General features: G+C 65.8%; 22 protein-coding genes and 2 pseudogenes. 13 read left to right on the forward strand and 11 right to left on the reverse strand.

The window, feature by feature from the left end; translation table 11 throughout:
- The first annotated feature begins 202 nt into the window (after positions 1-202).
- The 3 genes from ACLMAJ_RS37360 to ACLMAJ_RS37370 are packed head-to-tail and all read left to right on the forward strand — an operon-like array spanning position 203 to position 968.
- The gene (locus ACLMAJ_RS37360) at positions 203-340 is read left to right on the forward strand and encodes a hypothetical protein (RefSeq protein ID WP_412018642.1); all 138 of its coding nucleotides are present in this window, start codon (positions 203-205) and stop codon (positions 338-340) included.
- Positions 337-591: a hypothetical protein gene (locus ACLMAJ_RS37365; RefSeq protein WP_412018643.1), complete on the forward strand. Its 255-nt coding sequence runs from the start codon at positions 337-339 to the stop codon at positions 589-591. The genes ACLMAJ_RS37360 and ACLMAJ_RS37365 overlap by 4 nt, the downstream gene beginning before the upstream one ends.
- A 59-nt stretch (positions 592-650) precedes the next feature.
- Complete coding sequence (locus ACLMAJ_RS37370) at positions 651-968, forward strand: recombinase family protein (protein WP_412018644.1); 318 nt, start codon at positions 651-653, stop codon at positions 966-968.
- A 21-nt stretch (positions 969-989) separates the two neighbouring features.
- On the opposite strand, the gene ACLMAJ_RS37375 is transcribed toward ACLMAJ_RS37370, so the two are convergent.
- Positions 990-1598, reverse strand: a complete 609-nt coding sequence (locus ACLMAJ_RS37375) for a TetR/AcrR family transcriptional regulator (protein WP_412018645.1) — start codon at positions 1596-1598, stop codon at positions 990-992.
- 138 nt (positions 1599-1736) lie between these two features.
- Between ACLMAJ_RS37375 and ACLMAJ_RS37380 the strand changes: the two genes are divergently transcribed.
- The 3 genes and pseudogenes from ACLMAJ_RS37380 to ACLMAJ_RS37390 form a co-directional block, all read left to right on the forward strand.
- Positions 1737-2555, forward strand: coding sequence for an oxidoreductase (locus ACLMAJ_RS37380; RefSeq protein ID WP_412018646.1), 819 nt, complete (start codon positions 1737-1739; stop codon positions 2553-2555).
- A 1-nt stretch (position 2556) separates the two neighbouring features.
- Positions 2557-3561, forward strand: coding sequence for an NADP-dependent oxidoreductase (locus ACLMAJ_RS37385; protein WP_412018647.1), 1005 nt, complete (start codon positions 2557-2559; stop codon positions 3559-3561).
- A gap of 11 nt (positions 3562-3572) precedes the next feature.
- Positions 3573-3962, forward strand: a pseudogene (locus ACLMAJ_RS37390) (alpha/beta fold hydrolase); the annotation flags it as partial.
- A 57-nt stretch (positions 3963-4019) separates the two neighbouring features.
- Here the strand turns inward: ACLMAJ_RS37390 and ACLMAJ_RS37395 are convergent.
- Both ACLMAJ_RS37395 and ACLMAJ_RS37400 read right to left on the reverse strand, forming a co-directional pair.
- A complete protein-coding gene (locus ACLMAJ_RS37395; RefSeq protein WP_412018648.1) occupies positions 4020-4259 on the reverse strand; it encodes a DUF4158 domain-containing protein in 240 nt (79 codons plus the stop codon).
- On the reverse strand, positions 4171-4392 hold the full coding sequence (locus ACLMAJ_RS37400; RefSeq protein WP_412018649.1) for a MerR family DNA-binding transcriptional regulator: 222 nt from the start codon (positions 4390-4392) through the stop codon (positions 4171-4173). The genes ACLMAJ_RS37395 and ACLMAJ_RS37400 overlap by 89 nt, the downstream gene beginning before the upstream one ends.
- A 730-nt stretch (positions 4393-5122) precedes the next feature.
- Here ACLMAJ_RS37400 and ACLMAJ_RS37405 point away from each other — a divergent pair.
- Positions 5123-5404, forward strand: a complete 282-nt coding sequence (locus ACLMAJ_RS37405) for a WD40 repeat domain-containing protein (protein ID WP_412018650.1) — start codon at positions 5123-5125, stop codon at positions 5402-5404.
- 112 nt (positions 5405-5516) lie between these two features.
- Here the strand turns inward: ACLMAJ_RS37405 and ACLMAJ_RS37410 are convergent, their stop codons facing one another.
- The 4 genes from ACLMAJ_RS37410 to ACLMAJ_RS37425 all read right to left on the reverse strand — a co-directional run bounded on the left by ACLMAJ_RS37410 (position 5517) and on the right by ACLMAJ_RS37425 (position 11710).
- Positions 5517-6722, reverse strand: a complete 1206-nt coding sequence (locus ACLMAJ_RS37410; protein ID WP_412018651.1) for a cytochrome P450 family protein — start codon at positions 6720-6722, stop codon at positions 5517-5519.
- 219 nt (positions 6723-6941) lie between these two features.
- Positions 6942-8213, reverse strand: coding sequence for an ABC transporter substrate-binding protein (locus ACLMAJ_RS37415; protein WP_412018652.1), 1272 nt, complete (start codon positions 8211-8213; stop codon positions 6942-6944).
- Positions 8214-8249: 36 nt separating this feature from the next.
- Entirely contained in the window at positions 8250-9026 is a 777-nt protein-coding gene (locus ACLMAJ_RS37420) for an ABC transporter ATP-binding protein (protein WP_412018653.1), read from the reverse strand.
- On the reverse strand, positions 9023-11710 hold the full coding sequence (locus tag ACLMAJ_RS37425; protein ID WP_412018654.1) for an ABC transporter permease subunit: 2688 nt from the start codon (positions 11708-11710) through the stop codon (positions 9023-9025). The genes ACLMAJ_RS37420 and ACLMAJ_RS37425 overlap by 4 nt, the downstream gene beginning before the upstream one ends.
- 397 nt (positions 11711-12107) lie before the next feature.
- Here ACLMAJ_RS37425 and ACLMAJ_RS37430 point away from each other — a divergent pair, with 397 nt between their 5' ends.
- Entirely contained in the window at positions 12108-13088 is a 981-nt protein-coding gene (locus ACLMAJ_RS37430; protein ID WP_412018655.1) for a uroporphyrinogen decarboxylase/cobalamine-independent methonine synthase family protein, read from the forward strand.
- On the opposite strand, the gene ACLMAJ_RS37435 is transcribed toward ACLMAJ_RS37430, so the two are convergent.
- The 3 genes from ACLMAJ_RS37435 to ACLMAJ_RS37445 all read right to left on the reverse strand — a co-directional run bounded on the left by ACLMAJ_RS37435 (position 13066) and on the right by ACLMAJ_RS37445 (position 15908).
- Positions 13066-14043, reverse strand: a complete 978-nt coding sequence (locus ACLMAJ_RS37435; protein ID WP_412018656.1) for a helix-turn-helix transcriptional regulator — start codon at positions 14041-14043, stop codon at positions 13066-13068. The genes ACLMAJ_RS37430 and ACLMAJ_RS37435 overlap by 23 nt on opposite strands.
- 18 nt (positions 14044-14061) lie before the next feature.
- The gene (locus ACLMAJ_RS37440) at positions 14062-15309 is read right to left on the reverse strand and encodes a hypothetical protein (RefSeq protein ID WP_412018657.1); all 1248 of its coding nucleotides are present in this window, start codon (positions 15307-15309) and stop codon (positions 14062-14064) included.
- Between the two features lie 68 nt (positions 15310-15377).
- The gene (locus ACLMAJ_RS37445; protein ID WP_412018658.1) at positions 15378-15908 is read right to left on the reverse strand and encodes an ROK family protein; all 531 of its coding nucleotides are present in this window, start codon (positions 15906-15908) and stop codon (positions 15378-15380) included.
- A gap of 405 nt (positions 15909-16313) precedes the next feature.
- On the opposite strand from ACLMAJ_RS37445, the gene ACLMAJ_RS37450 reads away from it, so the two are divergent.
- Together ACLMAJ_RS37450 and ACLMAJ_RS37455 are read left to right on the forward strand one after the other, a co-directional pair.
- Positions 16314-16712, forward strand: a complete 399-nt coding sequence (locus tag ACLMAJ_RS37450; protein WP_412018659.1) for a DUF5360 family protein — start codon at positions 16314-16316, stop codon at positions 16710-16712.
- Between the two features lie 86 nt (positions 16713-16798).
- A complete protein-coding gene (locus ACLMAJ_RS37455) occupies positions 16799-17143 on the forward strand; it encodes a hypothetical protein (protein WP_412018660.1) in 345 nt (114 codons plus the stop codon).
- 146 nt (positions 17144-17289) lie between these two features.
- On the opposite strand, the gene ACLMAJ_RS37460 is transcribed toward ACLMAJ_RS37455, so the two are convergent.
- Entirely contained in the window at positions 17290-18201 is a 912-nt protein-coding gene (locus tag ACLMAJ_RS37460) for a cutinase family protein (protein ID WP_412018661.1), read from the reverse strand.
- A gap of 1295 nt (positions 18202-19496) precedes the next feature.
- Here ACLMAJ_RS37460 and ACLMAJ_RS38100 point away from each other — a divergent pair.
- The 3 genes and pseudogenes from ACLMAJ_RS38100 to ACLMAJ_RS38105 all read left to right on the forward strand — a co-directional run.
- Positions 19497-25718 (forward strand): type I polyketide synthase, encoded by a 6222-nt coding sequence (locus tag ACLMAJ_RS38100; RefSeq protein ID WP_479725049.1) that lies wholly within the window; start codon positions 19497-19499, stop codon positions 25716-25718.
- A 119-nt stretch (positions 25719-25837) separates the two neighbouring features.
- Positions 25838-41671 (forward strand): SDR family NAD(P)-dependent oxidoreductase, encoded by a 15834-nt coding sequence (locus ACLMAJ_RS37475; protein WP_412018662.1) that lies wholly within the window; start codon positions 25838-25840, stop codon positions 41669-41671.
- Positions 41672-41708: 37 nt separating this feature from the next.
- Positions 41709-47141 (forward strand): annotated as a pseudogene (locus tag ACLMAJ_RS38105) (type I polyketide synthase); the annotation flags it as partial.

Below are 47141 nucleotides of genomic sequence, written 5' to 3' on the forward strand. Positions count from 1 at the left end.
CGGTCCGGCCGACTACACCGGATTAGCGCCTCCGCCGGAAGGGACGGCGGAACCTCATTGATCCGGGCAGCTCACCTGCCCGGCCACTGGACTTATCAATTCGAACGACAGTGACTGTATACCGACTGTCGTGGAATGTCTACACCCGGCACAACAGATTTTCGGCTATCGGTGTGCGGGCTTATTTACGCAGGTAGACGGGATGGTGGTGTCTGATCGAGGCCGCGTTCCGGTCACCCGGGTCACCAACCAGCACATGACACGGGGAATGCTCGTAGCCTGGGCCGCGCTCGATGCGGGCGGGCCACTCGCCGGTAGCGGCTTCGACGTGCATGGGTGAGCCACCCGAATCGTGCGTTTCTGACCGCCGGTAAGTCGGCGTTACCGACGGGGTTCGAGATGGCGGTCGGCACCCACGGCTGGCTCATTTCAATCGAAGGGAGCCCCTCGGTCAGGGCGTTCATCGAGGTCCGGGCCGATCTTGAAACCGACGCTTGCTACATCGTGCCGGGCATCGTGCGCGCGGAGCCGGGCATCTTCCATACGCAGTTGCCGCTGGTCCATTGGCGACCCGATCTGCGCGCGGAGTAAGGAGAAATGGGGTGCAGTAGGACCAAACACAGCACGCGTCGCGGTTACAGTTCGCAATCTTGAAACACCTGCTGGATCAGGGCATCGACACCTCAACCGTCGTCCGTATGTTCTTCCAAGTCCTCGGCGCGATAGTTGAATTCGAGCACGCCCTCATGTCTGAACGCACCCGTGATGGTCTGGCCGCGGCCCGGGCCCGTGTGCGCACCGGCGGTCAGAAGCCCAAACTCGGTACGCGGCAGGTGCAGTTGGCCCGGCAGATGTACGACGAACTCGACGACCACGGAAAGTGCCGCTACACCGTCGCCCAGATCGCGGCCGAATTCGGTGTCACCCGGCCCACCATCTACCGCCACCTCGGCCAGCCAACCCCGTAGCATCACCGCCCTCACCAGCGGCTACGTCATATCCGTTGTTTTTTCGGCGATTACCGGAACCCCGTCCAGCGCTGCTAGGGCGTTGCGGATGCCTTGCTCCAGCACATCGTCGGCGAGCCGTCGGTCGGCGAGGGTGCGGGCGAGCTGCAGGGTCCCGACCATCAGGGCGTAGACGCTGAGCACCTTGACCCGCGCGGACCGCGGATCGCGTGGCGCCAGCCGGGCGGCGATGTCGTCGATGATCCCGAGAACGCTGTCGGTGTACGCCTGTTTGGTCGGATCCGAGCACCGGCTTATCTCATCGAGTAGGGCGGCGGACGGGCAGCCGCCCTCGGGATTGTCGCGATGTTCGGGCGAGAGGTAGGTGCGCACCATCAGTTCGACCCCGGCGCGACCGGGTTCGAACGAGGTGAGCCACTCTCGCTGGCCGCGCAGTTGCTCGGAGACCGCGGTGGCGACCAGGTCCTCTTTGGACTCGAAATGGGCGTAGAAGGCGCCGTTGGTCAGGCCCGCGTCCTTCATGAGCGTGGCGATACCGGAGCCGTCGATGCCATCGCGCTTGAACCGGCGGCCGGCCATCTCGATGATCCGTTGCTTTGTCGCCAGCTTGTGCTCTTTTGCGTACCGCACCACGTGCTCCTCCGCTCGCGGGCCGTGTCAGCCCATTACCCATGCTAGTACGATCATAATTCAAATCCGCTCGAACCTTGCACGCAAGGTTCACTCCGGCTTATGATATTACGATCGTAATCTGAAAGGACGGAAGCCATGAAGACAACATCTCCGCAGGTGGCGCTGGTGACGGGCGCATCCTCCGGCATCGGGAAGGCCACCACGCTCACCCTCGCGCACGCCGGTTTCACTGTGATCGGAACGAGCCGCGACACCTCGCGCATCGCCCCCGGCAACGGCGTGGCGTTCCTGGACCTCGACGTGACCAGTGACGAGTCGGTCGCCAGTGTCGTCGAGCAGGTGCTCGAACGCTTCGGGCGGCTCGACGTGCTGGTCAACAACGCCGGGCTCGGTATCGACGGTGCCGCTGAGGAGATCTCGATGGCCCAGACACAGAGCCTGTTCGACGTCAACGTCTTCGGCCTCATACGTATGACGAAGGCCGTCCTGCCGCACATGCGCACCCGCGGCAGCGGGCGCATCATCAATGTCTCCTCCGTCGCCGGTTTCGTGCCCAACCCCTTCATGGCCAACTATGTGGCGACCAAGCACGCGGTCGAGGGGTATTCCGAGTCACTGGACCACGAAGTCCGGGAATACGGTGTGCGGGTGCTGAGGGTCCAGCCCGGCCCGGTCAACACTTCGTTCGACGCCAACCAGATACAGGCCGACACCCCGCTGGCGGTCTACGCGCACCGACGAGGCGTGTTCGAAGATGTCATGAGGGAGACGATGCGCGGCGGCGAGGATCCCGCCGACGTCGCCAAGGTGATCGCCACCGCAGCCGCCGACCCGAAACCGAAACTGCGCTACACCGCGGGTTCGACGGCCGCCCGCGTCAGCGTGCTGCGCCGCATCGCCCCCGCACGGGCCTTCGACAGGAGCGTTCGCAAACTCAACCGGATGGTGGACTGACATGCGGGCGTTCACCCTCGATCACTACGGAAAAACCAGCAACGACCTACAGGCCGCAGACGTGCCGCAGCCTGCGATGGGCGAACACGATGTGCTGGTCGAGGTGCACGCCGCGAGCGTCAACGTGCTCGATGCCAAGATCCGCAAGGGGGAGTTCAAGCTGATCCTGCCCTATCGCCTGCCGTTGATCCTGGGCAACGACGTGGCCGGTGTCGTGGTCCAGGTCGGCGCCCTGGTGCGGAAGCTCGAGATCGGCGACGAGGTCTACGCGCGACCGGACAAAGACCGCATCGGCACCTTCGCGGAGTTCATCGCCATCCACGAAGACGACCTGGCCGCGAAGCCCACACGTCTCACGATGACCGAAGCGGCCTCCGTCCCGCTGGTCGGCTTGACCGCCTGGCAGGCGTTGATCGAAATCGCCAACCTGCAGAAGGGGCAGAAGGTCCTCATTCACGCCGGCTCCGGCGGCGTCGGAACATTCGCGATCCAACTGGCGAAGCATCTCGGGGCGACCGTGGCCACGACTACCAGCACTGCCAACATCGACCTGGTCACCAGCCTCGGCGCGGATGTCGTGATCGACTATCGCAAGGACGACTTCAAAAACGTGCTCCGCGACTACGACGTGGTGATCAACAGCCTCGACAGCGCGACGTTGATGAAATCCCTGCACGTGCTGAAACCGGGCGGAAAGCTCATCTCGATCTCCGGCCCACCGGATCCCGACTTCGCCCGGGAAATCGGGCAGCCATGGATCCTGCGGCCGGTGATGCGTGTACTGAGCCATCGGATCAGGAAAGCCGCCAAGCGGCGCGGAATCAGCTATTCGTTCCTGTTCATGCGGGCAAGCGGAGACCAGCTCCGCGAGATCACTTCGCTGATCGACTCCGGGATCATCCGACCGGTCATGGACCGCGTCTTCCCCTTCGAGTCGACCAACGAGGCCATGGCCTACGTCGAAAAGGGGCGCACCAGAGGCAAAGTCGTCATCAAGGTGAGGTAGCCCAGCGCGCGGAAGCCACACTGACCTTCAAAGACCCGAAGGAATATCTTTTCTTCACCCGCACGCCCAACGGAAAGGTAGCGGCCCGGCAGTTCGTGAACCGACTCGAGGAACGCGCGGAAAACCGGGACACAGCGATTTCCGTCACCGCATTCCGCAACCAGCTCAAAGCCATCCACACGTGGGGAGGGCAGAACCCGTCCGACCTCAGCCTCCTCCACCATCCGGTCCTGGTCGCCAACGGTGACCAGGACCGGATGGTGCCCAGCGGCAATTCCACCGACCTGGCCCGGCGCCTGCCCAATGCCCATCTCACGCTCTACCCCGATGCCGGGCACGGCGGCATCTTCCAATATCACGACAAGTTCGTCGACGAAGCTGTCAATTTCCTCGACTCGTGATGTCCGGGCTCACGCCTTCGCCCCGATGACGAAGTGCTGCTCTGCCTACGGGAACGCTCAGTATCCACCGATGCCAGTCCTCGTCCGGGGCGTCCGGATCACGCAGCGGCCGGTGGCTGCCGTCGAGATCGGGCAGGTGGAAGCTGTAATGCCCGTCGAGGCGGATGTGGCGGCGTACGAACGCCGACAGCCGGGCACGTCGAGGGGATCAGGCAAGAATATCCCGAGATAACGCACGGTCACCAGCTGTAGACCGAAGCCGAGCTTGTTGTAGTCGCGACGCCGGTCGGCGATCAACTTGCGGTCGTAGCTGGTAGCGCGAGTAGCGGCGGTGCCCTCCGGCCGAGCGTTGCGGGGTCAAAAGTTCGGCGGCGTCGAGGCCGCGCAGAAACGCTTGGGTGACACCGAGGATTTCCGCGGCTCTGCCCATGCTGTAGGCGGGGTAATCATCGTCATCGAGTTTGTCGCGGCGCTGGTGCCGTCGGCGGGGTCGGTGTTCGGTTGTTGCACAGCACCTCTCGGCATTCAACGTCGGCAGGCCCCGGCGCGTGTGCGCCGGGGCCTGGGATCTACGGAAGAGGGGGATTGATATCAATTCTGTTCACCGGCCGCGCGGGCCGATGTTCTACACCGCATCCGGCACGTGCCGGGACACGGAACCGATAAATGACTACTCAGTGACCACCTCCTGGATTACCGGTCTAACCAGCGCGTTACCTCGCTGGCCCTGTTTCTTCGTCCTCCTCGGGCGGTCCGGCCGACTGCACCGGATTCTCTTCTCCGCCGAGGGGACGGGTGGAACTTCGTGTTCCGGGCAGTTCACCTGTCCGGCCTCTGGATCTTGTCTTCGAATGACAGTGACTGTATATCGACTCTCATAAGATGTCTACACCCGACACAACAGATTTTTGTCTGCAGGTGAAGATGTTTATTTCATTGATCTGGACCTCCGCACGACGCGCTGCTGTTCCACACCCGGCGTGGCACCCCGATCCGGTCGGCCTACCTCTACCAAGAAGCGTTCCTGCCCGCCCTGCGTGAGCTGGTCGAGGTCAACGATCAGGGCAACGTGGTGGTGGATCGGCTCGACGGTAGGCGGCCGAGTAACGAGGCGTACCGCTACCCCGTTAACTGCGACTAGCTGCAATACCGACAACACGGTGCGGATCTGGGATCCGATCGGTGGTCGACAGATCGGCGAACCGATCGAGCACGCCGCACCTGCCTTGGCGGCTGTCACCGGCCCCGACGGCCGGGTGCTGCTCGCGGCCGGGAGCCTGAACGGGCCGGTGCGGATCTGGGACACAGCCACCAGGGAAGAATATGGTCCGCCCCTGACCGGGCACACCGCGAGCGCGCCGCTCTCGCGGTGGGTGCGCCCGTATATGCGTTATCGATCGCGGCGGCGCAACAACCGGACGGTCCGCGGTTTCATCGGCTGATCGGGGGGAGGCCCGGGCTTGCCGTTCTCGACGTGGGGTAGGTGGTCGTCGAGGAGTTGCGGACGGACCTCGGTCCGGAGACCGAGGCACGCGCGCGGATTGATTTCGACCGTCAGGCAACGGGTTTCAAATGCACCGGGAGGCACAGCGGTCCGGACGTCATTATCTGGGGCGGGTACGGGAGCTGTTCGGGATCGCAGGCCAGGGTCAATTGGGGGAATCGGGCGAAGAGCGCGGACAATGCGATACGGATCTCCAGCCGGGCCAGCGGCGCGCCGAGACAGACATGCGGCCCACGGCCGAAGGCCAGCTGATCGCGATGGTCGTGGTCGATATCGAAGGTATCGGAATCGGCATAGTGCTCCGGATCCCGGCCGACTCCGCCGTACCACGTGATGAGCGCACCTGCGGGAATGTCGACTCCGGCGATCGTGACATCCTTCAGGGGCCAGCGGAGATTGACGGTGAACACCGACGAGCGGAACCGCAGGACCTCCTCCACGACATCGTTCCAGCGGGCCTCGGCCTGGGCTTTGGCGAGCTGTGCGGGGTGGGTGCACAGCGTGATGATCGCGTTGCCGAGCAGGTGCACGGTTGTCTCGTGCCCGGCTGCGATCGCCAACCACAGCATGCCCACCATCTCGTCGGTGCTGAGTCCGCTGCCGTCGGACTCGAGCAGCGCCGTGGTGAGATCGTCGCCGGGCGTGCGCCGTTTGCGCTCGATCAACTCCGCGAGGTACGCGGTCATCGCTTGCATCGCCGCCTGCATGTGCTCGGCGGTGCTGGTATGCGATACGAGTGTGGTGGTCCAGTCCCGGATCAGTTCTTGTTCCTCTTCGGGTACCCCGAACAGCTCGCAGATCACCCGCACGGGGAGCGGGGTGGTGAAGGCGGAGACGAGATCGACCGGGCTGCTGTCGAGAGGTAAGGCATCGATGAGTTCGGCGGTGATCCGCTGGATGCGCGGTTCGAGCGCGGCCACTCTGGCGGGTGTGAATGCCTTACTGATCGTCTTGCGCAGCCGTCGGTGATCCTCGCCGTCCTTGTTGAGCATGTGGTCCATGTCGGTGAGGGTGCGCATCGGCCAGTCGGCCGCGATGGTGCCATCGTGCAGTGCTGGGCAGTTCTTGGCATTCTTGCTGAAGAGCGTTCCGTCACCGGTGAGCAACTCGCTTACGGCGCGATGACTGACCGCCGCCCAGACCGCGACACCACCAGGAAATTCGATGGGAACGATAGGACCGCGCTGGCGGATGCGTTCATAGGTCTGCAAGACCGTCTCGCCGGGGGTGGGCAGCTGGATGACAGATTCCGTCATGTCGGCTCCAATGGTGTGATCGGCAGGTGGCACGACAGATCGTGTGAGTGCGTGCCAGGTCAGTGTCGATCGCGGACCGATGGGCGGCCCGGCGAATCGGTATCCTGTGCCTTGTAAACGAATTCCGAGACGCAAGAACATAACTCGGTGCTCGGATGTCGAATTGTCGAGGAATGCTTCGGCGAGGCGGCGGAACGCCACCGCCTCGCCGAATATGGGTCAGGACGGCGTGAGCGCCTTCATCAGCGCGGCGGCGGTTACCTGGTCGATGCACGTCGGCTTACCACCGTTGGCGGAGTGGAATTCACCGCCTTTGGTGCTTCCGGTGAAGTAACACAGCGGGAACCCCGGCTTGCCTTCGGTGAAGGTCAGTGGTGGAGCGAGACCATCGAGTGTCTCCTCGTGTAATGCGCGCAGCCCCTTGATCGCATCCACGCTGGTCGAAGCTGGGGAGAGGTCGGCAGCTTCGGCCGCCGCCAGGAACAGCTGCCCACCTGCCCACGGCCACAACAGCGGCGCGCTGAAGTCCCCGCTGCCCCGAAGGCCGGGAATGTATTTGTCGAGGGCGTCGCTGAAGTCCTTGATGGCCGGAATCGAGGTATCGGTGTACAGCGCGTTCGAGCCTGCGAAGATGCTGCCCTCGAAGTTCGGGTCCGTGGCCCATGCTCTTTGCAGGCTCACGCCGGTAGGAGCCTGAATCGGCCTATAACCTTGCTGCGCACAGGACGCCGCGATGCGCGAAATCGCCTCGACCGAGACGCCGGGGAATACGGCGTCCACCCCTTTTTCCTTGAATGCCAGACAGGGCGCGATGTAGTTCGGTGCGGCAATCGCGACTTTCTCCGCTGAGAATCCCAGCCCGGCCTGTTCGGCCATCGGCTTCAGCATCTGCGGAAGCTGCTCGCAGACCGGGATCTCGGCACAATAATAGACGCCGAGGGTCTTCGCGCCCGCCTGTTGGGCCTGAGCCACCTCACCCAACATCAGCACCGGCAGCGTGGTTCCGGAGGCGAAGAAGTTCGGATCGGTGATGAACGGGGCATCGACCGGCTGTCCGCCGATGACCGGAATACCCTTACTGTCGACGTAGTTCTGCCAACTCGAACTGACCAGGCTGGTCTGGCCGACGATTGCGACCACTTTGTCCTGTTCGACCAGTTTCTTCGCGACGGCCAGCGCGGTCGTCGGATTCTGCTCGTCGTCGTAGGCGACGAGCTTGACCGGGTGCCCGTTGATTCCACCACGATCGTTGACCCACGACGCCCAGGCCTGTAGCACATCGGTGGCGCGTCCCACCGATGCGGCGGCCGGGCCGGTGCAACTGCAAATCGACCCGATGACGATCGGATCGCCCGTCAGCCCGCCGTCGGACACCTTCACCGGCCCAACGGATTCGGACCCGCCGTTCGTCGAGTCGGCGGAACACGACGGGAGAGCGAGGGCCGCCGCCAGCACGGGCGCGACCCACCACAGAAACCTTGTCTTCTTCATTACTCCACTCCTATACGGATACGAGTATTCGATTCGCTACGCCCATTGCCCGGCCGCGGTTCCGGGTGGGTGTCCTGCCGGCGACGCCGGCAAGTCTGTGTGGCCGCCGTCGATGCCGAGATAGTTCTGCTGCACGGCATCTCGGTCGATATCTGCGGCGGGCCCGGCGAACGCGACCGTGCCGCGGCTGAGCAACACCACGTGGTCGGCCATCGTCAGTGCGCGGTCGACGTACTGTTCGACCAGCACAATCGCCGAGCCGGTGGTGCGCAATTCGCCGAGCGCCGCGAAGATCTCGTCCACGATCAGCGGCGCCAGGCCCATGGAAACCTCGTCGAGCAGGACAACCGATGGATCGGCCAGCCAGGCCCGCCCCAGTGCGACCATCTGCTGCTGGCCTCCGGACAGCGCGCCGGTCCGCTGATCGAGCTTCGCCCGCAGTGCGGGGAAGACATCGAGCACATCGTCGGCGCCGACCCGGCGCCACGGCGGCGTCATCAGGCGCAGGTTCTCCCGGACCGTCAAGTCCGCGAATACACCTCGGCCCTCGGGGATCAGGCATAACCCGGCACGGGCGCGGCGCACCGGGCGCGCACGGGTCAGATCGGCCCCGCCTATCGACACCGTCCCCGATCGCGTCTGTAGTTGCCCGGCGGCTACCCGCAGCAGCGTCGATTTTCCCGCGCCGTTCGGCCCGAGCAACGCCACGACCGACCGAGGTGCGACCGCGAGGTCGACGTCGTGGAGCACGATCGTGGAGCCGTATCCCGCGGTGATCGAGCGCAATTCGAGCGCGAAGTCGGTGCCGGTCATGCGACGGGCTCCGCCATCGGGCGCTCGTCGGTGATCGGTTCGCCGAGGTAGGCGTGCTGAACAACCTCCGAAGCCTGCACCTGCGCGGGCGAGCCGCGGAATATCAGTCGCCCGAAGTCGAGTACGAAGATCTCCTCGCAGATCTCGAGGACCAGCGACATGTCGTGCTCTACCAGGACGATTCCAATGCCGCGTGCGGCGACGACCTGCCGAAGGAGCTGCCCGAAGTGTGCGGTCTCCGAGCGATCGAGGCCCGCGCTCGGCTCGTCGAGCAACAGGATCCGGTACGGCCCGGCAAGACATCTCGCGAGCTCGACCAGTCTTCGTTGCCCGGTGGATAGTGCGCCGACGGGAGAATCCGCGATGGATTCGATACCGCACAATGCCATCGCGGAGGCCGTCGCGGTGCGCACCCTCCTGGCCTGTCGGTGGGCCGCGACCAGTTGGGCCAACGGGTTTGCCCCGGCGAGCGGACCTTCGGCTCCCATCGCGACGTTCTCGGCGACAGTAAGGGAATCGAATAGTTCGGTCTGTTGAAAGGTTCGCCCGATGCCCAGCCGCGCCCGGCGTGCAGTCGAGGCACGGCTGATCACCAGGTCTTGCAGTCGCACCTCGCCCGCGTGGGCTGGGACGAGACCGGTGCAGGCATCGAACGTGGTGGTTTTGCCCGCCCCGTTAGGGCCGATAAGTCCGGTGATCCGCCCGGTGCGCGCGTCGAACGAGAGGCCATCGACTGCCACTACGCCGCCGAAGCGAACCGAAAGATCGTGGACGTCCAGCACAGTTGTGGGCCGCTCAGTGGCGGGTTCCGTCGCGAAAACCGCAGCGGACCGGTTGCGACGAAACGTGTTGTCCAGCCGGGATCGAATCGAACCGGGAACCTCCAGGCGGCCCGCGGTGGCGGCCCGCAGCACCACCAGGATGCCGAACACGACCTGGAGCCACAGCGACATGCCGACAACTTGGATGTAGGACGGCACAAGGATGAGCGCCACCGCGGCCAGCAGCGGGTACCACGGCTCCCGGCCGACCACGATGACGATGACCGCGAAATAGGTGACCGATAGCAGCGGCTGGTAGTTGGCGGCCGAGGCAGTGGTCTGGGCCATTCCGGCGAGTGCGCCACCCAATGCCGCAAGAAATGCCGAAACGCAGAAGACGAGAACGCGGGTGACTTCGATTGCGACACCATTGGTCCGCAGCGCGGTCGGCGATTCGGCCAGACCCCGGAGCAATCGTCCGAGCCTGCCTTTGTCCAATGCCACCACTATCAGCGTGCCTACCGTGGCCAGTACCAACACCAGACGATAGAACGACGGGTCGGAGTCGAGTCCGAATACGCTGGGGCGCGGCATTTTCAGGCCCAGACCACTGGTGCCGAACATATAGGGCTCGCTGTAGAACATCATCTGAAGTACGACGCCGAATCCGAAGGTCGCCAAAGCCAAATACAGGCCGCTGAGACGAATGGCCGGAATCGATAACATCGCACCGATCGGCACGACTACCAGTCCGCAGCCGATAAGCGCGAGCGGCCACGGCAACCGCCAATCGACAGCCAGGTGTGAGAACGCGCATGCTCCGATCGCGGTGAAGGCCATGTGGCACAGCGAAACTTGACCGGACGTTCGGACCAGCAGGCCGAGTGACAGAAAAACGAGTGTCATCGCCAGCGCCACAGTCCAATCCGTCAAGTGGATGCCCGCGAACAACGGAACCAGCGCGAGCACCACCAACACCACGACCCCACCTGCGGATTGCAACACCGGTGGAGCAGTCCAACCGGACCGAATCCGCAGGACCGCCCGGTCCCGGTCCAACAGGTAGCGACGCGGCATGATCAGCAACACGAGGAACAACGCCAAGAACGGCAGTGCGGCGGGAACTCCCGCGGCCGGCCCGGTGGTGAAGTAGTGCGTTGCGAGCGCGGCGAGCACCCCGATCAGCAGTCCGCCGCCGAAACTCCAAGGCAGACTGGTGAATCTGCCGATGGCCGCCGCTCCGAACGCCTGGACGACCAGCAACGTCAATTGCATGGCATCGAGCGGAATCAACGGCGCGAACAGCACCCCGGACAGCGACGCCAAACCAGTGCCGACACACCAGGCCGATCGTCGCGTGCGCACCGAACTCGTCCCGGCCAGATCCAGCAACGCCGCATTCCCGACGACCGCGCGCATCGCGATGCCACTTCGGGTGAACCGCAGCGCGGCCGATAACGCGACAGTCGCGAATACCGCGACGCCGAATGTTGCTACATCCGACCACTGCACCTGCACACCGAAGGCCGCGAATCCGCCCTGGGGCAGGAAGATCGGAACGATGCGTGTCGTCGTCTGCCCGTAGTGCAGGGTCGTCCCCGCCTGGACAACCAGCAGAATGCCGACCGTCGCGGCGATCCGCAGTGCCAATGTCGCCCGGTCGACGACACGGGCCACCAATTCCAGTGCCAAGCCCATTGCCGGACCGATCCCGAGAACACAAATCGCCAGGGCAAGCTGCCATACGACACCGTCGATGACATGCAACGTGTAGAACGCGTACGCCGACACAGTGGCCATGGCGCCGTGGGCGAAGTTGAAGACCCCCGACGTCTTAAAGGTGAGCACCAAACCCGTTGCGGCCAGCCCATAAACCGAGCCGGATACAATTCCCGCGATCACGAACGGCAAGAGATCTGACACGATGTACTCCAAATTTTCGCTGATCGCCGACCGGCCGCGACCGTGCGGAAGTGCCGGCGTCGACTTGCCTGACCTGGTCGGCCGCTGATCGAACGGCTGGGGCGAGCTGTGCCAGGTCAGTGTCGACGGCTGCTGCACGCCTCGTCACGGGAACCCACGGCTCCTGCCTCGCAACAGAATTCGACGGCACAAAAACAATGCTCAGAATCGATGCGGATGCCGCCGGTGCGACACGAGTCCCCACTATCGAGAAGACCCGGAACCGTCGCCGAACCCTATTCCGTCGCTAGAGTTCCCCCGCACCGCTTTGCTGAAAGGACAGCCGACAGTGACGAATCTTTCTCTTCCAGTGACCTATCTGGTGGGTAGTGCCAACGCTCCGACACGGACGATGGCGATGCGGAAATTCGAATCGCTGTGGCATCATTTGCCCGCATTTCCGGAGGGGGATACGGCTTTTCCCGGCTGGATCATGCCGCGCCTGCGTGCCACCTTCGCACTTCCGGGCATGACGAAAGTCGACGACGGAAATATCGAGCTGGGATACGACGGCATGCCGGCCTACGAGTACAGGGGCGAAGCGGAACTCGAGATCCCTCCCGTGTTGCTCGGCTATCTCGATCAGGCGCAGGCGGCCAAACCGATTCTGGACCGCATGATCAACGAGCGCGGCGAACGGAAGCCCTACCAAGCAAATATCATCGACCCCTACGACCACGCCTTCTTCGCTCTCGGAATGGCTGGCGTCACCGAGCACTACGACTCATTCCGGAAACCGGCACTGGAGGAGATCGCGGCCATCCATCGGTTGTTCCACGGCGATGTGGTTTTCCAACTGGAGAGCCCAGGACGCATGGTGACGATGGAAACCATCGAGTCGGCGGAGGAACGCGCCGCAAAGGCTGTCGCGCTCGCCTCGGATCTGGTCGAGTTCGTGCGCCGTATGCCCGCGGGCGCCCGGGTCACCATCCATCTGTGCCGCGGCGATTGGGAACACACCAGCTGGATGAAGAAGATCAACGGATACGAACCGCTCGTCCTGCTGGCCAATGCGATCGTGGCGCAATGGCCCGAGGGCAGAACCCTGGAAGGAATTCATATCCCGCTTGCGGGCGCCGATGTGCCGCCACTTGTCGACGACCCGGACATCTATCGGCACCTGGAACAGTTGACCACTGACGTGCCGATCTACGCCGGTATCGTGCACGAGAAGGTCGATGCGGAACGAATCGTCACGGCACTAACCCAGGCCCGGCAGTACTACAGCCGCCCATTCGGTGGCCTCAGCACATCCTGTGGGATGGCTCGGATGACCGAAGCCGAGATGGATCGGGCATTGCGGTTGCTCGCGGAGCTCATGGAAAGAGTGACCGGGTAGCGCTCGGTGTCGCGGTGGTCGGGCCGAGAGGCGCTGTCGGCCGGACCGACTCGGCCAACCGCCGTTTCCGAAATTCTCGCGGCGTCTCGCCGTACCGCGCCTTGAAGGCGGTGGAGAACCAGGCGAGGGTGAAGCCGCTGCGCGCGGCGACCTCTCCGATTGTCGCTGTCGTTTCGGGGTTTTCGAGCATGGTCCGGGCCGCCCGCAGCGCTTCGTCCTGGCGCACTTCCCGATAGGTGGTGCCCGCCTGATGCAATGCGGTGCGCAGTTGTCGAGGCGACCAGCCCAATGCCCGCGCCGCCTCGGGCAGCCGGAGATCCGCTGCTCCGATGTGCTGGCGCACGTACTGTCGGACGGTCTCGGCGAGCTCGGTCAAATGAGTCTGCTGCGGGTGGGTATCGCCTACGGTCAAGAGGCACAGCAGCTCGGCGATCCGGTCGCAGACCGCGTTGAACTCCCGGCTCGTCAGCGCGGCTTGTTCGGCATGCAGATCGCGCATCATGCCCGCAGCGATCCTGCCGAGACCCGAGCCGAGATCGAGCACCGGCTGTCGTAGGCCGGATCGTGCGAACTCGGCGCGCGGTACCTGGAAGCCGTAGGCCACCGAGCCGGGGATATGCAGCCGGCACTGCCGATCCAGTGCCAGTACCGCCGCCTGCCCCGGTGCGATACGGGTGACGCCGTGCTCGTCGGCCGCGGCGAACTGTCCCCGCTGCGGGACGACCACCCAGTAGAAGTCCTCAGCCGAGGCCCGACGGATGTTCGACGGAGTGCGGAAGGCGATCCGGTCGCCGGGCTGATCCCAGCGCAGCAGCTGGTAGGTGGTTGTCTGCTGCACGGTCATCGCGACCTGCCAGCGCTCGGGTTCGCGGTAGCGATGATCCATCGGGACGATGCTGTTGGCGGTTTCGGTCCATTCGTCGACATCGTCGATATCCAGCTCGTAGTACTCCATTGCGACACCTCGAACGGTTCAGCCGGTGATCATGATGATGTCGGCTCCGCTGAACAGCAAGTCGGAGGGGCGTGCCCGAGGCGGCTGCCGCGCCGGTACCAGACGTGCGGCCGGTGCGAGAGCGCGCAATTCCCGTAGGAACACCTCGACTGCGAGCAGTGCCAATTGCTTACCAGGGCAGACGTGTTTACCGAATCCGAAGGTCAGCGGAAGTTTGCCCGCGCCGTGCAGATCCAAGGGGTTCGGGAATGCCCGCGGATCCCGGTTGGCGGCGGCGCACATCACCAGGACCGGCCCGGCCGCGAGTACGGTGCCGCTGTGCAGCGTCCGCGGGCGGACGACGTGTCGCTTCCAAGCCACCAGGCCAGGGTCGAGCTGAAGTATCTTCGTCGCGATATGTGTGGCCGACGCCTGGTCGGCGAGAAGGTGCCACCACTGCCGGTCCGGGTCGCTCAGCAGGCGTTGCAGGCCCTGCTGAATACTGCCACTGACGGTATGCACGCCCGCGGCCAGCGAGTTCGCCACCGCGGACACGGCAACTCGACGGGGGATGCGGGCAGCGCGCAGACGGCCTGGCAATCCATCCGGCCGACCCTGTCCCCCGGATGCGATGGCCTCGGCGCTCACCGTGAACAGCCGCCCGAGGCCGCCGACCGCCTCGGCCAATTCGCGGCCGCGCATCCGCCGACCCAGCAGTCCGGACTGGGCACCGCTCCATGCGGCCACCTGCGGCCAGTCCGCGGGCGGCAAGCCGACCGCTGCGCCGACGATCCTGGCCGCGTAATCGATGGACAGGGACCTCACGTCGAGGGTGTGGTCGTCACTCGTGTCGCGTTCGGTGCGCAGCGCGTGGTGGAAATGCTCGGTCAGATCCTCGATCCGTCGCGGGCGTTGTGCTGTCGGCACTGTGAAGTGTCCCGCCGGGCCGGCCATCGTGTCCCACACTCGTTTGTGCAGGACGTCGTCGGTCAGATCCGCGGTCGCCTTCGCAGGCAGCGGGACCAGATGCCGGCAGAGATGGCCGACCGCGCGGGGATTGGCCGCGATGCGCCCGAAACCGACGAGCGGCTCCAGCGATTTCGCGTTCGAGATGTCGGGGTGAGCCGCTTCCATCAATTCCCGCACGTCGTCGTAGCGCCAGACCATCCGCAGGCCGCTGTTGTGCCGATAGGTGGGTTCGGGCCAGTCGTGCAGCTGCCGATATCGCTCGTCGCGTTCGGCGAACGACAGCTGATTGGGGGTCAGCTCGTCGAAAGGGAATTTCATTGTCAGATTATAGGTTTCGTTGAGGTTGGCGGCCAGGTGCAGCACGCCTGCTGACAGGTGGACAGATCTCACCGTGGCCGGTAGCGACCACACAGTGACCGACCGACCGGGCGATAGTCGACTCGGTTGTGGAAGTGCCCGGTGAGCTGTCCGGCTCCGAAACCGGGTGGTGTGTCACGGGCCATCCGCTCCGCTGCGAGCAGGGCGAGGATGCCGGCTCCGGCCAGTATGGCTTCCGAGTGGTGAACTCCGCCGAGGTTTCGTTCGGTGAGGGTCACGCACAGGCCATCGGTCGCCATCTCAACGGCCGCGACCGGAAACAACCTCCGAACCGCTGCCACGATCCCGAATCCCCTGTGCCACTGTGGGATCAGTGCCGGTGTGATCATTCCGGCCATCTTGTCGATCGGACCGGGGCAGGCAATACCGACCGCGGTGATCTCGTCGTCTCCGGCGACATCGAGCAGCAGATCCCGGCAGCTGTCCCACACCGCATCCGCCGGTATCGGGATTCGCTGAATATCCCGCGTGCCTACGCCACTGTCCACCCGGCTCGCGGCGAATTCCGTAGGACCGATATCCAATGCCAGAACGGTCATGAATCAGCCACCACAATGCCTTCCGCCCTGGTTGTGCACCGTGGGTGACCGACTGGCATGATTGCTCATGAGACCTCCAAGGTTGGTCGACCAGTTGTGACCGCGCGGCGTCGTATGCCTGCCCGATCAGTGTCGGCCACCGGAGCCGCTGCTCCTGCCGACTACACATTCCGTGCCGATGAACACAGATTCGCTGCCCCGCAACGGAAAATCGGCGAGCTCCGGCCCGGATTGTCAGCTGACAAAACAGCAGCCCGGCCGTTACAAGCATCAGCGCCGCGGTCGCGTGATGCACACCGAAGGCGATCCTCTTTCTGGAGCAGCGGCGGGCAGGTGCGTCCATGTCGACCGCCGCGCTCGCAGTAAGTGGCCCACTTGTGGATTCGTCAGAGGAGAATCAACGGCATGACCAGCGGGAGACTTGCGCGTATCAAGACGATCATGTTGTGGACCGACCTGGGCTTCCTCGCCTACTGGGCCGCGACTGTGCTCGGTGTGGTCAGCGTCGGCACCGACCCAATTCTGCGGCAATGGAACTGGTCGTTCCTCGGGCTGGACCTGGCAGCGATCGGTATCGGCCTCGGCAGCCTGCTGCTGGCCCGTCGGCGTCCCGCCTCCGGCGAACGGCTGATGCTCGTTGCGCTCACCGCAACCGCGGCCGCGGGTGTGATGGCACTGAATTTCTACCTGGTCCGCTGCGAATTCGATCCTGCCTGGTGGATTCCCAACGGCTGGCTGGTGCTGTTCCCCGCGGTCGCTGTCACCGCCATGCTTGTCTCTACTCCGCCATCGGCAACGCGTTGAATCGCGCGGTATCCAACTGACCATCGCTTTCGGGCACTATCGTGTGCTCACTGTTATTGATCGGAATGGTTTTGAGGAGAACCGATATGGGACGTGTTTTCCCTCGTACGCTGACCGCAGCGGTGTGTTCGGGAGTGGGCGCTATCTGTGTGGCCGCGCTCGCGCCGACCGCCGCGGCAGCTCCCTCGATCTACGAACCGAGCATCACTGCGTGTAGTCACCAGTTCACGACCCCGCTCGAACCCGGCCGTCCGGGTGCGAGCACCTATTGGAGCCCGTTCGGCACCGCCGACATCGTCTGCTACGACGTCGGTTGGCTGCCGGTGAGCTACTACCAGCGCGACCCAGCGGGACAGTGGCACGCGATGAACCAACTGATCCCGGGCAACTTCTTCATCAACATCGTCGGCTACAACCGCCTGCCGGCATAGCGGCGAACACGACGCGTACCGAGGACGACAGCATGCGTGTCGAGAAGCGCGATACACCAACGAGATCGGGCACATTGCAGGTCCTGTGGTCGCAGTGGGTCGCCCGTGCGGCTGCTCCCGGCGAGATCACCGATCCTGAGTAGCGATCAGTTCCTCGCCGCGTCGATCAGTTGCCGGCGCAGCCAGGTCAGCGGCGTGGCACCGTCGGGGCCGATCGAGTACTGGGGGTAGCTCTGGTGGATCCCGGACTTCAGAAAATCATCGATCTGTTGCTTGCGTTCTTCGTACGCGGAGTTGTTGAGCTGGTCGCTCAGCAGCCCGAGACCACCTGCGGCCAGGGCGTCGGCGATGAGGTTGTTTGCCTGCTGCTGATATGAACCGAGTTGGCTGGGGTCGGGGTTGGAGATCTGGGCGAAGAATCCGGCGATGCGACCGGCGAAGTCGCCGTCGGGGATCGCGCAGTACAGATCGCCTGCGGCGCAGAAGGTGTATGTCTTCGCGCCGAGCCAGCCGAAACCGCCGAGGCGCGGCCCACCGGCGCCTGCGCCGACGACGGGCGGGCCGATCAGGTTGTCGGTGGGGGAGCGGCGCGGGTCGGAGATCAGCCCGACCAATTCCACGCGATTCGGCGATACCACACCGAGCCCGGTGCCGATCTCGGCCGCGAGATCACCGGCGGCGTCCGCGCCCTGGCTGTAGCCCACCAGCGCGAATCGTGTGGCACCGCAGCGCTGGGCCATCGCGCTGACCAGGCCACGGGCATTGTCGAGGGCTTCTCGCTTGGAGCGACCGTACACCTCGCCTTCCCATGGGAAGGCGGTCGCAGTGTAGGCGACGTAGTCGGTTCGGACGTCTCCCGGCAAGTTGTCGGAGACTGCGGCGAGCATGCCCTGGCCCGGATCGGATTTCGACGTTTCCCAGGTGCCGGGAACCGCCACGACATACATACCGGGGCACTGCTCCGGGGCAGCTTGTGCGGTCGAGGACACGCCGATCGGAAGGACGGCGGCCACCATTAACGCCGCGCATGTGGCGGTGTTCTTCCATCGAGAAGGCATCGTCAACTCCGAGGTATTCACGGCCGAGCGCAGTCCGGTCGGCGGGGGCTACTCCGCGAGTGTAAATGGCATGTCCGGATAGCGCTGGGGTAGCAGCTCGGGGGTGTCGGCCTGATGGTCGCCGACTCCGGCCACCGGACAACCGCACAACCGAAGTGAGCGGACCCGGGATTCGTCGTCGGACAGGGTCTCGCCGCCTCCCCGAGGCTGGGAAGCGAGTGCAACGCGGCCCTGCTCGCGAGGTCTGTAGGTTGTAGCCGGACTCGAGATTTTCGTGTGCTCGGTGCCCGACGTCAGGCCGACCGAGGAAGTGCCTATGTCGACTCACCCGCTGCCTCATCTGTCGAGGCCGAGTGTCCCAGTGACCGTCCCAGTCACTGGGATGTTTCGCCGCGAACATTCGGCGAACCCCTTCTTCGCCGTGTGTGCGGACCTGATCGAAACCCAACTCGGCGGGTCGTGTGACATCTGCGGCCGAGAAATGAGACTGCGCAACGCAATTCATGGTCGATGTGGATCCTTCCTGCGTTGGCGACCTGCCCCGTTGCCGCCTCGGCGTAATTCGGGTGGCCGTCATCCCCGGAGTGGCCGACCTCCGCCGGGATCAACGAGCCGCCGAAAGATGTGCCGCTATAGGCCGGGCCATCGGTTGCGAGGAACCGACTCGGCTGGCAAGCTAACTCCCAGCAGGCAACTGGACGCATGTCCGGTGGTTCGCTTGGCGGAGAGAGATTTTGAATGAGCACTGATTTCGTCGTCTTGACTGGCGAAGTGCCGACTGCTGGTGTCGAGTCGGGTAGTACCGATGACGTTGTCGGTATGCCTTGCACCACGGTGGAAGGAACGTTCGCATGCACTACATACCAGTAGCCATCGAACAACGTGTTCCTGCCGATCCGCACTTTCGAACTGCTACTGGTCGCGGACTGCACGCACCGGTCGCGATCGAGCCGATTCGCATATCGAATCCTCTCCGAGTCGGCGATGTACGCCCTCGAAGGATCGAACCGGCAACGCCGCCGTGCGGCCGGAAGTTGTTGCGATCGCTGGAGATTCGCATCCCTGAGTTAATCGGATTGCCGACTGCGGCCGAGAGTGCGCGAGAATTCCGCGCGCCCGCGATCGCCGGGCAGGCGAGACATCGCGCAGCCGATCGGCGTCCTTTCGCCGACTCGGCGAGCCGCCGTCACGTTACCGACACCTGACCGAACGAAAGCGATAGCTCGGTGGGCCTGCGTCGTTGCTTGCGCCATTCGGGCGATTTTGGCAACTCGAAATACATCTGGATGTGAGACATGGATACAAGCACTGGCGATTCGTCCGAACGCATGATGATGTACCTGAAGACGGTCACGGTTGAGCTGATGACGACCCGCGACGAGCTGACGCAGCTGCGGGAGCAGATCGCCGAGCCGATCGCGATCGTGGGGATGAGCTGTCGGTATCCAGGTGGTGTCGAGTCGCCGGAACAGTTGTGGGATTTGGTGGCGTCCGGCACGGACGCGATTACGCCCTTCCCCACGGACCGGGGCTGGGACCTGAAGCGGCTGTTCCACCTGGACCCGGACAAGCCCGGGACCACGTATGTCAGCGAGGGTGGATTTCTGACCGAAGCCGGCGCGTTCGATGCGGGCTTCTTCGGTATCGGTCCGCGCGAGGCGTCGGCGATGGATCCGCAGCAGCGGCTGGTGCTGGAGGCAGCGTGGGAGGCGTTGGAGGACGCGGGGCTCGATCCGACGTCGCTGCGCGGCAGTGATACCGGTGTATACGTCGGTGCGGGACAGTCCGGATATGTCGAGCGGGTGGTCGGCGAACACGAGGGTTTCCGGCTGACCGGGAATGCCGACAGTGTGATCTCCGGCCGAGTGTCCTATGTACTCGGATTGCAGGGTCCGGCCATGACGGTGGATACAGCGTGCTCATCGTCGCTGGTAGCGCTGCACTTGGCGTGTCAGGCGTTGCGCAGGGGAGAGGTGTCGCTGGCGCTGACCGGTGGTGTCACCGTCGGAGGGACGCCGGAGCTGTATGTGGACTTCGCGCGTCAGCGGGGGATGGCCGCCGATGGACGGTGCAAGTCGTTCGCCGAAGCTGCGGACGGTGTCGGGTGGTCGGAGGGCGTCGGTGTGCTTGTCGTCGAGCGGCTGTCGGACGCGCAGCGGTTGGGACACGACATCCTTGCTGTTGTCCGGGGTTCGGCGGTGAATCAGGACGGCGCGTCGAATGGCCTTTCCTCGCCGAATGGTCCGTCGCAGGAGCGGGTGATCGCGGCGGCGTTGGCGGCCGCGGGACTCGAGCCGGCCGATGTGGACGCGGTGGAGGCGCATGGGACGGGGACACCGTTGGGCGATCCGATCGAGGCGCAAGCGCTGCTCTCCGCGTATGGGCAGGGTCGGTCGGCCCCGTTGCGAATCGGGTCGTTGAAGTCGAACGTCGGGCATACGGTCGCGGCTTCGGGTGTGGGTGGCGTGATCAAGATGGTGCAGGCGTTACGGCATGGAATGTTGCCGAAGACGTTGCATGTGGACGCGCCGTCATCGCATGTGGATTGGTCGGCCGGTGATGTTCGGGTGTTGGTCGAGCCGCAGCCGTGGCCGGCAGCCGCTGATCGGGTGCGGCGCGCGGGGGTGTCGTCGTTCGGGATCAGTGGCACGAACGCGCACGTCATCATCGAAGAAGCGCCCGGGCCCGCCGAACCGGCTGTCGAGGAGACCGTGGCGGGCGTTGCTGTCCCGGAAGCCCCTGTGCCACTGCTGGTATCGGCGAAGTCGAGCGATGCGCTCCTGGCCCAGGCGAATCGTCTGCGGCAATGGCTGGTCGAGCATCCGGCTGACGATCTGTGGAGCGTGGCATCGTCACTGATCGACACTAGGTCGCAGTGGAACTGGCGTGGCGCGGTCGTGGGTTGTGATCGGGAGCAGTTGCTGGCGGGTTTGGCGGATCTTGCCTCGGGTGTGTCCGCGGGCAGCGTGGTTCACGGAAAAACCGGATCGGGGAGTACGGCATTTCTCTTCACCGGTCAGGGTGCGCAGCGGGTGGGGATGGGCTCGGGCCTGTACCGCACGTTCCCGGTCTTCGCGGCGGCGTTGGATGAGGTGTGTGCGGAGTTCGATGCACTGCTCGAGTGGGTCCACCCGTCGGCCGGCGACCGACCGTCGCCTATCTCCCCGCCGTCGTTGAAGGACCTGATGTTCGCCGAAGATTCAGCGGCACTACTGAATCGGACCGAGTTCACCCAGCCGGCGTTGTTCGCCTACGAGGTCGCGCTGTTCCGGCTCGTCGAATCGTTCGGGATCACCCCCGACGTGCTGGCGGGGCATTCGATCGGGGAGCTCACCGCCGCGTATGTCGCCGGGGTGTGGTCGCTCGCCGATGCGTGTGCGCTGGTGGCGGCGCGTGGGCGGCTCATGGGTGCCCTACCGTCGGACGGGGCGATGCTCGCGGCGGCGATCACCGAAGCGCGGGCGATCGAGGTGCTGGCCGCCGACCGGGATCGGGTGTCGATCGCGGCGGTGAACGGTCCGGAGTCGGTGGTGTTTTCCGGCGTAACGGACGCGGTCGATGCGCTGGAGAAGTTGCTGGTCGCTGACGGCGTCAGGGTCTCCCGATTGCGGGTCAGCCATGCGTTTCATTCGGTGTTGATGGAGCCGATGCTCGCCGAGTTCCGCTCTGTCGCAAAAGGTTTGGCCTATCAATCGCCGTCGATCCCGATCGTGTCGAACACTTCCGGCCAGGTCATCGGTATGGAGGTGACCGATCCCGACTACTGGGTGGACCAGGTACGGGGATGCGTGCGGTTCGCGTCGGGTGTGGACGCGCTCGTCGAGTCGGGGGTCCGGCGTTTTCTGGAGCTGGGTCCGGACGCCGTGCTGGCTGCGATGACGCGGGAGTGCCTGACCGGTCATCCAGAAGTGGAAGCCGGGTCAATGGTGGCGGCCGCGGCGCGTCGGTCGACCGACGAGGCTACCCAATTTGTGACGTTCCTCGTCCAGGCTCATGTCGCGGGCGTCCGCGTCGCGTTGCGCCCGTTGTTCGCGGATCGGGTAACGCGGCGTGTTCCGCTCCCGACCTATGCGTTCCAGCATCAGCGGTACTGGTTGGAGCCGGGGCCGGTCGCCACGCAGTTGTCGGGTCATCTGCTGACCAGTGCGATGCCAGTGGTGGGACGGGACGAGTGGCTGTTCACGGGACAGATTTCGGCGCGGACACAGCCATGGCTGGTCGATCACGCCGTTTTCGGGTCGGTATTGGTTCCTGGCACCGGGTTCGTGGAGTTGGCGTTGTACGCCGGCGACCAGGTGGGCGTGGACGTAGTCGAAGAACTGGTGCTCGAGTCGCCGTTATTGCTCGGTGACGCGGCTGTCGATATTCAACTCGTCGTGGAGCCCGCCGACGGCGCGGGACGTCGGCGATTCGTGGTGCACTCCCGGATCGCGTCCGACGAGTATGCCGACGAGACGGGATGGGTGACGCATGCGGTGGGGGTGCTGGTCCCCGCCGGAGTTGGTGCAGCGGTCAGCGACACGGTCTGGGATGGGCGGGTATGGCCGCCGTCCGGGGCCGAACCGGTGGACACCGTGCAGTTGTACGAGCGGTTGGCGGATGTGGGTTTCGGATACGGCCCGGCCTTCCAGGGAGTCCGCGCGGCTTGGACATCCGATACCGATGTGTACGTGGAACTTTCGCTGCCCGACGATGTCGACGCGCGGCGGTACCGGATTCATCCCGCGCTGTTGGACTCCGCCTTTCACCCGGCGCTGGATCGGGTCTCCGAAACCGAGGCCGGACAGGTGCCATTGCCGTTCTCATTTGCCGGAGTGCGAGTGCACCAGAGTGCGGCTACCGAGCTCCGGGTGCGCGTCAGCGTCGCTGGTACGAACACCCTCCGCGTCGATGCCGTAAACCCCTATGGGGAACCCGTTGTCACGGTGGCCGCCGTTCTCGCCCGTCCGGTCGACACCCGCACCCTGCACCGCGCCAGCGCCACGTCCAACCCGCTCTACACCCTGGGCTGGACATCGATGCAGGCCCCGGGTGTCGTGCCGCAACGCACAGTTTCGGCGCTGGGTTCGGTAACGGTGCCTGGTTTTGCCGATGTGTTCCCGGATCTCGAAGCCCTGTTCGCTGCGTCGCCAACCCCCGATATCGCGGTGTGGCACGTGGACGAGGTACCGGTCAACGGGGATATGGCCCAAGTCGCCCGGCTGCGCGTCGATGCGGCGCTGACCGCAGTGCGGGACTGGACGGCAGACGAACGAACCGAGAAGTCCACGCTGGTCGTGGTAACCCGGAATGCCGCCGAAATACCAGGGGAGTCGTGCGATCCGGCGGCGGCGGCCGTATCCGGTTTGATCGCGTGCGCGCAATCGGAATATCCCGGGAGGATCATCCAGATCGACCGTGACGAGGCGACCGAGTTGACCTCCGACGCGGTGGCCCGAGCTGTGGGGCTCGGTGAGCCGCAGGTCGCATTGCGTGGCCGAGAGGTACTGGTGCCCAGGCTGGTACGGGCCGGTGCATCGGGCGCGGAACCGGTGTCGTTCGGCACTGGAACGGTCCTGATCACCGGTGGTACCGGCGGACTCGGCGCGTTGGTGGCGCGGCATCTGGTTGCCGCGCACGGTGTCCGGCGGCTGCTGCTGGTCTCTCGGCGCGGACCAGCCGCGCAGGGCGCGGCCGAACTCGTCACTGAACTCACAGCGCAGGGCGCGGAGGTTCGGGTCACCGCCTGCGATGTCGCTGACCGCCGGGCGCTCGGTGAGTTGCTGCGGACCATTCCGGCCGAACACCCGTTGACTGCCGTGGTGCACAGCGCGGGCGTGATCGACGACGGCACGATCGAGACATTGACCACCGAACAGGTGAACCGGGTCATGCGGCCGAAAACCGATGCGGCACTGAATCTGCACGAGCTCACCCTGGAGTGCGATCTTTCGGCATTCGTCATGTTCTCCTCCGCCGCGCCATTGCTCGGTGGGCAGGGCCAGGGCAACTACGCGGCCGCGAACCGTTTTCTCGACGCACTCGCTCACCATCGTCGGGAATCCGGCCTGCCCGCGCATTCCCTGGCGTGGGGTCTGTGGACCCTCGGCATGGCGAGCGCGCTCGCTCAGGAAGGTGCGCAGCACACGGTTCGCCAGATCCGTACCCGGCTCGGGCTGGTGCCGATCACCCCGGAGCCGGGATTGGAGCTGTTCGACAAGGGTTTGGCGACCAACCATTCACTTGTGCTGACCGCGTTGCTCGATATGGACGCACTCACCGCGCTGTCACGCTCCGGAGTACTGCCATCGATGCTTCGCGATATCGTGCGCGCGCCGGCCGCTGTGCAGTCGAACAACGAGCGCGGCTCGCTCGCACGACATCTGGCGACACTGCCGGAGTCCGAACACTACGACGTCATTCTGCACCGGGTCCGGTCCGTCGCCGCCGTTGTCCTCGGGCATGCTTCGGCCGAAACCGTAGTCGCCGACGCACTTTTCGCCGAGCTCGGGTTCGACTCACTGGGCGGGGTGGAGTTCCGTAACCGGCTCGCCGTGATCACCGGCCTGGCATTGCCGTCGACCCTGGCGTTCGATTATCCGAACGCCGCTGCTGTCGCGCAGCTGTTGCAGTCGCAACTGAGCATCGCCGGCGGGGCCACCGACGCGGCGCCGCCCGCCGCATCGGGACCGCGCGGCAGCATCACAGAATTGGTCCTGGCGGCGCATCGGCGCGGTGATGTGAAGGCGACGCTGCCGCTGTTGATCGAAAGCGCCAAACTGAGCACCGCTTTCGAGGAGCATGCCGATCCGGAAGGTTCCTCGAAACCCATGCTGTTGGCGCGTGGTGGTGCTGGACCCACACTGATCTGCGTCCCATCCTTCTTGATCGGCAACGGGCCACATCAGTTCGGCCGATTGGCGCGCGAACTCGGTGACGACTTCGGCGTATCAGCATTGTGGTTGCCCGGGACGCGAGCGGGCCAACCGCTGCCGGCTACTTGGAATGCCTTGCTCGACCATCTCGCCGACATCACCCTCGACACCATCGGTGCAGATACGTTCGCGCTGGTCGGCTACTCGATCGGCGGAGCGGTCGCGCATGCGCTCGCCGGGCGACTCGCGGAACGCGGTAGGGGCCCGCTTGGTGTCGCGATGCTCGACACCTATTCGCCCTATGACGACGACGGTAACCGCGCTGTTTTCGCGAGTGCGATGAGATTGGTGCTCGACAGTGGTCACGAATTGATCTCCATAGACGACCGTGCCCTGGTAGTGATGGCCAACTACCTGCGGATCTACGGCGAACGCCCAGCCAGGGAGATAGCCGCTCCCACCTTGGTGCTCCGAGCTACAACCACAATGCCGGGCCTCGACTTGGCCGAGCCGATCCCGGCTTGGCAGCATCACGGCGACACAATCGAGATATCCGCCGATCATGTCTCCCTGATCGACGAGGCGGCACCGGCCGTGGCGGCACAGATTCGGCAGTGGCTCGGCACCATTGCGAGTGAGTCGGGTAAAGGTGAATCGCGATGATGATCCGCGACGAACAGCTGGACAATCCGACCGGAGCATTTCGGCGATGTTTGATTTGGCTGACGAAATCAATTACCGCGTAGTGCTTTACAGCTAATAGGCAAGATTGAGGGAATCCGATGGCTGAACCAGGGCGTGACATCGCTATTGTCGGAATGTCGTGCCGGATGCCGGGTGCGTCCGACCTCGAGGGTTTCTGGGGGTTGCTGCGTGCTGGTCGTGACGCGATCGGTTCGGCTCCCGCCGATCGTCCAGGGATCGACGAGTTGGCCGGATTCCTTGATACGGCCTCGGAATTCGACGCGGACTTCTTCGGTGTGCCGCCGAATGAGGCGCGTTCGATCGACCCCGCGCAGTTGCTCGGCCTCGAGCTGAGCTGGGAGGCGTTGGAAGACGCCGGTTACCGCGACCGTGACGGTGCCAGGGCAGGGGTGTTCCTGGGATGCACCGGAACCGATTTCGCCGAAGTTGTGGCGTCGGAAGGTGAACCCGGTATCGGCAGGCATTCGCTGTGGGCGGTCGGCAGGGGATTCGCCGCGAACCGGATCTCCAATTTCTACGGGTTCACCGGCCCGAGCATGGTCGTCGACAGCGGGCAGTCCTCGTCATTGGTCGCGGTGCATTTGGCGTGTGAATCGTTGCGTAGCGGTGAAAGCGAGGTGGCGCTCGCGGGTGGACTGAATCTCATTCTCTCGCCGCTGAGCGGTGCGCGTTATGAGCAATTCGGTGCGCACTCGCCATCCGGGAAGTGCTATACGTTCGACGAACGCGCGGACGGGACGGTCCGTGGTGAGGGCGGCGGCATTGTCGTGCTCAAACCGCTGGCACGAGCGGTCGCCGACGGCGACCGGATCTACGCGGTGATCCGCGGTAGTGCGGTCAACAGCGGTAATGAGCGGCAGGTATTGAGCGCGCCGAGCATGGCTGCGCAGGTGGCGGTCATCCGGGCGGCGCTCGCGGTCGCGAATGTGGAACCGGCATCGGTGGAATATGTGGAGTTGCACGGTACGGGCACACCTGCGGGTGATCCGGTGGAGGCGGCGGCCCTCGGCGAGACCTATGGCGCGGCCCGGTCCGGGGGCGCGAAGGTGGCGGTTGGTTCGGTCAAGACCAATATCGGGCATCTGGAAGGTGCGGCGGGCATCGCGGGCCTGATCAAGGCGGTGTTGTCCCTATGGCATCGGGAACTGGTGCCGCACCTGAACTTTCACACTCCGAATCCGCGGATCCCGCTCGATGAGTTGGGGTTGCGGGTGCAGACCGCGACGCAGCGCTGGCCTGCCGCGGCGGCGAGCGCCGGGCCCGATGCGGCAGCGGATGGGTCGGCACAGCCGGCCGAAATCGATGCTGCGGCACCGCGCCGAGCGGGGGTGTCGTCGTTCGGCATGGGCGGCACGAACGTGCATGTGATTATGGAGCAAGCGCCTGCGGCCGTCGCGCGCGAAGCGCCGGCCACAGTCGGTTCGCGGCCGCTTGTGTGGGTGTTGTCCGGACAGAGTCCGGAGGCATTGCGGGAGCAGGCTGTTCGGTTGCGGGAGTGGTTGGCCGATCATCTGGAGGCCAGGGCCGCCGACGTGGCGCATTCGCTCCTCCGTTCGCGCACGCCATTGGAGTGGCGGGGTGCTGTGGTTGGGCACGACGTCGACGCGATGACCGCCGGGTTGGCCGCGTTGGTCGATCCGGCGGCGGAACCGGCTGATGGCGAGCCCGCTGCGGTGACCGGTGGCGCCGCGTCCCGTCGGGTGGTCTTCGTGTTTCCGGGGCAGGGGAGCCAGTGGGTGGGGATGGGCGCGCAGTTATTGGCGTCGGGTGGGGTGTTCGCGGAGTCGATCGCGGAGTGTGAGGCGGCGTTGGCGCCGTTTGTGGACTGGTCGTTGACGGAGGTGTTGCGGGAGACCGGAGGGGCCGCGTCGCTGGACCGGGTGGATGTGGTGCAGCCGGTTTTGTTCGCGATGTTGGTGTCGTTGGCGCGGTTGTGGCGGGCCGGCGGGGTGGAGCCTGCCGCGGTGGTCGGGCATTCGCAGGGGGAAATCGCGGCGGCGGTGGTCGCCGGCGGATTGTCGTTGGCGGATGGGGCACGAGTAGTGGCGGTGCGGTCGCGTGCGATCGCGCAGGTGTTGGCGGGTTCGGGGGGCATGGCGTCGGTCGGTTCGGCGGCAGACGCGGTGGCGGATCGCTTGGCGATGTTCGGTGATCGGTTGTCGGTCGCGGCGGTGAACGGACCGGGGCAGACGGTGGTATCGGGCGAGTCGGCCGCATTGGCCGAGTTTGTCGCCGGGTGTGCGGCCGACGGGGTGTGGGCGAAGCTGATTCCGGTGGATTACGCGTCGCATTCGGCGGCGGTGGAGCGAATTCAGGATCGGGTACTGGCCGAGTTGGCCTCGATTCGGCCGAAAGCGGGTTCGATTCCGTTCTTTTCGACGGTGACCGCGGAATTTATGGACACGGCGCGGTTGGATGCGGGGTATTGGTATCGGGGGCTGCGGGAGCGGGTGCGGTTCGCCGAATCGATCGAGGCGTTGATGCGCTCCGAGATGAACGCATTCGTCGAGACCAGCCCACACCCGGTGGTTGCCACGGCGATCGAGTTGACAGCGGACTCGATCGGCAAAGCCGACCAGGTGGCTGTCATCGGCACGCTGCGGCGCGGCCATGGCGGTCCGGAACACTTCGCCGCCGCGTTGGCACGTGCGCACTGCGTCGGGATCGACGTGGCGTCGGATGTGTTGGCCCCACCCGCCGCGCACATGGACCTGCCGACGTACGCGTTCCAACGGCGGCGGAGCTGGACGCCGGGGGCCGTGGCAGGCATGGGTCCTGGAAATGTCAGCAGCGTCGGGCTGATCTCTCCGGATCATCCGGTGTTGGGTGCCGCGGTACCGGTGGCGGGCCGGGACGAGTGGCTGTTCACCGGTCGACTCACGCCCGACACGCACCGCTGGCTCGCCGACCATGTGATCTTCGGATCGACCGCGGTGCCCGCCGCCGTTTGGCTCGAAGCCGCACTGAGCGTGGGCGCGCGCGTCGGCGCCGACACCGTGCTGGATTTGCGGCTGTCTTCGCCCCTTCCGCCGCACGCCGCGGCGTTGAACTTCCAGGTGAGCGTCGCCGCGCCGGATGACCGCGGGCGGCGGACATTCACGATCCACGCCCGTCCGGACAGCGCGGAGTTCGTTGGGAGCCGGCGGTCGGATGATGGGTGGGCTGCCACATCCGAAGGTGACACCCTGCAATGGCGACAGCACGCGACGGGCGTGCTCGCCCCGCACACCGACGATGCGCCGTTGTGGTCGGGCGGCGACTGGCCGCCTGCGGCGGCCGAGCCGGTGGCGGCCGAGGAAATGTACGACCGGCTGGCCGCCCGCGGCTTGGGCTACGGTGTGGCCTTCCAAGGAGTCACGGCGGCCTGGCGACGCGGTCGCGATATGTTCGCCGAAGTGTCGCTCGACGAGACTGTAGCTGATCGCGCCGGGCGTTTCGGCGTTCATCCGGCGTTGCTGGACGCGATGCTGCACATCGCTATCGACGAGCTCGGCCAGACCGGCGGCGGCGTTCCGATGCCGTTGTCGTTCAACGATATTCGACTACATCGCGTCGGTGCGGAAGCGGCGCGAGTGCGAATCGACCGGGTGAGCGCGGACACCATTCGGGTCACGGCCGTCGCCGAGGACGGTGCGCCTGTCCTCACGATCGAACGGCTGGTGCTCGAGCCGGTGGAACCGGTGGAAGATGCGACCGCGGATTCGATTTCGTCGGCCCGGCACGGTGTTTCTCCGGCCCCGAGACGGCGCGCTGGCGCGGCGGGCCCGCTGGCGCCACGGCTGTTCGCTGTTCCCGAGCACGATCGCGGCGCGCTGGTGCTCGCGGTCGTTGCCGAGCAGGCCGCGGCGGTGCTCGGCTACGATTCGTCCGAGGCCATCCATCCCGAGCTGCCGTTCACCGCATTCGGGTTCGATTCGCTGAGCGGACAGCAGCTGCGTAGTCGGCTGGTGACTGCCACCGGCGTGGAATTGCCCACCACTCTGATATTCGATCATCCGACACCGGCCGCGGTGGCACGGCTGGTTCGCGCGCGGCTCGAAGGCGTCGATCTCGCTGTGCCGCGCGTGACCCGGCGCGCTCGCTCCGACGAGCCGATCGCCATCGTCGGCATCGGCTGTCGTTTTCCAGGCGGCGTCGCATCCGTCGAGGATCTGTGGGACCTCGTCGCGGCGGGCCGGGACGTGATCACACCGTTCCCGTCCGACCGGGGCTGGGACCTCGAGCGGCTATTCGATACGGATCCGGACAAGCCTGGCACCGTATACACCAGGGAGGGCGGCTTCCTCACTGACGCAGGCGCTTTCGACGCTGGATTCTTCGGGATCGGACCGCGCGAGGCGGCCGCGATGGATCCCCAGCAGCGGCTGATGCTGGAGGTCGCCTGGGAAGCGCTGGAGGACGCGGGGATCGACCCCGCGTCGCTGCGCGGCACCGACGCAGGCGTGTATGTCGGCGCCAGCTCGTCGGGTTACTCGCGCGGGGTCACCGGCGAGTACGAAGGCTTCCGCCTGACCGGAAACTCGCACAGCGTGATATCCGGCCGCGTTGCTTACGTTTTGGGGCTGGAGGGACCCGCGGTCACGATCGACACGGCGTGCTCGTCGTCGTTGGTCGCGCTGCATCTGGCCTGCCAGGCGCTGCGTCAGGGCGAGGCGAACCTCATTCTCGCGGGTGGTGTGAGTGTCTCGGCGAGCCCGAGTCTCTACGTCGACTTCGCGCGCCAGCGTGGATTGGCGCCCGATGGGCGTTCCAAGGCGTTCGCGGCCGCCGCCGATGGTGTGACCTGGTCCGAGGGCGTCGGTGTGCTGGTGGTCGAGCGGCTGTCGGACGCACAGCGCTTGGGCCACAATGTATTAGCGGTCGTGCGTGGTAGCGCGATCAATCAGGACGGTGCGAGCAATGGCCTGACCGCGCCCAACGGTCCTTCCCAGGAACGGGTGATCGCGGCGGCATTGGCAAGTGCGGGACTGAGACCGTCGGACGTCGATGCGGTCGAGGCACACGGAACCGGGACGGCATTGGGTGATCCGATCGAAGCGCAGGCGCTGATCGCCGCCTATGGATCCGATCGCGCGCAGCCACTGCGGATCGGTTCGGTGAAGTCGAATATCGGTCATGCGGTCGCCGCCGCGGGTGTCGGCGCGGTCATCAAGATGGTGGCGGCGCTGCGGCACGAAACTCTGCCGATGACCTTGCATGTGGACGCCCCGACACCGCATGTGGATTGGTCGGCGGGATCAGTGCGATTGCTGACCGAGGCGGAGCCATGGGTCGCGGGCGACGGGGTGCGTAGGGCCGGGGTGTCCTCGTTCGGGATCAGCGGCACCAATGCGCATCTCATTCTCGAGGAGGCACCTGTCGTACCGGCCGGAAATGATTCCGAGCCGACAGCATCGGTGGATGCCGGTGTGCTGGAATGTGTTCCGCTGGTGCTTTCGGCAAAGTCGGATGAGGCGCTGCGTGCGCAGGCGGATCGGCTGCGGCAATGGCTCAGGCGCCGGCCGGATGCCGATGTCTGGAGCGCCGCGCATTCCTTGATCGAGACGCGGAGTCACTTCGAGTGGCGTGGCGCGGTTGTCGGTGGCGATCGGGAGCAATTGCTGGCCGGTCTGGCGGATCTGGCCTCCAGCTCGGGATCGTCCAGTGTCGTCGAGGGACGGATCACGTCAGGCAAAACGGCGTTCCTGTTTACCGGGCAGGGTGCGCAGCGGGCGGGTATGGGCGCGGAATTGTATCGGAGGTTTCCGGTATTCGCGGCGGCGTTCGACGAGGTGTGTGCGCAGATCGATCCGCTGCTCGGACGGGCTGACCTGTCGTCGGCGCAGGACGAATCGGGGAGCGCGGCGTCTGATGGCGACTTGACCCGGGACTCTCCATTGTCGTTGCGGGAGTTGATGTTCGACGATTCTGAGGGGTTGTTGGATCGGACGGAGTTCACGCAGCCCGCGTTGTTCGCGTTCGAGGTGGCGCTGTATCGGTTGCTGGAGTCGTTCGGTGTGGTGCCTGATGTGTTGATCGGGCATTCGATCGGGGAACTTGCTGCGGCGTATGTGGCGGGTGTGTGGTCGTTGGCCGATGCGTGTGTGTTGGTGGTGGCCCGTGGTCGATTGATGGGTGCGTTGCCGACGGGTGGGGCGATGCTGGCGGTGGCGATCACCGAGGAGCAAGCGGTCGGTGTCATCGCCGAATTCGTTGGGCGAGTGTCGCTCGCCGCGGTGAATGGTCCGACGTCGACGGTGTTGTCGGGCGATGTCGACGCGATCGAGCAGATCGAGCGCAGCCTGTCCGGTGACGGTGTGAAGACGAACCGGTTGCGGGTCAGTCATGCGTTCCATTCGGCGTTGATGGAGCCGATGCTGGCTGAATTCCGTTCGGTGGCCGAGAAATTGACGTACCGGGAGCCGCTGCTGCCGGTGATGTCGAACGAATCCGGCGAAGTCGCGGGGAATGCTGTGGCCGATCCGGAGTACTGGGTTCGGCATGTCCGGGGTTGTGTGCGGTTCGCTCCAGGTGTGCAAGGTCTTGTCGCGCTGGGTGTTCGGCGTTTTGTCGAGGTGGGGCCGGACGCGGTGCTCGCGGCGTTGACGCGTGCTTGCCTGGCCGAGGATCCGAAGATCGAGACACGGTCTGTTGTGGTGGCGGCCGCACGGCGGCCGACCGCGATCAGAGCGGGCAGTGTGAAGTCCGCGGACACCGAGGTGACGCAGTTCGTCACCGCCATGGCTCGGGTTCACGCCGCGGGCGCGCGGGTGGATTGGCGGACACTGTTCGCGGGCCACACGGCACGGCGAGTTCCGTTGCCCACCTACGCGTTCCAGCATCAGCAGTACTGGTTGCGGCCCAGTGACGTGGTCTCGGCATCGGGCGACCATCCGATTCTGACGGCTGTGGTTTCGTTGGCGGACACCGACGAGTGGCTGTTGACCGGTCGGTTCTCGTTGCGCACGCATCCGTGGATCGCCGATCACATGACCTACGGCGTGGTGGTGGTGCCGAGCGCGGCGTTGGCGGAGTTCCTTCTTGTCGCGGGCGGCAGGATCGGTTGCGGGGTGGTCGACGAGCTGACCTCGCAGGCGCCGATCGTGCTGAATGACGACGATGAGGTCGAACTCCAGGTGCTGGTGCAGGCGGCCGATGAGACCGGGCATCGGCAGTTCGAGTGCTATTTCCGTACGTCGCCCGAGGGTGCATGGGTGCACAACGCCACCGGTGGCCTCGCGACCGAATGGGCGGGGGACTCGGTGCTGCTGGAGCGTTTGGCAGCCGAGCAATGGCCGCCTGCTGATGCTGATGTTGTCGACATCACCGGGATTCGGGCGCAGCTCGCGAAGGACAGCGGACTCGAGTACGGTCCCGCCTTCGCCGGTGTGCGTGCCGCGTGGCGACGCGATGACACGGTCTTCTCGGAGCTGGTGCTCGAGCCCGCGGCGGCACCGGAGCCCGGCCGGTACGAGCTGCATCCTGCCCTGCTGGACATGGTGATGCACGCTGCTCTCACCCAGTTGGTGTGGGGCGATATGGACTCCGATCCCGATACCGGGAGGCTGTTGTTCCGTTGGGGCGGTGCACGTTTCCACAAGGGCGACGGCGGACAGTGGCCTGCTGAGGTGACTTCGTTGCGGGTGATCGCGGTGGCGACCGGTGCCGAAACCATCTCGGTCGCGGCTATCGATCCAGCGGGCAACCCGATCGTGTCGGTCGATGCGGTCGTGATGCGGCCCTACGACGTCAAGGAATTCCGGAGCACCTTGCCCGGCGATGAGGCCGGTTTGTACCAGCTGCGCTGGCAGCGCAGCGCCGTAGAACCCACCGACCGTTCGACACCGTCGCTTGCTGTGCTCGCCGCCGCGCCAACGGTGGCCGGAATCGAGGTGAGCTACCCGTCGGTCGCCGATCTCCTCGCGGCCGAGGAGATTCCCGACGTAGTGGTGTGGCGATCGGCAGCGCCCGAGGGCGATCCGGCTGATGATCCGGCTGTGGTGCGGGCTGCTGTGCACCGAGCATTGGCGATGTTGCAGTCGTGGCTTGCCGAAGAACCTGTGGCCGATGCGCGGTTGGTGGTCCTCACCACCGGTGGCGCGGGGCTGCCGGGTGAGGTTCCTCGGTCGGTCGCCGCGGCGGTGGCGGGGTTGGTGCGTACGGCGCAGTCGGAGTACCCGGGTCGGTTCGTTCTCGTTGACGAGGATCCGGCACGGCCGTTGGATGCCGATCGGATCGGATCGGTGCTGAGGCTCGATGAGCCGCAGGTCGCGGTGCGTGGTGGCGAGCTGTTGGCGCCTCGGCTGGTGCGTGCGTCCGTTTCGAACGCCGGTGGTGCATCGATGTCATTCGGTGGTGGGACGGTGCTGATCACCGGTGGTACGGGTGGGCTCGGTGCGTTGTTCGCTCGCCATCTGGTGGCTGAGCATGGTGTGCGCCGGTTGGTGTTGACCTCGCGTCGTGGTCCGCAGTCGCCGGGTGCTGCCGAGTTGGTCGCCGAATTGACCCGCGCCGGAGCTGATGTGCGAGTGGCGGCATGTGATGTCGCCGACCGTGAGTCGGTGCGAAACCTGTTGGGCACCATTGATTCCGACGAACTGGCCATTGTGCACACTGCCGGTGTACTCGACGACGGCACTGTCGCGACACTCACGCCGGAGCAGGTGGATCGGGTGTTGGCGCCGAAGGTCGACGGAGCGTGGCATCTGCACGAGCTGACCCAGGATCGCGCGGTGTCGGCGTTCGTTATGTTCTCGTCCATCGCCGGGGTGCTTGGAATGTCCGGGCAGGGCAATTACGCAGCGGCGAACGGCTTCCTGGATGCGTTGGCGCAGCGGCGGCGAGTGGCGGGATTGCCGGCGGTGTCGTTGGCGTGGGGGCCGTGGAGCTCGGGCAGTGGGATGACCGGTGGTCTGGACCGCGCCGCCCTCGCGCGCTGGGATCGGTTGGGGCTGTACCAACTCGACGAGTCCGACGGCCTGCGCTTGTTCGACGATGCCGTCGCCGGGTCCGATGCCCGGTTCGCACCGATTCGGTTCGACGCGAGCGTTTTGCGCCGTGCGTCCGAGATCGACACGGTGCCCGCGGTACTGCGTGGTTTCCTACGACGAGTGGCGCGTCCCGCCCAGGCCGCGATGAGCCATGCGGCAGGTTCACTGGGTGCCCGGTTGGCCGAGGTGCCCGAAGCTCGGCGCGGCGAGGTGGTACTGGAAGTCGTACGCGACCAGGTCGCCGCGGTGCTCGGTCATGCCTCGGGCGAGCTGATCGAATCCGAAAAACCGTTCAGTGAAATGGGGTTCGATTCGCTGGGTGGTGTGGAGTTCCGTAACCGCCTCGCCAAGGTCACCGGTGTGCAGCTGCCTTCGACGTTGGTGTTCGATCATCCGACTCCGGCGGCGGTGGCGAAGTCGGTGCTGTCGCGGGTGGAGCCGAAGGCGGTCGGTGCGCCGGTCAAGAAGGCGGTGCATCGGGTTCGGGCTGATGAGCCGATCGCGATCGTCGGTATGGCCTGCCGGTATCCGGGTGGTGTCGGGTCGGCGGAGGATTTGTGGGATCTGGTGTCCTCCGGGACCGATGCGATCGGCGGGTTTCCCTCGGACCGTGGCTGGGATTTGGATCGGCTGATCGATCCGGACCCCGATCGCTCCGGCACGTCGTACTCCGGGAAGGGCGGATTCCTTTATGAGGCAGCGGAGTTCGACGCCGGCTTCTTCGGAATCGGCCCCCGCGAGGCGGTGGCGATGGATCCCCAGCAACGGTTGCTGCTCGAAGTGTCGTGGGAGGCGTTGGAACAGGCGGGGATTGATCCGACATCGTTGCGCGGCAGTGATACCGGTGTCTACACCGGTGTCATGTATCAGGACTACGAAAACCTGACGCGCAAGGCCGGTCCCGAGGTGGAGGGATACATCACCACGGGTTCGGTAGGGAGCGTGGTTTCGGGCCGGGTGGCGTATGCGCTCGGCTTGGAAGGTCCGGCGATGACGCTGGATACGGCGTGTTCGTCGTCGTTGGTGGCCTTGCATGTGGCGTGCCGAGCACTGCGACAGGGTGAGAGTTCGCTGGCGTTGGTCGGTGGTGCGACGGTGATGTCGACGCCGATGGTGTTCGTCGAATTCTCCCGTCAGCGTGGTCTGGCCAAGGATGGCCGGTGCAAATCGTTTTCGGCCGCGGCCGACGGCGTTTCGTGGGCCGAGGGCGCGGCCGTGCTGGTGGTGGAGCGTCTTTCGGACGCACAACGGCTGGGCCACAACGTTCTTGCCGTTGTCAGGGGTTCGGCGGTGAATCAGGATGGCGCGTCGAATGGATTGACAGCGCCGAATGGCCCCTCGCAGGAGCGAGTGATCGCTACCGCGTTGGCGAATGCCGGACTTTCGCCGTCCGATGTGGATGCCGTGGAGGCGCACGGGACCGGGACCGCGCTGGGTGATCCGATCGAGGCACAGGCATTGATCACCGCGTATGGACAGGACCGGTCTGCCGGGCCTTTGCGTGTCGGTGCCCTGAAGTCGAATATCGGTCATTCGCAGGCGGCTTCGGGTGTCGGTGGTGTGATCAAGATGGTGCAGGCGTTGCGGCATGAGTTGTTGCCGAAGACGTTGCATGTGGACGAGTTGTCGCCGCATGTGGATTGGTCCGCGGGGTCGGTGCGTGTGTTGCGCGAGGCCGAGGCGTGGCTTCCGGGTGAGCGGGTGCGCAGGGCTGGTGTTTCGTCGTTCGGGATCAGCGGCACGAATGCGCACGTGATCGTGGAGGAAGCGCCGAAGATGCGGTCGCGTCGTGGTGGGTCGGAGGTTGTCGGCGGTGGCGACCACGTGTCGGTCCGCTCGGCCGACGATGCCGCCGGGGTTCTGTCGGCATTGTCGGCAGGACCGGATGTCAGTAGTGGTGTGTTGCCGCTTGTGTTGTCGGCGAAGTCGGCGGAAGGTCTTCGGGCGCAGGCAGATCGGTTGCGGGCGTGGCTGATTGATCGTCCGGATGTGGATCTGTGGTCGGTGGCAGGGGCGTTGCTGGATTCGCGGGCACTGCTGGATCGGCGTGGTGCGGTTGTCGGTGCGGATCGGGAGCAGTTGCTCATCGAGCTCGCGGAGTTGGCGTCAGGCGCCCCGGGCGCGATCGAAGCGACGGCGGGTTCGGGCAAGACGGCGTTCCTGTTCACCGGTCAGGGTGCGCAGCGGGCAGGTATGGGCGCGGGCCTGTACCAGGCGTTCCCGGTGTTCGCGGCGGCATTGGACGAGGTATGTGCCGAGTTCGATCGTGACCTCGGCGGCTCGCTGCGGGAGTTGATGTTCGACGATCCTGAGAAATTATTGGATCGGACGGAGTTCACGCAGCCTGCGTTGTTCGCGTTCGAGGTGGCGCTGTATCGGTTGCTGGAGTCGTTCGGTGTGGTGCCTGATGTGTTGATCGGGCATTCGATCGGGGAACTTGCTGCGGCGTATGTGGCGGGTGTGTGGTCGTTGTCGGATGCGTGTGTGTTGGTGGCAACGCGTGGTCGGTTGATGGGTGCGTTGCCGTCGGGGGGTGCGATGTTGGCTATCGCTGTGCCGGAAGCGCTGGTGGCGGAGTTGATCGCCGATTTCGGTGGTCGGGTGTCGCTTGCCGCGGTGAATGGTCCTTCGTCGGTGGTGGTGTCGGGGGAGCTCGATGCCATCAGCGAAGTGGAGTCGAGTGCGGTCACGGCTGGTCACAAGACGAGTCGGTTGCGGGTCAGTCATGCGTTCCATTCGGCGTTGATGGATCCGATGCTCGATGAGTTCCGTTCGGTGGCAGCGGCTTTGACCTACCATCTGCCGAATGTTCCGGTCGTGTCGAACGCCAGCGGTGCGGTCGTCGGCGCGGAGTTGACCGACCCGGGCTACTGGGTGGAGCAACTGCGTGGTTGTGTGCGGTTCGCTCCCGGCGTCGGCACGCTGGTCGAGTCCGGCGTGCGGCGATTCGTGGAGGTCGGGCCGGACGCGGTGCTTGCGGCGATGGTCCGGCAGTGTCTCGCCGAGACCGTGGACGTCGAGGCCAGGTCGATGGTGGTGGCGGGAGCTCGGCGTTCGATCGATGAGCCGACGCAGTTCGTGTCGGCGCTGACACGGGCGCAGGTGGCGGGCGCCGTCGTGGATTGGACACCATTGTTCGCGGGCCGCTCCGTGCAGCGGGTGACGTTGCCCACCTACGCGTTCCAGCACAACCGCTACTGGCCGCGGCCGGTCGAGGCGCCGGATGTGTGGCGGTCGGGCCTCGAGGAGGCTGGACACCCGTTGCTCGGCGCGATGGTGCGGCTACCGGACTCCCGGGACGTGGTGTTCACCGGCAGGCTGTCGCAAGCCGCGCATCCTTGGCTGGCCGATCATGCCGTCGCCGGGGTGACGTTGCTGCCCGGCGCTGCCCTGGTGGAGTTGGTCCTGCACGTTGGCACGACGTTGGAGTGCCCGGGCCTGACGGAACTGATTCTCGAGGCGCCGCTGCCGCTGCCGTCCACCGGAGCCGTCGAGCTGCGCGTGGTGGCGAGCGGACCGGATGAGACGGGCGCGCGGACGGTATCGGTGTACTCGCGTTCGCGCGTCGACGAAGCCGATGGAGCCGAGCCCGGTGACGAGCAGGAGTGGATCCGGCACGCGGTCGCGACCGTCACCGCGCAGTCGGACACGCCGCCGGTCGACACGGCCATGGTGACTTGGCCGCCGGCCGGATCGACGGCAATGGCGATCGACAGCGCTTATGCGGATCTGGCCGATCAGGGCTATGAATACGGACCGGCGTTCCAGGGGCTGACCGCCCTGTGGCGGCGCGGGGGTGAGGTATTCGCGGAGGTCGCGTTGCCGGAGTCCGCCCAAGGGGCGGGCACCGAGTTCGGGGTGCATCCGGCGTTGCTCGACGCCGCGCTGCACGCGATCCTGCTCGGTGGGCTGGCTCCCGGCACTCGTCCCGGTTCGATCGCCGTCCCGTTCTCGTGGGAGCACGTCGCCCTGCATGCGACGGGTGCGACCGCACTGCGGGTCCGTGCCGCCGCCGAGCAGGGCGGTGACCGGATCGCGCTGACCCTCGCCGACCCGGCGGGCGTGGCAGTCGCCGAAGTGGGGGCGCTGACGTTGCGGTCTCTCTCGGCCGACGCGCTCGCCTCGACGCACAGTCGGGCCGGTGTCACCGGTTACGAGCTCGACTGGGTCGCGTTGCCCGATCCGGTGGGCGAGCCCACCGTGACCGGCCCGTGGAGCCCGGCCGATGACGGTGAAAATGTCACGATCGCGGGACAAGGCGTGACGGTGTTGCGGCTCGACACTCTCGCCGCCGACCGCGACCTACCTGCGACGGTGCGGGATCAGGTGACCGAGCTGTCGGCGCGGATGCAGCGGCTGCTGAGCGCGGATCGGCTGATCGTCGTGGTGACCCGGCGCGCGGTGGCGGTGCATCCAGGCGAGCCGGTCGACTTGTCCGCCGCAGCGGCGTTGGGCCTGCTGCGCACCGCGCAGAGCGAGCATCCGGACCGGATACTGCTCGTCGACATCGACGAATGGGCCGACTATCGACCAAGCGTGGCAATGGCTTCGGCGATGGACGGCGAACCCCAACTCGCCGTGCGGCGCGGTACCGCGCATGCACCGCGGTTGCGGCGCGGTGGTGCGGACGCACTCGCAATCGCCCCGCGCAACACCGCGGCGTGGGCACTGAGCCTGCTCGGCAAGGGCACCTTGACCGCGGACAACTTCGGTCTGAGCGATGACCGGCACGCGCTGGAACCGCTCACACCGGGACAGGTCCGGGTGAGCATGCGTGCGGTCGGTCTCAATTTCCGCGACGTGCTCATCGCACTCGGCACCTACCCCGATACGAGCGGCCGAATCGGCGGCGAAGGCGCTGGAATCGTGCTCGAGGTCGCATCCGATGTGACCGAATTCGCGCCAGGAGACCGGGTTTTCGGTTTGATTCCCGGTGTCGGCTCGGTCTGCGCGACCGACCATCGACTGCTCGCGCCGATGCCGCGCGGCTGGTCGTTCGCCCAGGCAGCCGCGATACCGATCGTTTACGCCACCGCCTACTACGGCCTGGTCGATCTGGCCGGAGCACAACCCGGCGAGACGCTGTTGCTGCACGCGGCCACCGGCGGCGTCGGCATGGCGGCCATACAGCTCGCGCGGCACCTGGGCCTGCGACTTCTTGTCACCGCCAGCGAGCCCAAGTGGCAGGTGTTGCGCGACATGGGATTCGACGACTCGGAAATCGGCGACTCGCGCACGCTGGATTTCGAGCGGAAGTTCCTCGATGCCACCGGTGGTCGCGGCGTTGATCTCGTACTGGATTCGCTGGCAGGCGAATTCGTGGACGCGTCACTGCGCTTGCTGCCACGCGGCGGCCGATTCGTCGAGATGGGCATGATCGACCGGCGCGATCCGGTCGAGGTGGCCGCCGGGCACCCTGGTGTGGACTACCACAGCTTCATGCTGATGGAGGTCGCCGCGGATCGGCTCCAAGAAATCCTGTCGACCCTGGTCGGACTCTTCGATGCCGGGATGTTGGCGCCGTACCCGACCGCCGCGTGGGACCTGCGGCAGGCGCCCGAGGCGTATCGATACCTCAGCCAGGCCCAGCACATCGGTAAGAACGTGCTCACCGTCCCGACCCCCTTCCGGCCCGACGGCACAGTTCTCATCACCGGTGGCACCGGTGGTCTCGGGGCGGTGGCCGCGCGGCACTTGATCACCGAGCACGGTGTCCGCAGGTTGGTGCTGGCGGGCAGGCGTGGCCCGGACGCACCGGGTGCGGCCGAACTCACCGCGGAGCTCACCGCGTTGGGTGCGCATGTCGAGGTGGTCGCCTGCGACGCGGCCGATCGGGCCGCGCTCGACGCGGTGTTGGCGGCGATACCGGCGGACCATCCGCTGACCGGAATCGTCCATGCCGCCGGCGTGCTCGCCGACGGCTTGCTCGCCACCATGACGCCGGAACAGATCGCGAACGTGCTGCGCCCCAAGGTGGATGCGGCCTGGAATCTGCACAAGGCGACTGAAGATCTGGATCTGTCGGCCTTCGTGCTCTACTCCTCGATCGCGGGTGTGATCGGTAATCCGGGACAGGCGAACTACGCCGCCGCCAACACCTTCCTCGACGCGCTGGCGCACCACAGGCAGCTGATCGGTCTGCCCGCGACGTCGCTGGTGTGGGGGCCGTGGGCACAAAGCTCCGGCATGACAAGTGCCCTCGGTGACGCGGACATCGCGCGGTTGCGGCGGGAAGGGCTGCTCGCGCTCGGCGACGAGGACGGCATGGCGCTGTTCGACGCGGCATTGGCGGGCGGCAGGTCAACGGCGGTGGCCGTCCGGATCGATCGCACCGCATTGGCCGAGGCGAATCCCGAGGATCTGCGTCCGGTCATGCGCGGTTTGACGCGACCGTCGCGCCGCCGTGCGGGTGCCGCGACCAGCGAGACACCGGAACTGGCTGCGCGATTGATCGGTCGGCCCGCGAATGAACAGGAGGGCGTCATCCTCGACGTGATCCGCACCCAAGCCGCGGCCGTCCTCGGATACGAGAGTGCGGACGCCATCGCACCGGACAAGCCGTTCGTCGAAATCGGGTTCGACTCGCTCGGCGTCATGGAGTTCCGCAACCGGCTGAAATCGGCGCTCGGCAGTCCGGTCCCCGCGACCGCGATGTTCGACTACCCCACCCCGGCGGCATTGGCCGGTTTCATCCGCCAGGAGATCGCGCCGGTCGACAATCCGGCCGAACGGATCACGACCGAGCTCGAATCGCTGGCAGGCAGTGTCGCCGCAGCCGATCTGTCGTCGGCGGACCGCTCGGATATCGCGAGCAGGTTGACCGCACTATTGCGCGAACTCGAGGGCAACGACGCCGCCGAGATCGACATGGGCGGTAGCGCGGACAGTCTCGAAACCGCAGACGACCGTGAGCTTTTCGATTTCATCGACCACCTCAGCTGAACCAGCACGATCAGGAGCACCACCGATGGCCGATAACGACGAGCTTCGCCGGTACCTCAAGAAGACCGCGAAGGAGCTCTACGAAACCAAGCAACAACTGCGCGAGCTCACCGATCGGTCGCAGGAGCCCATCGCCATTGTCGGCATGGCTTGCCGGTACCCCGGCGGGGTCCGATCACCCGAGGATCTGTGGCGCTTGACCGCCGACGGCGTCGACGCGGTCGGGGACTACCCGGCCGATCGCGGGTGGGACCTGGAGCGACTGTTCAATCCTGATCCGGATGTGCCGGGCACGATCTACACCCGAGCGGGCGGGTTCCTCGACTCCGTAGGCGATTTCGACGCGGCCTTCTTCGGGATCAGCCCGCGTGAGGCCGCCGCGATGGATCCACAGCAGCGACTGGTGCTGGAGGCGTCGTGGGAGGCATTGGAGGATGCGGGGATCGACCCGACGTCGCTGCGCGGCAGCGACACCAGCGTTTTCGCCGGGGTCATCCATCAGCTCTACGGTCCGAGGGTCGGCTCTCCCGCCATCACCGCTGAGACGGAAGGGCATGCCTACCTGGGTGTTTCGAATAGCGTGCTGTCCGGCCGCATCGCATACACCCTCGGATTCAAGGGCCCGGCCATCTCGGTGGATACCGCGTGCTCCTCGTCGTTGGTCGCGTTGCATTTGGCGTGTCAGGCATTGCGGCAAGGGGATACCTCGCTCGCGCTGGCCGGCGGTGTGACCGTGATGTCGGACCCGTCGCTGCTGATCGCTTTCGCCCGTCAGCGCGCGTTGTCGCCAGATGCGCGGTGCAAGGCATTCGCGGCGGCCGCCGATGGGACCGGTTTCTCCGAGGGCCTCGGGATCTTGGTGCTGGAGCGGCTCTCGGATGCGCGGCGGCTCGGGCATGACGTTCTCGCTGTCGTGCGGGGTTCGGCGGTGAATCAGGATGGTGCGTCGAACGGTTTGACCGCGCCGAATGGTCCTTCACAGGAACGGGTTATCGCGGCGGCATTGGCCTCGGCCGGGTTGGAGCCCACCGATATCGATGCGGTAGAGGCGCACGGTACCGGCACGATGCTCGGTGATCCGATCGAGGCGCGAGCCTTGTTCGGTGTCTACGGTGCGCGGCGTACCAACGGGCCGTTGCGCTTGGGTTCGCTCAAGTCGAATATCGGTCACACCTCCGCCGCCGCCGGTGTAGGCGGCGTGATCAAGATGGTGCAGGCCATGCGGCACGAGATGTTGCCGCAAACGCTGCACGTGGACGAGCCGACACCGCACGTGGATTGGTCGGTCGGCACGGTGCGGTTGCTTCAGGACAGCGAGCCGTGGCTCGCGGGTGCGCGGGTGCGCAGGGCCGGTGTGTCGTCGTTCGGTGTCAGTGGCACCAATGCGCATGTGATTCTCGAAGAGGCGCCTGCCGAGCCGGTCGCCGTGCGGGCCGAAGGTACTTCCGAGCCGGTCGCCGTGCCGACGGTATCCGTGGATTCCGTCGCGCTCGAGTCTGTTCCGCTGGTGCTGTCGGCGAAGTCCGACGACGCCCTTCGTGCGCAGGCGGCTCGGTTGCGGCAGTGGCTGATCGAGCGGCCCGATGCCGACGTCTGGAGCGTGGCGTCGTCGCTGATCGGCACCCGGACGCAGTGGGACCGGCGTGGTGCGGTTGTCGGTGGCGATCGGGACCAATTGCTGGCCGGATTGGCCGAGCTCGCCTCAGGTGCGACGGGTGCGTCGGTTCTCGCGGGGCAGGTTGTTTCGGGAAAGACGGCCTTCCTGTTCACGGGGCAAGGCGCGCAGCGTGCCGGTATGGGCGCGGGGTTGTATCGGTCGTTCCCGGTATTCGCCGCCGCCTTGGATGAGGTGTGTGCGGAATTCGATCCGCTGCTCGGCCGGGCCAACCCGTTGCCTGACCGCGACTCGTCGGCAAGCTCCGCATTCTCGTTGCGGGAGTTGATGTTCGACGATCCAGCGGGGCTGTTGAATCGGACGGAGTTCACACAGCCCGCGTTGTTCGCGTTCGAGGTGGCCGTGTTCCGGTTGCTGGGGTCGTTCGGTGTGGCGCCGGATGTGTTGATCGGGCATTCGATCGGTGAGTTGGCGGCCGCGTATGTGGCGGGGGTGTGGTCGCTCGCGGATGCGTGTGTGCTGGTGGCGGCGCGTGGTCGGTTGATGGGTGCATTGCCTTCGGGGGGTGCGATGTTGGCTATCGCTGTGCCGGAAGCGCTGGTGGCGGAGTTGATTGCCGATTGTGGCGGTCATGTGTCGCTTGCCGCGGTGAATGGCCCTTCGTCGGTGGTGGTTTCAGGTGACGAGAACGCGATCGGCGAGGTAGAGCTGCGCGCCGTGGCATCGGGCTATAAGACGAGTCGGTTGCGGGTCAGTCATGCGTTCCATTCGGCGTTGATGGAGCCGATGCTGGACGAGTTCCGTGCGGTGGCACAAGGTATCGCCTACGAGTCGCCGCGTCTTCCGGTTGTGTCGAACGAGTCCGGTGAGCTTGCCGCGGACGCGGTGTGCGACCCGGAGTATTGGGTGCGTCAGGTGCGGGGCTGTGTGCGCTTCGCGCCGGGTGTGGATGCTCTCGTCGCGGCGGGTGTCCGGCGTTTCGTCGAGGTGGGGCCGGACGCGGTACTGACGGCGTTGACGCGCGGCTGCCTTGCCGAGGATCCGGAGATCGAGGCGCAGTCGGTGGTGGTCGCGGCCGCACGACGGCCGGCCGCGATCAGGGCGGCCAGCGGCTCGTCGGAGGACACCGCGGTGACGCAGTTCGTCACCGCCATGGCGCGGATTCATGTCGCGGGTGGCGCGGTGGCTTGGCCGGTACTGTTCGACGGTCGCGCAGGGCGTCGAGTTCCCCTGCCTACCTACGCGTTCCAACATCGCCGGTACTGGTTGCAGCCCGACCACAACGCATCGTCTTCGGCTGCGGATCACCCGGTTCTGACGGGTGTGGTGGGTTTGGCGGGCACCGACGAGTGGTTGTTCACCGGCCGGTTCTCGTTGCGCACCCATCCGTGGATCGCCGATCACATGACCTATGGCGTTGTGGTCGTGCCGAGCGCGACACTGATCGAGTTGCTCCTGGTCGCGGGCGGTCGGATCGGTTGCGGGGCAGTCGAGGAGCTGACGTTGCAGGCCCCGATCCTGCCGACCGGCGACGACGACATCGAACTGCAAGTGCTGGTGCAGGCGGCCGACGAGACAGGGCGACGCCAGTTCGACATCTACTTCCGTACCTCGCCCGAGGACGAATGGGTGCACACCGCTACCGGCGCGCTCGCGGCGCAATGGCACGGCGACTCGGCCCTGTTGGAGCGGCTACGTGCGGAGCAGTGGCCGCCTGCCGACGCCGAGGTTGTCGACAGCGGCTCGATTCCGGATCAGATCGGCAAGGACTACGGGCTCGAGTACGGTCCCGCGTTCATCGGTATGCGCGCGGTATGGCAACGCGACGACACGGTCTTTTCCGAGCTCGTGCTCGATCCCGCCGCCGCCCCCGAACCGGGACGGCACGAGCTGCATCCGGCCCTGCTGGACATGGTGATGCACGCGGGCTTCTCCCAATTGCTGCGGCGCGACGCCGATCCCGACACCGGCAGATTGTTGTTCCGCTGGGGCGGTGCGCGTTTCCACAAGACCGACGGTGGGCAGTGGCCCGCCGAGGTGACCTCACTGCGCGTCATCGCGGTCACCACGGGCCCCGAGACGATATCTGTGGCGACCCTCGATCCGGAGGGCAACCCGATCGTGTCGGTCGACGCGGTTGTGATGCGGCCCTACGACGTCAAGGAATTCCGGAGCACCCTGCCCGGTGACGAAGCTGATCTGTACCAGCTGCACTGGGAGCAAGTCGCGGATCCTGCGGTGGGATCGGCCGACCGGACCGCACCGTCGATAGCGGTACTCGCTGGCACGACCGTGCCAGGGGTCGAGGTCGACTATTTCTCGGTCGCCGATGTTGCCGCGGCCGAAAGTATTCCGGATGTCGTCGTGTGGCGACCGACGGCCTCGCTCGGCAATCCGATTGACGGTTCGGGCATGGCCGGGGCCGCTGCGCACGGTGCGTCGGCGGTCGGCGATGCTGCCGATGGTCCGGCGGCGGTGCGGGCTGGTGTGCACGGTGCGTTGGCGATGTTGCAGTCGTGGCTTGCCGAAGAGCGGGTGTCGAATATCCGGTTGGTGGTGGTCACCTCCGGTGCCGCCGGTTTGCCGGGTGAGATTCCTGGTTCGGTCGCCGCGGCTCTGCGGGGGCTCGTCGGCAGTGCGCAGTCCGAACATCCGGGACGGTTCGTCCTCGTCGACGAGGACCCGTCGCGGCCGCTGGATGCCGACCGGATCGCCGCGCTACTACGAACCGGCGAGCCGCAAACCGCCGTGCGAGGCCGGGACCTCTTGGTTCCCCGGCTGGCCAGGACATCGGTCTCGCCTGATGCCGCGGCACCGCGGGCGTTCGGTGCTGGGACGGTGTTGATTACCGGTGGTACGGGTGGGCTCGGTGCGTTGTTCGCTCGTCACCTGGTGGCTGAACAGGGGGCGCGCCGGTTGGTGTTGACCTCGCGTCGTGGTCTGGAGTCGCCGGGCGCGGCCGAGCTGGTGGCCGAATTGATGGCCGCCGGGGCTGACGCCAGGGTGCTGGCGTGCGATGTGGCGGACCGTGATTCGGTCCGAAACCTGTTGGAGTCGATCGACTCTCAACATGAGCTGGCTGTTGTGCACGCGGCCGGCGTCCTCGACGACGGCACCGTCGACTCGTTGACGGCCGAGCAACTGGATCGAGTGCTCGCGCCCAAGGTCGACGGTGCGTGGCATCTGCACGAGCTGACCAAGGATCGCGCCGTCACGGCGTTCGTCGTGTTCTCGTCGGTCGCGACGCTGCTCGGATCGTCGGGGCAGGCCAACTACGCGGCGGCGAACGGCTTCATGGATGCGTTGGCGCGGCGACGGCGGGCGGCGGGGATGCCCGCGGTGTCGCTTGCGTGGGGACCATGGCACTCGGGCAGCGGGATGACCGGTGGTCTGGACCGCGCCGCGCTCGCGCGCTGGGATCGGATGGGCCTCGGTCAGCTCGATCATGCCGAAGGTCTGCGCCTGTTCGACACCGCCGTCACCGGCTCGCAGGTGCATTTGGCCGCGATCCGGTTCGACCCGGCCGCGTTGCGCCGCGAGTCCGAGATCGACATGGTGCCCGCGGTGCTGCGTGGGTTCGTGCGGCGGGTGGCGCGCCCGGCCCAGGCCGCGGTGAATCATGCGGCAGGTTCGCTCGGCGCTCGGTTGGCAGAGGTGCCTGCGGCCCGCCGCGGTGAAATCGTGCTCGAGGTCGTGCGCGATCAGGTTGCTTCGGTACTCGGATTCGAGTCCGGCGCTGATATTCGGCCTGATCAGCGTTTCGATGAGATCGGTTTCGATTCGCTCGGTGGTGTGGAGTTCCGTAACCGCCTTGCCAAGGTCACCGGTGTGCAGTTGTCTTCGACGTTGGTGTTC

This window comes from Nocardia arseniciresistens (assembly GCF_046764875.1).
GTDB lineage: Bacteria > Actinomycetota > Actinomycetes > Mycobacteriales > Mycobacteriaceae > Nocardia > Nocardia arseniciresistens.

Excerpts from the sequence above, each read along its gene's own strand:
- ACLMAJ_RS37360 (WP_412018642.1), top strand. The coding sequence starts at position 203 with ATGGTGGTGTCTGATCGAGGCCGCGTTCCGGTCACCCGGGTCACCAAC.
- ACLMAJ_RS37385 (WP_412018647.1), top strand. The coding sequence starts at position 2,557 with ATGCGGGCGTTCACCCTCGATCACTACGGAAAAACCAGCAACGACCTA.
- ACLMAJ_RS37455 (WP_412018660.1), top strand. The coding sequence starts at position 16,799 with ATGGGACGTGTTTTCCCTCGTACGCTGACCGCAGCGGTGTGTTCGGGA.
- ACLMAJ_RS37420 (WP_412018653.1), bottom strand. The coding sequence starts at position 9,026 with ATGACCGGCACCGACTTCGCGCTCGAATTGCGCTCGATCACCGCGGGA.
- ACLMAJ_RS37460 (WP_412018661.1), bottom strand. The coding sequence starts at position 18,201 with ATGCCTTCTCGATGGAAGAACACCGCCACATGCGCGGCGTTAATGGTG.
- ACLMAJ_RS37380 (WP_412018646.1), top strand. The coding sequence starts at position 1,737 with ATGAAGACAACATCTCCGCAGGTGGCGCTGGTGACGGGCGCATCCTCC.
- ACLMAJ_RS37450 (WP_412018659.1), top strand. The coding sequence starts at position 16,314 with ATGACCAGCGGGAGACTTGCGCGTATCAAGACGATCATGTTGTGGACC.
- ACLMAJ_RS37440 (WP_412018657.1), bottom strand. The coding sequence starts at position 15,309 with ATGAAATTCCCTTTCGACGAGCTGACCCCCAATCAGCTGTCGTTCGCC.
- ACLMAJ_RS37445 (WP_412018658.1), bottom strand. The coding sequence starts at position 15,908 with ATGACCGTTCTGGCATTGGATATCGGTCCTACGGAATTCGCCGCGAGC.
- ACLMAJ_RS37475 (WP_412018662.1), top strand. The coding sequence starts at position 25,838 with ATGGCTGAACCAGGGCGTGACATCGCTATTGTCGGAATGTCGTGCCGG.
- ACLMAJ_RS37430 (WP_412018655.1), top strand. The coding sequence starts at position 12,108 with ATGCGGAAATTCGAATCGCTGTGGCATCATTTGCCCGCATTTCCGGAG.
- ACLMAJ_RS38100 (WP_479725049.1), top strand. The coding sequence starts at position 19,497 with ATGGATACAAGCACTGGCGATTCGTCCGAACGCATGATGATGTACCTG.
- ACLMAJ_RS37415 (WP_412018652.1), bottom strand. The coding sequence starts at position 8,213 with ATGAAGAAGACAAGGTTTCTGTGGTGGGTCGCGCCCGTGCTGGCGGCG.
- ACLMAJ_RS37435 (WP_412018656.1), bottom strand. The coding sequence starts at position 14,043 with ATGGAGTACTACGAGCTGGATATCGACGATGTCGACGAATGGACCGAA.
- ACLMAJ_RS37410 (WP_412018651.1), bottom strand. The coding sequence starts at position 6,722 with ATGACGGAATCTGTCATCCAGCTGCCCACCCCCGGCGAGACGGTCTTG.
- ACLMAJ_RS37400 (WP_412018649.1), bottom strand. The coding sequence starts at position 4,392 with ATGGGCAGAGCCGCGGAAATCCTCGGTGTCACCCAAGCGTTTCTGCGC.